Source organism: uncultured Lactobacillus sp. (genome assembly GCF_944327175.1).
Lineage (GTDB): Bacteria > Bacillota > Bacilli > Lactobacillales > Lactobacillaceae > Lactobacillus.
The window spans coordinates 112,256-168,606 of the sequence record NZ_CALVGT010000017.1; the positions used below are offsets into that span (position 1 = coordinate 112,256).

At 51.2% G+C, this 56,351-nt stretch carries 56 protein-coding genes, 1 tRNA gene and 1 riboswitch (2 of these 58 running past the window's edge); of the genes, 16 read left to right on the forward strand and 41 right to left on the reverse strand.

The genetic code is table 11. The annotated features are described in order from the left end of the window. Both Q0J41_RS02915 and Q0J41_RS02920 read left to right on the forward strand, forming a co-directional pair. Positions 1-132: the 3' end of a multicopper oxidase family protein gene (locus Q0J41_RS02915; RefSeq protein ID WP_296225886.1), read on the forward strand. The gene continues 1,506 nt to the left of window position 1, outside the view; only the last 132 of its 1,638 coding nucleotides appear in the window; the start codon falls outside the window, past its left edge; its stop codon occupies positions 130-132. 21 nt (positions 133-153) lie between these two features. Further along, positions 154-342: a hypothetical protein gene (locus tag Q0J41_RS02920; protein WP_296225889.1), complete on the forward strand. Its 189-nt coding sequence runs from the start codon at positions 154-156 to the stop codon at positions 340-342. A 74-nt stretch (positions 343-416) separates the two neighbouring features. Here Q0J41_RS02920 and Q0J41_RS02925 read toward each other — a convergent pair whose 3' ends face one another. Together Q0J41_RS02925 and Q0J41_RS02930 are read right to left on the reverse strand one after the other, a co-directional pair. Continuing rightward, a complete protein-coding gene (locus tag Q0J41_RS02925; protein ID WP_296225891.1) occupies positions 417-1,988 on the reverse strand; it encodes a peptide chain release factor 3 in 1,572 nt (523 codons plus the stop codon). Then, positions 1,988-2,851: a hemolysin family protein gene (locus Q0J41_RS02930; RefSeq protein WP_296225894.1), complete on the reverse strand. Its 864-nt coding sequence runs from the start codon at positions 2,849-2,851 to the stop codon at positions 1,988-1,990. The genes Q0J41_RS02925 and Q0J41_RS02930 overlap by 1 nt, the downstream gene beginning before the upstream one ends. A 101-nt stretch (positions 2,852-2,952) precedes the next feature. Here Q0J41_RS02930 and Q0J41_RS02935 point away from each other — a divergent pair, with 101 nt between their 5' ends. Further along, the gene (locus Q0J41_RS02935; protein ID WP_296225896.1) at positions 2,953-3,420 is read left to right on the forward strand and encodes a hypothetical protein; all 468 of its coding nucleotides are present in this window, start codon (positions 2,953-2,955) and stop codon (positions 3,418-3,420) included. Here the strand turns inward: Q0J41_RS02935 and Q0J41_RS02940 are convergent. Together Q0J41_RS02940 and recX are read right to left on the reverse strand one after the other, a co-directional pair. Next, on the reverse strand, positions 3,417-3,893 hold the full coding sequence (locus Q0J41_RS02940) for a hypothetical protein (protein WP_296225899.1): 477 nt from the start codon (positions 3,891-3,893) through the stop codon (positions 3,417-3,419). The genes Q0J41_RS02935 and Q0J41_RS02940 overlap by 4 nt on opposite strands. Positions 3,894-3,914: 21 nt before the next feature. Then, positions 3,915-4,730, reverse strand: coding sequence for a recombination regulator RecX (gene recX, locus Q0J41_RS02945; RefSeq protein ID WP_296225901.1), 816 nt, complete (start codon positions 4,728-4,730; stop codon positions 3,915-3,917). Positions 4,731-4,891: 161 nt separating this feature from the next. Here recX and rlmD point away from each other — a divergent pair, with 161 nt between their 5' ends. Then, a complete protein-coding gene (rlmD, locus tag Q0J41_RS02950) occupies positions 4,892-6,274 on the forward strand; it encodes a 23S rRNA (uracil(1939)-C(5))-methyltransferase RlmD (RefSeq protein ID WP_296225904.1) in 1,383 nt (460 codons plus the stop codon). Between the two features lie 375 nt (positions 6,275-6,649). On the opposite strand, the gene Q0J41_RS02955 is transcribed toward rlmD, so the two are convergent. Beyond that, on the reverse strand, positions 6,650-7,621 hold the full coding sequence (locus Q0J41_RS02955; protein WP_296225906.1) for an alpha/beta hydrolase: 972 nt from the start codon (positions 7,619-7,621) through the stop codon (positions 6,650-6,652). Between the two features lie 115 nt (positions 7,622-7,736). On the opposite strand from Q0J41_RS02955, the gene Q0J41_RS02960 reads away from it, so the two are divergent. Further along, the gene (locus tag Q0J41_RS02960) at positions 7,737-8,018 is read left to right on the forward strand and encodes a hypothetical protein (protein ID WP_296225908.1); all 282 of its coding nucleotides are present in this window, start codon (positions 7,737-7,739) and stop codon (positions 8,016-8,018) included. 60 nt (positions 8,019-8,078) lie between these two features. On the opposite strand, the gene galU is transcribed toward Q0J41_RS02960, so the two are convergent. From galU to map, 3 genes are all read right to left on the reverse strand, one after another. After that, positions 8,079-8,993 carry a UTP--glucose-1-phosphate uridylyltransferase GalU gene (gene galU / locus Q0J41_RS02965; RefSeq protein ID WP_296225909.1) on the reverse strand — a complete coding sequence of 305 codons (915 nt, stop codon included), beginning with the start codon at positions 8,991-8,993 and terminating at the stop codon, positions 8,079-8,081. A 123-nt stretch (positions 8,994-9,116) separates the two neighbouring features. Then, positions 9,117-10,031, reverse strand: coding sequence for a YihY/virulence factor BrkB family protein (locus Q0J41_RS02970; RefSeq protein ID WP_296225910.1), 915 nt, complete (start codon positions 10,029-10,031; stop codon positions 9,117-9,119). Positions 10,032-10,033: 2 nt separating this feature from the next. Next, positions 10,034-10,861: a type I methionyl aminopeptidase gene (map, locus tag Q0J41_RS02975; RefSeq protein ID WP_003612256.1), complete on the reverse strand. Its 828-nt coding sequence runs from the start codon at positions 10,859-10,861 to the stop codon at positions 10,034-10,036. 146 nt (positions 10,862-11,007) lie between these two features. Here map and Q0J41_RS02980 point away from each other — a divergent pair, with 146 nt between their 5' ends. Beyond that, complete coding sequence (locus tag Q0J41_RS02980) at positions 11,008-11,454, forward strand: flavodoxin (RefSeq protein ID WP_296225914.1); 447 nt, start codon at positions 11,008-11,010, stop codon at positions 11,452-11,454. Then, entirely contained in the window at positions 11,447-11,926 is a 480-nt protein-coding gene (locus Q0J41_RS02985; protein ID WP_296225916.1) for a GtrA family protein, read from the forward strand. Before Q0J41_RS02980 ends, Q0J41_RS02985 begins: the two co-directional genes overlap by 8 nt. Positions 11,927-11,972: 46 nt before the next feature. On the opposite strand, the gene wecB is transcribed toward Q0J41_RS02985, so the two are convergent. Next, positions 11,973-13,115, reverse strand: a complete 1,143-nt coding sequence (wecB, locus tag Q0J41_RS02990) for a non-hydrolyzing UDP-N-acetylglucosamine 2-epimerase (RefSeq protein ID WP_296225918.1) — start codon at positions 13,113-13,115, stop codon at positions 11,973-11,975. A gap of 102 nt (positions 13,116-13,217) precedes the next feature. Between wecB and Q0J41_RS02995 the strand changes: the two genes are divergently transcribed. After that, positions 13,218-13,412 carry a hypothetical protein gene (locus Q0J41_RS02995; RefSeq protein ID WP_296225919.1) on the forward strand — a complete coding sequence of 65 codons (195 nt, stop codon included), beginning with the start codon at positions 13,218-13,220 and terminating at the stop codon, positions 13,410-13,412. A gap of 83 nt (positions 13,413-13,495) precedes the next feature. On the opposite strand, the gene Q0J41_RS03000 is transcribed toward Q0J41_RS02995, so the two are convergent. After that, entirely contained in the window at positions 13,496-14,950 is a 1,455-nt protein-coding gene (locus tag Q0J41_RS03000) for an amino acid permease (RefSeq protein WP_296225921.1), read from the reverse strand. A gap of 458 nt (positions 14,951-15,408) precedes the next feature. Between Q0J41_RS03000 and Q0J41_RS03005 the strand changes: the two genes are divergently transcribed. Beyond that, positions 15,409-15,651, forward strand: a complete 243-nt coding sequence (locus tag Q0J41_RS03005) for a hypothetical protein (RefSeq protein WP_296225924.1) — start codon at positions 15,409-15,411, stop codon at positions 15,649-15,651. A 39-nt stretch (positions 15,652-15,690) separates the two neighbouring features. Continuing rightward, entirely contained in the window at positions 15,691-17,778 is a 2,088-nt protein-coding gene (locus tag Q0J41_RS03010) for a putative ornithine decarboxylase (protein ID WP_296225927.1), read from the forward strand. Positions 17,779-17,862: 84 nt separating this feature from the next. Here the strand turns inward: Q0J41_RS03010 and Q0J41_RS03015 are convergent, their stop codons facing one another. The 7 genes from Q0J41_RS03015 to Q0J41_RS03045 all read right to left on the reverse strand — a co-directional run bounded on the left by Q0J41_RS03015 (position 17,863) and on the right by Q0J41_RS03045 (position 25,527). Beyond that, a complete protein-coding gene (locus tag Q0J41_RS03015; RefSeq protein ID WP_296225929.1) occupies positions 17,863-19,113 on the reverse strand; it encodes a methionine gamma-lyase family protein in 1,251 nt (416 codons plus the stop codon). Positions 19,114-19,225: 112 nt separating this feature from the next. Continuing rightward, positions 19,226-20,509 (reverse strand): solute carrier family 23 protein, encoded by a 1,284-nt coding sequence (locus tag Q0J41_RS03020; protein WP_296225931.1) that lies wholly within the window; start codon positions 20,507-20,509, stop codon positions 19,226-19,228. Positions 20,510-20,745: 236 nt separating this feature from the next. After that, a complete protein-coding gene (locus tag Q0J41_RS03025; RefSeq protein WP_296225933.1) occupies positions 20,746-21,819 on the reverse strand; it encodes a PTS sugar transporter subunit IIC in 1,074 nt (357 codons plus the stop codon). Between the two features lie 320 nt (positions 21,820-22,139). Further along, positions 22,140-22,214, reverse strand: a tRNA-Arg gene (locus Q0J41_RS03030). A 61-nt stretch (positions 22,215-22,275) separates the two neighbouring features. Then, the gene (locus Q0J41_RS03035; protein ID WP_296225935.1) at positions 22,276-23,595 is read right to left on the reverse strand and encodes a PTS transporter subunit EIIC; all 1,320 of its coding nucleotides are present in this window, start codon (positions 23,593-23,595) and stop codon (positions 22,276-22,278) included. Beyond that, complete coding sequence (locus Q0J41_RS03040; protein WP_296225937.1) at positions 23,588-24,844, reverse strand: DEAD/DEAH box helicase; 1,257 nt, start codon at positions 24,842-24,844, stop codon at positions 23,588-23,590. Before Q0J41_RS03040 ends, Q0J41_RS03035 begins: the two co-directional genes overlap by 8 nt. Next, on the reverse strand, positions 24,841-25,527 hold the full coding sequence (locus tag Q0J41_RS03045) for a 1,4-beta-N-acetylmuramidase (RefSeq protein ID WP_296225939.1): 687 nt from the start codon (positions 25,525-25,527) through the stop codon (positions 24,841-24,843). The genes Q0J41_RS03040 and Q0J41_RS03045 overlap by 4 nt, the downstream gene beginning before the upstream one ends. 106 nt (positions 25,528-25,633) lie before the next feature. On the opposite strand from Q0J41_RS03045, the gene Q0J41_RS03050 reads away from it, so the two are divergent. Further along, entirely contained in the window at positions 25,634-26,926 is a 1,293-nt protein-coding gene (locus tag Q0J41_RS03050; protein ID WP_296225942.1) for an amino acid permease, read from the forward strand. A gap of 86 nt (positions 26,927-27,012) precedes the next feature. On the opposite strand, the gene hpt is transcribed toward Q0J41_RS03050, so the two are convergent. The 18 genes from hpt to Q0J41_RS03140 form a co-directional block, all read right to left on the reverse strand. Continuing rightward, positions 27,013-27,585 (reverse strand): hypoxanthine phosphoribosyltransferase, encoded by a 573-nt coding sequence (hpt, locus tag Q0J41_RS03055; RefSeq protein ID WP_002877987.1) that lies wholly within the window; start codon positions 27,583-27,585, stop codon positions 27,013-27,015. Between the two features lie 108 nt (positions 27,586-27,693). Next, positions 27,694-29,040, reverse strand: coding sequence for a hemolysin family protein (locus Q0J41_RS03060; protein WP_296225960.1), 1,347 nt, complete (start codon positions 29,038-29,040; stop codon positions 27,694-27,696). A 77-nt stretch (positions 29,041-29,117) separates the two neighbouring features. Beyond that, positions 29,118-29,264 carry a hypothetical protein gene (locus Q0J41_RS03065; RefSeq protein WP_296225961.1) on the reverse strand — a complete coding sequence of 49 codons (147 nt, stop codon included), beginning with the start codon at positions 29,262-29,264 and terminating at the stop codon, positions 29,118-29,120. A gap of 237 nt (positions 29,265-29,501) precedes the next feature. Beyond that, on the reverse strand, positions 29,502-31,904 hold the full coding sequence (locus tag Q0J41_RS03070; RefSeq protein ID WP_296225963.1) for a phosphoketolase family protein: 2,403 nt from the start codon (positions 31,902-31,904) through the stop codon (positions 29,502-29,504). 588 nt (positions 31,905-32,492) lie between these two features. Beyond that, the gene (locus Q0J41_RS03075) at positions 32,493-33,215 is read right to left on the reverse strand and encodes a GntR family transcriptional regulator (RefSeq protein ID WP_270447409.1); all 723 of its coding nucleotides are present in this window, start codon (positions 33,213-33,215) and stop codon (positions 32,493-32,495) included. Between the two features lie 8 nt (positions 33,216-33,223). Beyond that, positions 33,224-34,159 (reverse strand): nucleoside hydrolase, encoded by a 936-nt coding sequence (locus Q0J41_RS03080; protein WP_296225967.1) that lies wholly within the window; start codon positions 34,157-34,159, stop codon positions 33,224-33,226. A 96-nt stretch (positions 34,160-34,255) separates the two neighbouring features. After that, a complete protein-coding gene (gene rpiA, locus Q0J41_RS03085; RefSeq protein WP_296225968.1) occupies positions 34,256-34,948 on the reverse strand; it encodes a ribose-5-phosphate isomerase RpiA in 693 nt (230 codons plus the stop codon). Between the two features lie 12 nt (positions 34,949-34,960). Next, positions 34,961-35,611 (reverse strand): ribulose-phosphate 3-epimerase, encoded by a 651-nt coding sequence (gene rpe, locus Q0J41_RS03090; protein ID WP_296225970.1) that lies wholly within the window; start codon positions 35,609-35,611, stop codon positions 34,961-34,963. A gap of 13 nt (positions 35,612-35,624) precedes the next feature. Further along, a complete protein-coding gene (gene rbsK / locus Q0J41_RS03095) occupies positions 35,625-36,545 on the reverse strand; it encodes a ribokinase (protein ID WP_296225972.1) in 921 nt (306 codons plus the stop codon). Positions 36,546-36,612: 67 nt separating this feature from the next. Further along, on the reverse strand, positions 36,613-37,110 hold the full coding sequence (locus tag Q0J41_RS03100) for a hypothetical protein (protein WP_296225974.1): 498 nt from the start codon (positions 37,108-37,110) through the stop codon (positions 36,613-36,615). A gap of 144 nt (positions 37,111-37,254) precedes the next feature. Next, positions 37,255-38,172, reverse strand: coding sequence for an Mbeg1-like protein (locus tag Q0J41_RS03105; RefSeq protein WP_296225976.1), 918 nt, complete (start codon positions 38,170-38,172; stop codon positions 37,255-37,257). Beyond that, positions 38,169-40,337, reverse strand: coding sequence for an RNA degradosome polyphosphate kinase (locus Q0J41_RS03110; protein ID WP_296225977.1), 2,169 nt, complete (start codon positions 40,335-40,337; stop codon positions 38,169-38,171). The genes Q0J41_RS03105 and Q0J41_RS03110 overlap by 4 nt, the downstream gene beginning before the upstream one ends. Before the next feature lie 3 nt (positions 40,338-40,340). Continuing rightward, complete coding sequence (locus Q0J41_RS03115) at positions 40,341-41,852, reverse strand: HD domain-containing protein (RefSeq protein ID WP_296225980.1); 1,512 nt, start codon at positions 41,850-41,852, stop codon at positions 40,341-40,343. Between the two features lie 205 nt (positions 41,853-42,057). Continuing rightward, complete coding sequence (locus Q0J41_RS03120) at positions 42,058-42,903, reverse strand: transporter substrate-binding domain-containing protein (RefSeq protein ID WP_296225982.1); 846 nt, start codon at positions 42,901-42,903, stop codon at positions 42,058-42,060. A 41-nt stretch (positions 42,904-42,944) separates the two neighbouring features. After that, the gene (locus Q0J41_RS03125; RefSeq protein WP_296225983.1) at positions 42,945-43,613 is read right to left on the reverse strand and encodes an amino acid ABC transporter permease; all 669 of its coding nucleotides are present in this window, start codon (positions 43,611-43,613) and stop codon (positions 42,945-42,947) included. 11 nt (positions 43,614-43,624) lie between these two features. After that, positions 43,625-44,266: an amino acid ABC transporter permease gene (locus Q0J41_RS03130; protein WP_296225986.1), complete on the reverse strand. Its 642-nt coding sequence runs from the start codon at positions 44,264-44,266 to the stop codon at positions 43,625-43,627. Next, positions 44,266-45,105: a transporter substrate-binding domain-containing protein gene (locus tag Q0J41_RS03135; RefSeq protein WP_296225989.1), complete on the reverse strand. Its 840-nt coding sequence runs from the start codon at positions 45,103-45,105 to the stop codon at positions 44,266-44,268. Before Q0J41_RS03135 ends, Q0J41_RS03130 begins: the two co-directional genes overlap by 1 nt. A gap of 22 nt (positions 45,106-45,127) precedes the next feature. Further along, positions 45,128-45,868 (reverse strand): amino acid ABC transporter ATP-binding protein, encoded by a 741-nt coding sequence (locus Q0J41_RS03140; protein WP_296225993.1) that lies wholly within the window; start codon positions 45,866-45,868, stop codon positions 45,128-45,130. A 562-nt stretch (positions 45,869-46,430) separates the two neighbouring features. Between Q0J41_RS03140 and udk (Q0J41_RS03145) the strand changes: the two genes are divergently transcribed. Both udk (Q0J41_RS03145) and udk (Q0J41_RS03150) read left to right on the forward strand, forming a co-directional pair. Beyond that, a complete protein-coding gene (udk, locus tag Q0J41_RS03145) occupies positions 46,431-47,087 on the forward strand; it encodes a uridine kinase (protein WP_296225996.1) in 657 nt (218 codons plus the stop codon). After that, the gene (gene udk, locus Q0J41_RS03150) at positions 47,087-47,713 is read left to right on the forward strand and encodes a uridine kinase (RefSeq protein WP_296225998.1); all 627 of its coding nucleotides are present in this window, start codon (positions 47,087-47,089) and stop codon (positions 47,711-47,713) included. The genes udk (Q0J41_RS03145) and udk (Q0J41_RS03150) overlap by 1 nt, the downstream gene beginning before the upstream one ends. Positions 47,714-47,798: 85 nt before the next feature. Here udk (Q0J41_RS03150) and Q0J41_RS03155 read toward each other — a convergent pair whose 3' ends face one another. The 5 genes from Q0J41_RS03155 to murI form a co-directional block, all read right to left on the reverse strand. Continuing rightward, positions 47,799-47,930: a hypothetical protein gene (locus tag Q0J41_RS03155; protein ID WP_296226001.1), complete on the reverse strand. Its 132-nt coding sequence runs from the start codon at positions 47,928-47,930 to the stop codon at positions 47,799-47,801. A gap of 109 nt (positions 47,931-48,039) precedes the next feature. Next, on the reverse strand, positions 48,040-48,609 hold the full coding sequence (locus tag Q0J41_RS03160) for an ECF transporter S component (RefSeq protein WP_296226003.1): 570 nt from the start codon (positions 48,607-48,609) through the stop codon (positions 48,040-48,042). 43 nt (positions 48,610-48,652) lie between these two features. Next, positions 48,653-48,749, reverse strand: a riboswitch (TPP riboswitch). 66 nt (positions 48,750-48,815) lie between these two features. Continuing rightward, positions 48,816-49,901, reverse strand: coding sequence for a M42 family peptidase (locus Q0J41_RS03165; RefSeq protein ID WP_296226005.1), 1,086 nt, complete (start codon positions 49,899-49,901; stop codon positions 48,816-48,818). Between the two features lie 13 nt (positions 49,902-49,914). Beyond that, complete coding sequence (locus Q0J41_RS03170) at positions 49,915-51,336, reverse strand: C69 family dipeptidase (protein ID WP_296226007.1); 1,422 nt, start codon at positions 51,334-51,336, stop codon at positions 49,915-49,917. A gap of 83 nt (positions 51,337-51,419) precedes the next feature. Further along, positions 51,420-52,196, reverse strand: a complete 777-nt coding sequence (gene murI / locus Q0J41_RS03175; RefSeq protein WP_296226009.1) for a glutamate racemase — start codon at positions 52,194-52,196, stop codon at positions 51,420-51,422. A 264-nt stretch (positions 52,197-52,460) separates the two neighbouring features. On the opposite strand from murI, the gene Q0J41_RS03180 reads away from it, so the two are divergent. The 3 genes from Q0J41_RS03180 to Q0J41_RS03190 all read left to right on the forward strand — a co-directional run bounded on the left by Q0J41_RS03180 (position 52,461) and on the right by Q0J41_RS03190 (position 55,113). Further along, positions 52,461-53,174: a Bax inhibitor-1/YccA family protein gene (locus tag Q0J41_RS03180; protein WP_296226011.1), complete on the forward strand. Its 714-nt coding sequence runs from the start codon at positions 52,461-52,463 to the stop codon at positions 53,172-53,174. Between the two features lie 129 nt (positions 53,175-53,303). Further along, positions 53,304-54,503 (forward strand): MFS transporter, encoded by a 1,200-nt coding sequence (locus Q0J41_RS03185; protein ID WP_296226013.1) that lies wholly within the window; start codon positions 53,304-53,306, stop codon positions 54,501-54,503. A 244-nt stretch (positions 54,504-54,747) separates the two neighbouring features. Then, entirely contained in the window at positions 54,748-55,113 is a 366-nt protein-coding gene (locus tag Q0J41_RS03190; protein ID WP_296226016.1) for a hypothetical protein, read from the forward strand. A 179-nt stretch (positions 55,114-55,292) separates the two neighbouring features. On the opposite strand, the gene Q0J41_RS03195 is transcribed toward Q0J41_RS03190, so the two are convergent. Next, positions 55,293-56,351 carry the 3' portion of an ATP-binding cassette domain-containing protein gene (locus Q0J41_RS03195; protein WP_296226018.1) on the reverse strand. The gene runs 564 nt beyond the window's last position, so 1,059 of the gene's 1,623 nt are visible here — the last part of the coding sequence; its start codon lies beyond the right edge, outside the window — the gene reads right to left on this strand; it ends in the stop codon at positions 55,293-55,295.

A 56,351-nucleotide genomic window follows, 5' to 3' on the forward strand; every position in this document is an offset into this window, starting at 1 on the left:
ATGGACATGGGTGCCTGCTTCCATGCGGCTGAAGCCGAAACCAGCCGCCGCTTGGTCGAAGCCGTTACTGCCGCTTCAAGAGCAGGACATGAAGGCCACCACGATGCGACCAGCGGGGCCAGCCATCACTAAAAAATTTGGAGTAAAAGAATCATGATGAACAACAACCTTTACTTGAAGATTTTATGGGTCTTGCTGTACGGTATCGTCGCCTTCTACACTTTTACTAACAAGATGATGATGGCCATGTACTGGATGGCCGGGGTAATGTTTGCCCAGTCCGTCATTGACCTCATTTACTACTTTTTGCCAAAAAGCAAAACAGAAATGACTGAATGTTAAGCAGTCAAAACAATCATGCGCAAAAAAACGATGCCTCGCGGCATCGTTTTTCTTGTTTGCTATTTTCTTTTGCATTACAGCTTTTCCGTCAGTTCCACATCCGGGTACTTGTCGTGGAACCAGCGCTCAGCAAAGGCATTCTCAAAGAGGAAGAGAGGATTGCCGAAGCGGTCCTTGACCAAAAGGTTCCGGCTAGAAGACATCTTCGGGTCCAGCTGGTCAGGGTTGATCCAGCGGGCTACCCGGTGGCCGATGGAAGTCATTTCAACTTCAGAGTTGTATTCGTTCTTCATCCGGTACTGGAAGACTTCAAACTGCAACTGGCCGACTGCCCCCAAAATGTAATCATCGGTCTGGTAGTTGCGGTAGAGCTGGACAGCCCCTTCTTGAACCAGCTGGTTCATCCCCTTGTGGAAGGACTTCTGCTTCATGACGTTCTTTGGTGAAACCCGCATGAAGAGTTCTGGGGTAAATTCCGGCAGCGGCGGGAATTCCAGCTTGCGCTTGCCAGCGTAGATGGAGTCCCCGATCTGGAAGTTGCCAGTATCGTACAAACCGACAATGTCCCCGGCCACGGCTTCAGAAACCTGGACCCGGGCACTGGATTCAAATTCAACGGCATTGTTCAAGCGGACCGGCTTGCCGGTTCTGGCCAGGGTTACATCCAGGCCCTTGCTGAATTCCCCGCTGCAGACCCGGACAAAGGCGATCCGGTCTCTGTGCTGGGGGTTCATGTTGGCCTGGATCTTGAAGATAAAGCCGGAGAATTCGTCATCATCTGGCTTTAGTTCTTCATCCCCGTTGACTTCGTGCTCACCTGGCGCTGGTGCCAGGTCTACGAATTGTTCCAGGAAGGTCTCCACCCCGAAGTTGGTCAAGGCTGACCCGAAGAAGACTGGAGTCTGCTGGCCGGCTAAAATCTTTTCCCGGTCAAAGCTGGCTCCGGCCCCTTCCAAAAGCTCGATTTCACCCAAGGTTTCTTCAAACTGGGGATCATCGGCCAAAGAGCTGCCGGCTGGCGCCTTCCCGGCCTCTAAAGCGATAAAGCGGTCCTGCCCTTCTTCCGGGTGGTAGAGTTCAACCCGCTGGTTAACCAGGTCGTAGAGGCCCAGCAGGCTCTGCCCCATCCCGATCGGCCAGTTCATGGCCACGCCTTCAATGCCCAGGACTTCTTCCAGTTCAGCAACCAGGTCCAAAGGCTCCCGGCCGTCTCGGTCCAGCTTGTTCATAAAGGTAAAGACCGGGATCCCTCTTTGCCGCACGACCTTGAAGAGCTTCTTGGTCTGCGGCTCAATCCCGCGGGCGGAGTCGATGACCATGACCGCGGCATCAACTGCCATCAAGGTCCGGTAGGTGTCTTCGGAGAAGTCCTGGTGGCCAGGGGTGTCCAGGATGTTGATCCGCTTGCCCTGGTATTCAAACTGCATAACGGATGAGGTAACGGAAATCCCACGCTTCTTTTCGATTTCCATCCAGTCACTGGTGGCGTAGTTCCCGGTCTTCCGGGCCTTAACCGTCCCGGCGCTCCGGATCACCCCACCCAAGAGCAGCATTTGTTCCGTAATCGTCGTCTTACCGGCGTCGGGGTGGGAGATGATCGCGAAAGTCCGCCGCTTGTTTACTTTGTCTAAAAGTTCTTTGTTCATTATTCTTCAGTTTCTTCCTCGTAATTTTCTTCTGGTAGGGTCAATAAGACCGTCAAGAGCCGCGACCCCCGCATTCTTCTGGTTGTCAAAACCATGCCGTTGTCCAGGGGCACTTCCAGCTGCTCGCCTCTGCCCGGGATCACGCCTAATTTAGTGATCATATAGCCGGCCAAGGTGTCAACGTCTTCCATTTCCAGGTCGGTGCCAAAGCGATCGTTGAAGTCGGTCAAAGACATCTTGCCATAAATGACAAATTGCCGGTCATTCAGCTGCCGGACCAAAACTTCCGCCTTGTCGACCTCGTCGTCAATGTCGCCGACAATTTCTTCCAGCAAGTCTTCGATGCTGGCCAGGCCGGTCACCCCGCCGTATTCATCGGTCAAGATAGCCAATTGCTGCTGGCTGGTCTGCATCTGCACCAGCAAATCGTCCAGCTCGATCGTTTCCGGGGCAAAAAGGGGCGGAGAGATCAAGCGGTCGTAAGTCAGCTGGTCAAAGCCGTGCTGGCGGGCCTCTCTAAGAATGGTGCGGATGTGGATGACGCCCACGATCTGGTCTTTGTCCTGGCGGTAGACGGGAATTCTTGAATAAGGCTGGCGGAGGATGTCATCCAGTTTTTCCTCCAGGTCGTCCTCAATATCGATCATGAAGGCGTCAGTCCGCGGCACCATGACTTCCCGGGCTACTTTATCGTGGAAAGCCATGCTGCCCTCAATCATCGAATATTCGGTATCAGTCAAAACATTGCCGGCATGCAGCTGGTCAATTTCTGCCTGCAGCTGGTCCTTGCCGCCTTCTTCATTGCTGGAAAAACGGCTTCTCAGTTTGTCAAACAGGCTGCCGGTCGCAGGGTCGCTTGTCATTTTCTTAACTCTCTTTCGTAAAATCCTTAAATATTTACATTATAGCATATGACCTTACTGTAATATGTTAAAATACCCCAGTAGAAAGAGGTGTTTTACCAATGAAAATGCGCCGCATTATGTTAGTTTTCGTCTTCCTGCTCTTGATCCCCTACATCTGCAGCCTGGCCATCATCGGGATTGGCTACAACGCCCTGGTCCTGCACTCGACTGACCCCTTCCGCACGGCTGTAGGTGCCTTTGTCGGGGCCATCATCATGTTGGCCGTCAAGGCCACCATCCAGCGGCCCTTGAATTTGCTGGCCGGAGACATCTATGACAGCTTCCTGCAGCAGATTCTCCGCTTCTTCAGCATCCGCCGCCGGCCGCTCTTGCAGGTAGCCAACTTTATCCTGGACTTTGTCCTCTGCACCCTGGCCACGATCGTGATCCGTCTGTTTTTGCCCCTGGAATGGATCGTCGGCACCTCCATGGGCTTCGTCATCTTGGTCATGTTCATTTCAACTTGCCTGGGGGCCTATATCGAATACGACAACTTGTCCATTGACGCTGAAATCAAGCAATCCTAATTCTGACTGACCGGGAGGTAAAGGCTCTTGGTCAGTTTTTTACTGCCTAAATCCAGCTGGCGGAGGATGTAAGGGTTAGGATTCTCCTCCAGATGAGCCTGGAAGTCGCTGCCTAAGTCGCCGGCTTCATCCAAAAAGCGGGGCAGTTCGAAGTTCAGCGGCAGGTCAAAGTATGCCGCGTTGGCTGTCTCTTCTTTTTGGAAAACCCGGGCGCTTGGCAGGGAAAACTTGAGCAGGCCGCTAACTTCGCTATCCTTAGGCGCGATCACTCCGTACCAGTACATGAAGTTTTCCGGGCCAAAAACGATCAAGGAAGCCCGCTGCCCGGCAAGGCCGGCTGCTTTAACAAAGTCTTGAAAGGCCGGGTGGGCTTCCAGTTCCTGGTTGGCAGCCGCAAAGGTCCCATTTGCGTCCATCATCCGGTCGGGAAAGGCCTTGCCGATAAAAGTAAGTTCGTTGATTTCTGTCTGCATCTCTTTGCTTCTTTCTATTTTCTAGTATTCTTCCAGTTCTTCTAAGGGAATGATTTCCCCAGCCAAAAAGGCGCTGATTTCATCCCCGGAAAAGCCATGGCTGTACAGGTACTGCCGCATCTTCTGCTCCCTTACGCCCGGCTCATAGCGCTTAAAGCGCTTGTAAGCCTTGAGGCCCTGCTTGGCCAGAGCCTCTCTTTCCTGGTCTTCGTCAGCTTCCGGGACTAATTCTTGGATCACGGCTTGGGCCAGGGAACCGGAGAAACCGTGGCTGAGCAGTTTAGTCTGCATCTTGCGGTCAACTTCCCGCTTGGCAATCTTCCCCTGCTGGCCCAAAAGTGACTTGACCAGGCGCTTGCCAACCCTGGCCCATTCCTCATCAGTCACGTCTGCCAGGGCGGCTTCGATTAAGTCATCGTCAACGCCCTTTTTCTTTAAGTCCCGGCGGACAGCCCCTGATCCGTTCTTGCCGACCTGGAGGTTATTTTTGACAAAAAGGCGGGCATAAGCCGCGTCGTCCAGGTAGCCCAGCTGGGTCAGCTCGGCAACGGCGCGCTTAGCCGCTGACTGGGAAATTTCATGCTGGCTGAGATAGTCAGTCACTTCCTTGACCGTCCGGGGCTGGTAGGACAGGTATCTGGCCGCCAGGTCGCTGGCCTTGGCGCTGGCTTCATAGTCCAAGATTTCATTGATCTTCTGGGGGTTAAGCTCCTGGCCCTTGAGCAGGACAAATTCCGCCAGGGTCTTCTCACTGACGGAAAAAGCATATTCCTGGTCCAAAAAAATATTGTAGCGCCCCTGCCGCTTTTGTGCACTAACTTTCGTGATAATAGCCATTTTTTCCTCCTTATTTGGCAAATCTGGCAACTCTATCTTAGCAAATTGCCGCAAAAGCTGCGAAAAACTTGCGTCCCTTTTAAAAAGCCCTGTATAATAGTATGTCGCGAAGTTTCCAGTTATTTTTATTGTAGAAAGAATAGACAAAGAAGAAGGCTCAAATGCAGAAAAAACATTTTTCAAAAAACGCTCCGAAAGAGCGGCACGTCATCATCACCATCAAGCGGCTGGGGATCAACGGTGAAGGGATCGGCTACTACAAGCGCAAGATCATCTTCATCCCCGGCGCCCTGCCAGACGAAGTCGTGGTGGCCAAGATCATCAAGGACCACCCCCAATACCTGGAAGGTGAGTTAGTACGGATCAAGGAAGCCAGCCCTGACCGGGTTCCCTTCCCATCCGGCGTTGACCCGAGAATCGGGGGCCTGGAACTGGCCCACCTCTCTTACGAAGGCCAGCTCAAGTTCAAGAAGGACAACCTGCTTTCCGCCCTTGAAAAGTACCACCCGCGCGGCTACAAGAACTACAAGATCAAGAACACCATCCCGGCCCCAGACCAGTGGCACTACCGGGCCAAGGCTCAGTACCAGATCGAACGGGAAAACCACCATATTTCCCTGGGTCTGTACGCGCCCAACTCCCACCAATTGATCGACCTGCCGGAAATGCCGACCCAGAGCAAGGATACCCAGGCAACTGAACGGGCCATCCGGGATCTGATCATCAAATTCCGCGTGCCAATCGCCAACCGCCGGCGGAACTTGCCAGGCGTTAAAACCATCGTCGTCCGGCAGGCAGAAGCCAGCCAGGAGATGCAGGTTACCTTGATCACTGTTGGCCACAAGCTGGACAATCTGCTGCAGCTGGCTGACGAAATCATGTGCTTGCCAAAGGTCGTTTCCGTCTACCAAAACGAAACCGACTGGCAGAACCCGCAAGTCTGGGGGAACAAGACCAGCAAACTCCGGGGCAAGAACCAGATCACGGAAGAAATCATGGGCAAGAAGTTTGCCTTGAGCCCCCGGGCCTTCTTCCAGCTGAACCCGGTCCAGACGGCTACCCTGTATTCTGAAGCCTTGAAGCTGCTCAGCTTAACGCCAGACATGACCTTGATCGATGCTTACTCCGGGGTCGGCACCCTGGGTATTTTGGCCGCTGACCAGGTCAAGCAGGTGGTCGGGATTGAAAGCATCCCTGAAGCTGTTTTGGACGCCCAGCACAATGTCGAGCTCAACCATGTCAGAAACGCAGAATACCTGCAGGGCAGCGTGGAAAAGCTCCTCCCCCGCTTAAAGGAAGACGGCCTGCCGATCGACGCCTTGATTGTCGACCCGCCGCGGACCGGCCTGGCCAAGTCCTTGATTAAGACCCTGCTCAGAGTCAAGCCAGCCAGCTTCGTTTACATTTCCTGCAACCCGTCCACCCTGGCCCAGGACCTGGTCCTTTTGGGCGAGGCTTACGACGTCCGGGTCATCGAAAACGTCGACATGCTGCCGCAGACCCCGCGCTGCGAGTGCATCGCCAAGCTGACCCTGCGCAAGTAGGAACACAAAAAAATAAGCATTAGAAAAGGCGAGAAGATCAAATCTTCTCGCCTTTAAACTGCTCTCGGCAGTCTTTCCAAGTGGATGAGGTAGCTCATCAAATTAATAGTCACGATATTCAATTTTAAGAATTCACCAATGGCTAATACCGGCTAAGATAAAACAGTCACTTGTTCGAGTTTTACGTGCTAGCGTATGAAATGAATTAGACTATTGTGTATCGCCACTTGGTTAAAAGCTTCAAGCCTTTATTATGGTCTCAATAAGAGAGACAACGAATAATAATTACAATCTGGAGATAAAAACTTCTGTTTAGTTGTTTTCTACCTCTTCCACGCCTTCAGTATAGCATGATATGCAAACGCTTGCAAGAGATTATTTAACGTATTTTGCTAAAAATTGCTTGACCGTGCGTGCATATAAAGCCGGATTGTGCTCATAGGACTTGGCGTGCTGGGCTCCCCTGACGATCAAGAGCTGCTTTGGCCCCCGGCTGGCCCGGTAATTTTTATAAACCATTTCGGTTGGGACAAAAGTATCCTTGCTGCCGTGGATAAAGAGCATGGGCCGGGTATTCTTCTTCAGCTGCGCAAGGCTTGAGACCTGGGCCAAAAAGTAGCTGGCTTTTAACTTGGTAATCCCGCTCAAGATTTCCACCAGGGGAAAACGGGGAAAGGCCGGCATATTATAGAGGACCTTGGCTTCGTGCTCGATTTCGTTTTTGGCATTGGTGTAGCCGCAGTCTTCAATAAAGCATTTGACCTGCTTAGGCAGTTTTAAGCCGGAAGTCATCATGGTCGTGGCTCCGCCCATAGAAACCCCGAAAATCACGATCTTGCTCTTTTGGCCATTTTTCTTAATCACCTGCTCGGCCCACTTTTTGACGTCGTTTTTCTCCAGCCAGCCGTAGCCGACATACTTGCCCTGGCTTTGCCCATGAGCTTCCGCGTCTGGCAAAAGGGTATTATAGCCCAGGGAGTGGAAAAGCTGGGCATAGGCCCCCATATTTTCCTTGTTGGACATGTAGCCATGCAGGATGATCACAGTTTTGGCTGAATTTTTAGCTGGAATATAATTAGCCTGGAGGAGATAATTGTTCTTAGCCGACCGCAGTTGCCAGTGCTGCTTTGTCACCTGCTTGTACCAGAGCTTCTGCTTATACTGGGGGGTGGACTTGGTCAACTTCACCGTTCCGTTGGTCACGAAGCTTTTCTTGCCCGGCACCACAGCAATGTTGAAAAAGTAGTAGCCGGCTCCGGCCAGGGCCATGGCTAAGACAGCCAAGAGGCCTCCTAAAATTTTGACCAGCCGGCTGGACTTGCTTCTCTTTTGATTCTTCTTTTCCACCTATTCTCTCTCCTCTTTCTCTCTTTATCTATAGTTTCTGTCATTTCTATCGCTTTGTTGCTTTATTTTTAGCAATATGAACAGTATACCACAATAAAAAAAGAAAGGATTACCCATGTTGCTCGAAGATTTTTTACAGCTCTTGACTGATCTGGGCGGGCAAAATGTCCTCTACCTGCAGGTAAAAGACCAGACCCTTCCCCTCAGCAAGTTTGTCTTAGCCCGGGAAGACTGCCAGCTCTTGTGCGGCAAGACGCCCATGACCCTGGCCAAATTCCGCCAGCTGACCGGCAAGGGGAGCAAGTCCATCCCCCTCAGCTTCTGCTGGCAGGTAGAAGAAATTCCCGTCTACGGGGTCCAGATCCTGCCAGCTGAGGGCAAGATCGTCTGCAAGTAACAAGAAAGCGTAGAAAAAAGAAGCTGTCTGATCTTCAGACAGCTTCTTTCTTTACGTATTTTACTTGCCGGCTGGCTTCTTCTTGCCTTCGCTTTCCAGCTTCTTGCCCAAGTCAATGATGTACTTGCGCAAAGCATCCTTGGTTTCTGGGTGACGGAGGCCGTATTGGATGGAAGTTTCCATGTAGCCTTCCTTGTTGCCGACGTCAAAGCGCTGGCCCTTGAATTCGTGGGCGAAGACCCGTTGGGTCTTGTTCAAGGCGTCGATGGCGTCAGTCAATTGGATTTCACCGCCGGCACCGGCCTTTTGCTTGTCCAGCATGTCAAAAATTTCCGGAGTCAGCAGATAGCGGCCGATGATGGCCAGGTCACTTGGAGCCTTGTCGACGTCTGGCTTTTCCACAAAGGCCTTAACGTTGTACAGGTCAGGAGCAGTTTCGCCGATTGGGTCGATGACACCATACTTGTTGACTTCTTCATGCGGCACCTTCATAACCGCGATGGTGGAAGCGTGTGTTTCATCATAGCGGTTGATCAGCTGCTTAGTCAAAGGAACTTTGTCTCTCATCAAGTCGTCGCCCAGCATAACCACAAAAGGTTCACCGGCGATGAAGCTGCGGGCCCGGTTTACGGCATCCCCCAAGCCGTTTGGATGCGGCTGACGGGTGAAGTACAGGTTGACCTTCATGTTGGACATGGTGGTTTCCCGCACTAACTTCAGCAAAGCATCCTTGTGCTTTTCAGTCAAGTTGTCTTCCAGTTCTGGGTTTGAGTCGAAGTGGTCTTCGATTGACCGCTTGCTTCTGCCAGTAACGATCAGAATGTCTTCAATCCCTGAAGCGATGGCTTCTTCAACGATAAATTGAATAGTTGGCTTGTCAACGATTGGCAGCATTTCCTTAGGCATAGCCTTGGTTGCTGGCAAAAATCTGGTTCCCAAACCGGCAGCTGGGATGATCGCTTTTCTGACTTTCATGTATTTACATCCTCTTTTCTTAACTTCGCACATTAATGAAAGCATTTTAAATGCAAGCGTATAATAACATATTTCTAGAGAAGAATCTAGTAAACTTAGACCAATCTTCCAGAAATAGGGAAATTACTTTTTCCGCCGCTTGGCGATAAACTCAGCCAAAGGGCCGTTGGAATAGGTCGCTGGCCCATAGCGCAGCTGGTCCAAGCTGACATTGACCGCCGTGCCAAAAAGCAAAAGGATGGCTAGGAGGTTGAGCCAAAGCATAAAAATGATAAAAGTTCCAACTATACCATAATTTTCCCACTTGACCGGGAATTTTTTCAAATAGAAGGAAAAAAGATAAGCCAGGGCTTCCCAGCCGGCCACCGTCACGATGGTCCCGGGCAAAAGCGACTTCTTGAAGTGGACATTGGGCGCTACAGCGTTTAAATAATAAACACCGATCAGCATCAAGACCAGCAAAACCAGCCAGCGGTAGCTGAAGAGCTTGTCAATCCGGACCAGAGACAGGTTGAGGTAAGGAGCCAGAAAGTGCAGGACCTCCTGGCCAAAGACCACGACCAGGGCCAAAAGGATAAACATAGTGACCATCAAAGCGCTGAAGATCACCGTCAAGGTCCGGTTCCAGATAAAGTGCCAGAAGCCCAGCTTCAGTTCCTTATTGTGGACGCCATAGAGGCGGTTCATCCCGATTCTGACCGCGTTCACCATACAGGACATGGACCACAAGGCCATGATCGCACCGAAGGAGATGTAGCTGGTCGAATTCGACTTAAGCAGGGTATCGACGATCGGGATGATATAGCGGGCCACGTCACTTGGGAAGATCATCTCCAAATAGTCGGCAATCGGTCCGGTGTCCAGGTGAAACCAGGGCAGGGCGTTACCGACAATGATGACGATGGGAAAAATTGAAAACAGGATGTAGTAGGCAATCACGATGGAACTTTGAAAAATCTCCCCCTGGGAAACAACCGAGGAAAGAGTTGCAAAAAAGCGCCGGACTCCCTTTTGTCCTGGCTCAACTTTTTCCGTCATGCTTAGTCTTCCATTTCGTCAAAGTGCGGGATGTACTTTTCCAGGCCGTCGTATGGCTTTTGCAAAGTCAAGATCTTCGGGCCGTCCTTGGTGATGGCAAAAGTGTGCTCGAACTGGGCTGACTTTGACCCGTCCGGAGTAGCGTAGAAAACCCAGTCGTCATTCGGGTCATCAACCGTCTTTTGCAAAATCCGCCAGTCCCCACCGGCTTCAACCATCGGCTCAACGGTAATCGTCATCCCTTCCCGCAGACGCAGGCCGTGGCCGGCCTTGCCCCAGTGAGGAACTTCCGGATCTTCGTGGATGGATGGCTGGATGCCGTGGCCGATCAGTTCCCGGACGTCGCCATAGCCTTCTTCATCTTCAACATAGTGCTGGATAACAGCGCCGATGTCCCCGATCCGGTTGCCGACAACCGCCTGGTCGATCCCCATGTACATGGCCTTCTTGGTCACGTCCATCAAGTGCTGGTCTTCTTCTGAGATCTGGCCAACCCCGTAAGTGGTGCAGGAGTCTGATTCATAGCCATTCAAGTTGCAGGTTACGTCAACCTTGACCAAGTCCCCTTCCTTTAAAAAGACATTCTTACGCGGGATGTTGTGGGCAATTTCGTCGTTGACGGAGATGCAGGTACCGTACTTGTAGCCTTCAAAACCTTGTTCTGACAAGCGGCCGCCCCGGCTGGAAACGAATTCCTGGCAGAATTCTTCAATGTCCCAGGTGGAGATGCCTGGCTTGATCACGTCACGCAGGGCCTCGAACATGGTTGCCAGCAAGTGGCCTGAAGCCTGCATGCCCTTCAATTCACGAACAGATTTAATAGTAATCAATTTGTTTTTCCTTTCATAATGAAGTAGTTTGTCTTCACTATTATAACCTTTTTTAAAAGTTTGCTAAAGTAGCAAAGCGCTGGATTCGCCAAGCCGGGGCAAATCGTGTATAATACTCTAGAAATTATTTTTTGGGAGCTTAACTTATGAGAGCAAAGATTGTTTTTGCCAGCATGACCGGCAACGACGAGGATATGGCCGAAATCCTGGAGGAAGACCTGCTGGACCAAGGCCTGGAAGTAGATTCTTCTGACGTCAGCTTTACCGACGCCAGCGATTATTTAGACAGCGACCTGTGCGTCTTTATCACCTACACTTACGGCGAAGGCGCCATGACTGACGAAATTGCTGACTTTTACGACCAACTCAAGGAGCTGGACTTGACCGGCAAGTCTTTTGCCGTCATGGGTTCTGGCGACAAGACCTATAAGGAACACTACTGCGAGAACGTTTTTGACTTTGAGAAGGCCTTCCTGGCTTGCGGGGCCAAGGAACTGATTCCACCGCTCACGGTTGAAAACGCTCCTGACGATGACGATATCGCGCGCATCGATCAAGCTGCTGAGGAGTTGGCGGACAAATTAAATGGATAAAAATTTAAACCGGCGGCGGGCTTTAGGTGAACGGATCTTCAAGCGCCACCGCAATTTATGGGTCTACATGTTCTTTGGCTTCGTCGCGGCCCTAATCAACACGGTTGTCTTCATGTTCATGCATGACGTTTTACACACCGTTCTGGTCATCGACAACACGGTTGCCTTTATCGTATCCAACCTGGCCTCCTTCTGGTTCAACCACAAGGCGGTCTTCACCAAGAACGTGGACCATGAGCACAGTTTGTGGCAGAAGCTGCTGTCCTTTTTCGCCTACCGGATCATTAGTCTGCTGCCGGACACCTTGATCATGTGGCTGGGGATGAGTATCTTCGGCTGGCCGGCCTTGATCGTCAAGATCATCGACCAGGTCCTGGTCGGCATCTTCAACTACCTGACCACCAAATCCGTCTTTGAACAGCAGGAAAGAAGCCTCAGACGGAAGCTGGAGAAGAAAATTAAAAAGCGGTGAAGCTGAGCTTCACTGCTTTTTTCATTCATGCAAGTTATTTAATTAATTAAGAAAAGTCGGCTGGCTTGGGATCCTTTTTGCCGGCAAAGTACCAGGCAATGTCATTTAAGATCCGGTCGCTGGCCTGGCCGTCGCCGTATGGGTTCTTGGCTTCAGCCATCTGCTTGTAGGCAGCTTTGTCAGTCAAAAGCTCCAGCATGGCTGTCTTAACTGCGTCTTCTTCAGTACCGACCAGTTTCAAGGTTCCGGCCTTAACCCCTTCCGGCCGCTCGGTCGTGTCCCGCAAGACCAAGACCGGCTTGCCCAAAGACGGGGCTTCTTCCTGGACGCCGCCAGAGTCGGTCATGATAAAGTAGCTGCGCTTGGCCAGGTTGTGAAAATCGACCACGTCCAAAGGCCTGATCAAGTGAATCCGGGGGTCGCCGCCTAAAACTTCCTTGGCCGCTTCCTGGACTCTTGGCGAGAGGTGAACCGGGTAGACGATTTCAACGTTGTCAGTTTGATCGACCACGTCCTTCATCACCTTGAAGACCCGTCGCATTGGTTCGCCCTGGTTTTCCCGCCGGTGCATGGTGACTAGGATGATCCGCTTACCCTGGCCGATCTTGTCTAAGACTTCATGCTGGTAGTCAGCCTGGACGGTCTGGGCCAGGGCATCGATGGCCGTGTTGCCCGTGACAAAAATATTTTCTTCCGGGTGCCCTTCTTTTAAGATGTTAGCCCGGCTGACAGAGGTCGGGGCAAAGTAGAGGTCGGACAAGACGTCGGTCAGCTGCCGGTTCATCTCTTCCGGGAAAGGAGAATATTTATTCCAGGTTCTGAGGCCCGCTTCAACGTGGCCTAAGGGAGTCTGCTGGTAAAAGGCAGCCAGGCTGGCAGCAAAGGAAGTCGTCGTATCCCCATGGACCAGGACGATGTCCGGCTTTTCTTCCTGGATGATCTGACTTAAAGCGGTCAAAACCCGGGTGGTGATGTCAGCCAAGGTCTGCTGGGGCCGCATGATGTTTAAGTCGTAGTCTGGCTTGATTTTAAAAATCTCCAGGACCTGGTCCAGCATTTCCCGGTGCTGGGCGGTAACCACAGTAACTGCCTGGAAGCGGTCGTCACTGATTAGCTTGAGCACCAGGGGGGCCATCTTGATAGCTTCTGGTCTGGTGCCGAAAACGGTCATTACTTTAATTTTTTGCATACTTGGTCTCCTTAGCAAATTGCTAACTTAATCATAGCAAAAAGGCGGCAATACCGGCGATTTTTTTATAAAATAATTAGAAAAACTAGTTTGAGGTACTCTATGACAGTCAACATTTTCCCCCTCCTGGGTGACAGCCTCTTGATCATCCTGGCGGGCTTCAGCCTGGTCTACTCCTTTGACGGGTCCTTGGGGCAAAAGATGCGGCGGATTTTAAGAATTACCAGCCTCCTTTTGCTCCTGGCCATCATCCTCTTGACCATTTGGATCCTGCAGCATCCCCTGCTTATCAATTGATGAGGCGGAAAAACTGAATAGCACAAAAAAATAAGGAATCAGTCCAGCTGATCCCTTATTTCTTTACTCTTTTTACTGCATTATTAGCTGTTCGCCTTGGCTTGGTGCTTTAATTCCAGCTTTCTGAGCCATGGCAAGAGGAAGCCAGTCCCGAAGAGGACGATAACGGTGATGATGTTCATCCAGAGCTGCTTGGTCCATTGCGGACTTTCAAAAGTAACGTCTTGCGGCAGGAAGCCCATCGTCGCGCAGATGAAGGTGAAGATGAAGCACCACCAGCCGACCGCCAGGGCCCCTTTGTTGTTTCTGATGAAGACGAAGTCGTCCTTGGCAAAAGTCTTGTGCCGGTAGCGGAAGGCTAAGAAGGCCAGGAAGACTACGGAAGTCTTGTACGGGGATACGATCCCGTTCAAGTTCAAGAGCCAGTTAAAGATATCGTTGATTTCCGGCAAGGTCCCTGACAAAAGCAAAAGGAAGAGAGTGATGCTGCAAGTCAGCACGTAACTGTTAACGGGCAGCCCATCCTTGTTCTTCTTTCTGAGCCAGCTTGGCATGTACTTTTCAGAAGTGTCAGAGGCAAAGACCCGGCTGGCGGCGTCGATTAAGGCGGCCAGGTCGGCCATGAAGTTCAAGAGGCAGACGATGGCGTACATATACAAGAGGCTCTTGCCCATGCCGGCTTCTTCACCCAGAAGCTGGAAGGCATAGAAGGCCCCGTTCATCTTAAAGTCGTGCGGGATGTGTTTAGCGTCAAAGAGGACGGCCAGACCAAGAGTTTCGGTCAAGGTCATGAAGACCGTCATGGCAAAAAGCATCCACATTGACTTCGGGAATTCCTTGCGGGGGTTCTTCAGCCGGGTAACGTAAGGCGCGGCCAGTTCCGCCCCGGACATGGCAAAGATCAAAAGGCCAGTCGTGGAGAAATAGTGGACGCTGAAGTTCGGCTTAAAGCTGGACCATTCCATCTTGGTGGCGATGTGGCCGCCGTGCATGAGAGCCCAGATGATCAGGATCACGAAGATCACGGACATGGCGAACATGGCAATCCCCCCGATCAAGGACAGAAGGTCCAGGGAGTTTTTATATGCACTTTCGCACAAGATAAAGATCAAGATGATGACAAAGGTCAAAAGGCCGAACATGAAAGGTGACATGTGCTTGCCTAAAGTGTTGTTGCCCAGGATCATCCAGGAAATGGAAACGATGATGGAGTTGGACACGTCCACCAGGTAGGGCACGGTTTGGGCCCAGTACATCCAGCTGGTAGCGTAGCCTAATACGTCGCTGCCCGTCCCCCGCCGGATCCAGGAGGCCAGGCCCCCTTCTTCAGTATCCTTGTAGGCCAGGCCCAATTGGGTGGCGATCAAGGTATATGGCAATTGGTAGCAAATCAAAAGGAAAATCCATGAAAAGATTACGGACAGACCTTGGTTTTGGTATGGGTAGAAAACATCTTCAAAGCGGATGATGGTGACGAAGTCGAGCATCGCCAAGGTCATCCAGGCCATGTAGTGCTTTTTTGGGGTTTCTTCAATCATTCTGTAAATCGAGCTCCTTATTGGTCAAATTGTCTTAAGCGGCAATTTGCCTGGACGGGGGCTTATTTTGGCGCTTTAAAAAGCTGGTCACTGCACCGTCTCCAATCAAAAAAGTGTCGTTTTCATTTTATTCCTATTGTTTTGAAAATTCTATAGTTTTTTCAATTTGATAAAAATTCTTTCAATCGTTAAGTGAAAGTTATCCGCATACCGGTCATTAGCCAGCTTTTAGTAAAAAATATTTGGTTAATTTGCTCTTGGCAAGAACAGCAGACCTTTTTCGTGTAAGTAAATGCGCAAAAAGTAAACATCACTCAATGCGGCAATTAAGAATGCTTTTAGGCAAAAAAAGCTTGAAAGTGTATAATTTACCTATGCCTACTACAGATTTTTAAAAAGGTACCTAATTCGGTGGTAAGCGATTTTATAAAAATACTAAGTAACAGAAAGGAATAGATATGAAAAAGTTTTTGCGAGTAACCGCGACACTTTTGTCCGCTGCAGCTATTCTCGACGCTTTGTATTGGCTCTTTGTTGGCCATTCCTACTTGAGAGTTGCTTTTCTTAAGCTGACCAGCGATTACGATATCCCGGTCTGGCTTCAAGTCGCGGCTATCGTCGGCATCCTCTTGTTTCTCTCTCAATACGACTGGTTCTTTGATCACTTTTTCCGCGATGAACGTAACCGCAAGTATAAGTAGCAACTTCCGTCAACCCATGAAACAGAAAGGAATTTTTCAATGCATTATCTAGCAATCGCTGCTAAAAAGGAGCTTCTGCCCTATCTGCCAATCGACTGGCCCAAAACTGAACTGACCGAGCTGGTCAACCCAGCCAGCCTGGCTGCCGTGGTCATCGATGAAAAAGACAGCCGGTCCCGGGGCATCTACCAGACCATGAAGGAAAAACTGAGCTTGGACTTGCCCTTGATCGAATTTACTCCTGAGACCTCTCCAGCTGAAATCAGCCGCTTGGCCCAGGCCTACGAAGAAGCAAATGTTCCCCGCTTCATCCGGGAGCTGACGGCTTTTTCTGACCAAGACGACCTGGTCTTCGATACTCCTGGCCACCACAACGGCCGCTTCTATGACCGCCACCCAGCCGGAGCAGTCTTGCGCAACTTCTTCGGTGACAACTACTTCAGAGCCGATACTTCTGACTGCGTTTCAGAACTCGGCGATATGATGAACCACACTGGCGGACCCTTAGAAGCCCAGCAAGAAGCTGCTAAGGCTTTCAACGCCGACAAGGTCTACTTCTGCACCAACGGGACAACCAGCGCCAACACTATCTGCACGACCGCCCTTTTAGATGAAGGCGACCTGGTCCTTTTTGACCGCAATAACCACAAGTCCATCTACAACAGCGCCCTGGTCATGACCGGAGCCAAGCCGGTCTACCTGCCGACTGACCGGAACGCTGACGGCTTGATCGGGCCTTTGACTGCTGCTAGTCTTGATGAAGACCTAATCCGCCAGGAAATCGCCAAAGTTGACCCTGACCGCGCCAAGGCTGACCGCCCCTTCCGCCTGGCGGTTCTGCAGCTGGAAACCTACGACGGCATTTTCTATGACGCCAAGCTTATCTTGAAAAAGCTCGGCCACCTCTGTGACTACATCCTCTTTGACTGCGCCTGGGGCGGCTATGAACAATTTGTCGACGTCCTCAGAGACTATTCTCCTTTCCAGCAGACCTACGGCCCCGATGACCCAGGCATCCTGGTCACCCAGTCTGTACACAAGCAGCAAGCCGGCGTAGGCCAGGCCTCCCAGATTTTGAAAAAAGACAGCCACATCAAGGGGCAAAAGCGCTACGTCGACCACAAGCACTTCAACCACGCCTACATGAAGTACGTTACGACCAGCTACTCCTACCCGGTCTACGCTTCCCTTGTCGCTAACAGCGCCATGGCTTCTTCACCGGCCGTTAACAACTGGTGGAATGACACCGTTAAATTAGGCATCGACTTCCGCAAGCGCCTTTTAAAGGAAAGCAAGCTCTTTAAGCCCCTCGTTCCCCCAACTGTCCGCGGGCAAAAGTGGGAGGACCTGCCAACTGATGTCTTGGCCCAGGAACCGGAAGCCTGGAAACTGTCCCCAGATGAGCCTTGGCACGGCTTCAAACTGATCGCTCAAGGTGAAGTTGCCCTAAGCCCGGTAAAAGTCACCCTGATGACACCTGGCATTGACTTGGCAAAAGCCACCTTCACCGAAGAAGGCATCCCCGGCGCCATCGTTTCCCTCTACCTGCACGAAAAGCACATCATCCCTGAAAAGTCCGACAGCTACTCCACCCTCTACCTGCTCACGCCAGGCGAAGGGCAAGTCGACATGAACGGCCTTTTCTCTGCCTTGCTGGCCTTTGAAGAAGCCTACTTGACTAAGGCTCCCCTGTCTTCCATCATGCCGGAATTAGTGGCCCAGTACCCTGACCGCTACAAAGATTACACCCTCTACCAGCTCTGCCAGGAGCTCCACCACTACTACCAAGACCATGACATCTTTAAGCTCCAGCAGGCTCTCTTCCTAAAGGACAGCTTCCAAAATTACGAGCTGACGCCAAAAGAAGCTGACCGCGAATTCGTCCACGGCAACAGCGAACTGGTCAAACTGGCCGACGCCAAGGGCCGGGTAGCCTTAGAAGGCGCCCTCCCTTACCCGCCTGGCGTCTTCATCGTGGCACCGGGTGAACGCTGGCAGGATCTGGATATTTCCTACTTCCAAGTCTTGATCGGCGCTGCCCAAAAGTTCCCGGGCCTGGATCCAGAAATCCAAGGGGTCTACCAAGAAGGCGGCGAAGTCTGGGCTGAAGTCCTCAAAGAATCATAAAATGACAAAAAACGTTGACACAAGCTCGTGTCAACGTTTTTTCGTTATCTGGTTTTATATCTTTCTTTATTTTGCCTTTTTCCCTTAGTCGCCAAAGAGAACTGCCTTGACTGCGTTGGTCACAGCGATCTTGTCATGGGCGTAGGTCAAACCGCCCTGCATGTAGACAGCGTAAGGCGGACGGATCGGGCCGTCAGCTGAGAATTCAACCGTTGACCCGGAGACAAAGGTCCCCCCGGCCATAATGACTTCATCTTCATAGCCCCGCATGTGGCTTGGAATTGGGGTAACGAAGGAGTCAACCGGTGAGTTCTTCTGCACTTCCTGGCAGAACTTGATCATCTTTTCCTTGTCGTTGAAGGTGATCAGTTCGATCAGGTCAGTCCGCGGGGCATCCCACTTAGGAGACACGTCGAAGCCCAGCTTTTCCATCAAGGCTGCTGAGTAGATCATCCCCTTGATGGCTTCCCCGGTCACGTTTGGCGCCAGGAAGAAGCCTTCGTAGAACTCATGCAGGCTGTTTAAGGTTGGTCCTTCTGAGTCGCTGATCCCCGGTGCAAAAAGCCGGCTAGCTGCCCGGTGGATCAAGTCTTTTCTGCCGACGATGTAGCCACCAGTTTGGGCAATCCCGCCCCCGGCATTCTTGATCAAAGAACCGGCCATGAAGTCGGCCCCGTATTCAGTCGGCTCATGCTTTTCCGAAAACTCACCATAGCAGTTGTCAACGAAGATCAAGGACTGGGGACTGACTTCCTTGATAAAGTCGATCATTTCCTTGACCTTGGCAACCGGGAAGCTTTCCCGGGTGTCGTAGCCCCGGGACCGCTGGATAGCCACGATCTTCGGCTGGTCCCGCTTTAAGATCTTTTCTCCCTCTTCAAAGTCGACGCTGCCGTCTTCTTTTAGCGGCACGTAGGAGAACTTGACCCCCTTTTCAATCAAGGTGCCGGCCTTGTCTGGGGTAAGGCCGATAGCGTGCTGCAGGGTGTCGTAAGGCATCCCCGTCAGGTAAGTCAAAGTGTCGCCTGGCACCAGGTTGCCGTCAAGAGCGGTTGCCAGGGTGTGGGTCCCGGAAACGAATTGCGGCCGCACCAGGGCGTCTTCAGTATGGAAGACCTGGGCGTAGACCCGCTCCAGCTTATCCCGGCCTTCATCATCGTCCCCGTAGCCGTTGGTCCCCTTCAAGTCAGATTCAGCGACCGCGTTGTCCACGAAGGCTTCCAGGACCTTGGCCTGGTTGTAAATAACCTGTTCGTCGATTTCATGCAGGCGGCCGGCGATCTGCTCATCGACTTCCTTAACAATTTTTGCTAATTCTTCTGGTAAATTGTTCATCAAAAAATCCCTCTGTTTGTTTTGGTTTACTTACTTATCTTAAACCAAAAAGGCAGCTATTTAAATAAAAAATAGCCTTCCATGCAATTATAGAAAGCTATTTGCAAAAATTCTACTGTTCACTGGCCGCCTTTTCCGGCAAGATCAAGTTCAAGAGAATCCCGAAGACCGTAGCCAAAGCGATGCTGGTCAGCTGGAAAGAACCGATCTTGAGGTAGGTGCCCCCGATCCCGATAACCAGGATGACGGAAGCAATGACCAGGTTCCGCTTCTTTTCAAAGTCGACCTTGTTGTCAACCAGGATCCGCAGGCCGTTAGCCGCGATCATCCCGAAGAGCAGGAAGGAAATCCCCCCGATGACCGGAGTTGGAATAGATTCAATCACCGCTGATACCTTGCCGACGAAGGAGAAGACGATGGCGAAGAAGGCCGCCCCGCCCAAGACGAAGACGCTGTGGACCTTGGTCATGGCCAAAACGCCGATGTTTTCCCCGTAGGAGGTAGTTGGCGGACCACCCAAGAAGCCGGCGATGATACTGGAGAGACCGTCGCCCAGCAGGGTCCGGTGCAGGCCCGGGTCTTCAAAGAAGTTCCGTTTGGTCAATTTGTTTAAGACCATGATGTGGCCCATGTGCTCAGTCATGGTGACAAAAGCGATCGGGGCCATGGTGATGATGGCGGCCGGATACCACTTGAACTTGTAGCTCCCGCCTAAAACGTCAAAGGCGGGCAAAGATAACCACTTGGTGCTTTCAACGCCGGACAGGTCAACGATCCCGCAGAAGAGGGCCATCAAGTAGCCGCAGACGATCCCCAGCAAAACTGGGATCATGCTTGGGAAGCCTTTTAAGAACATGTTGAAGATGATGGTGATGATCAGGGTAAAAATGGCAACCCCGAAGTAAGTCAAGCTGTATTTGCCGCTGGCGTTGAACATGGCGTCGTTGGCCGCGGTCGTCGCCAGGGACAGGCCGATAACGATGATGATCGGACCAACCACGATTGGCGGCAAGATCTTGTCCAGCCAACGGGAGCCGAAGCGGGCAATCAAAAGGGCCACGATAACGTAGACCAGACCAGCCGCGATGGCCCCCTGCCCTACGGCCGGGTAGCCATAATTTTTCATCAAGGCCTGCATCGTGGCGATAAAGGCAAAAGATGAGCCCAGGTAGGCCGGGATCTTCGCCTGGGTGCAGAGGATGTAGACCAGGGTCCCCACCCCTGAACAGAAAAGGGCAATGCTTGGCTTTAAGCCGATTAAGAGCGGAACCAGGACGGTCGAGCCGAACATGGTAAAGAGGTGCTGGATTGAGAGCAGCAGCCAGGGACCGAACTTCGGCTTGTCCTGAACGTCCAAAACCGCTTCAGGGTTCCGGAATGTTTTGTCTTCCTTCAAAAGAAATCTTCCTTTCCAAATACTGGAACCCGGAACGAAATGTCCTTGTCAGCCTCACGGGACTGAATTTAAAGGCTCCTTAACAATTGACTTACTTTAGCCTACTAATAATATTATTTTTTGTCAAGGAAGACAAAAAACCGCGGCTGACAAAGCTTCAGTCGCGGACTTATTTGTATAAGGAAAAATATGGTTTATTGGAATAGATTAAGGAGTATTTTAATGACAATTAACAATTAACGGGTCGGAGTGATGAAGTATTCCGGCTTGCAGACCTTGGTCCAGTCAACGAAGATCTTCTTCATCAGGTAGCCAACCGCGAATGGTACGACTACCCAGACGATTACCAGCACCAGCACATTGTGGAAACCAGCATTGTAGGCTGCTAAAGGAGAAACCGCCCCGATTAGGCCAAAACCACCGGAAGCCGGGGTCCCCTTAAGGCCAAGGATTGGCACGGACAAAGTTGAGATAGCCGCCGTTAAAGCGATCGGGATCCCGACTACCGGGTATCTCAGGAAGTTTGGCATCATCATCTTGATAGCGCCTAAGAAGATGGCAACTTGCACACCAGGCTTGTCAACCTTGAGGGTTGCCCAGATAAGGAAGGCAGCGGTACTTGCCAGACCAAAACCAGCAGCGGCAGAACCCATGCCGGCCAGGCCGATAGCCACGGAGATGGCTACAGTTGACAGCGGGGTAACGATGATGATCGCGAAGGACATGGCGATCAGGATACACATTGGGTATGGAGCCAGCTTGGTGAAGGTGTTGATGACGTCACCGATAGCCGTCGTTACCAGGGATACGTAAGGCTTGGTCAGGCTACCCAGGAAACCTACGCCGGTCCCGGCCAGGACTGGGAAGAAGACGATCCCCAGTGAGCCGAAGCGGTTGCCGACCCACTTGATGAAGAGAACAGCGACGGCTGCCGTCAGCATGGTGTTGATAACGTCACCCATCCCGGCTAATTGGAAACTGGTAGTAGTCACACCTTTAACAGTGGTGGTTACGGCAGTAACACAGCCGGAGCCCAGAAAGGCTGCCCCACCCACGCAGGCAGCTTCAGTGTAGCCCAGGTCAAACTGCTTGGCGGTTGAGAACCCACACATTACAGCGAAGAAGTATTGGAAGACGGTCACAATGTGCAAAAGATTGGCCACAATCGCGTTGCTCCCGGCAAAGGGGGTCAAGAATGTTGACAAAATGGCACTTGGAAGAAGTGACACGATAATGGCAGTCGCTGAACCATTAAGGACTTTCATCGTAAATGATCCAACTGTTTCTTTTGTTTGAGTTGTTTCAGACATATAGTCTCCGCCTCCTAACGGTAGAAAATTATAATTACATTGACGCAGATCATGAGATATTCAATAGCGTTTAATTTGTCTCTCATAAACTGGTGTCTTGAATTATAGAGAAAGATTCAGCCCTTTGCAACACTTTTCGCCAACACTTCCATAATTTTCTTGTCGAAAAGGAAAAATCCGCTTTCTTTTTCAGTACACTTTATTTTCTTTAATTTTTTATTAAAAAGATGTTTGCTTTTGCCAAAGTTAAAAGCAAAGAGCAATAAAAGTAGCAGAAAAAAGGCAAAAAGAAAACCCCTCACTTCCGTGAGGGGCAGATATGACCCGGGCGAGATTTGAACTCGCGACAACCTGGTTTAGGAAACCAGTGCTCTATCCAACTGAGCTACCAGGCCATGCAACACATTTTATTCTACAAAAAATGTGTTAAAAAAGCTAGTGCTTTCGCTTAAGTCATTAGTATTGCGGCATGAAAAAGCGGCGGGGTTCATCCGTATAACCAATCCGGTCAGCCGCCTTGACAAAAGGCAGCCAGATCAAGACCGCGATGACCAGGTTGACCAGGGACAAAACCAGGGCCCGCCAGTCATAGTTAGTGGCCAGATAGGGGCCGATGACCGGGGGCATGATATTGGGCACCGAGGCCTGGACCTGGTTGATCCAGCCCAGCCTGGTCGCCAGATAAGCCAAGGAAATATTGGCTAAAGGGGCCAGGGTAAAGGGCAAAAAGCAGACCGGGTTCAAGATGATCGGCAGCCCGTACAGCATGGGCTCATTGATGTTGAAGACAGCCGGAGCCAGGGCCACCTTGGCCAAAGTCCGGTGGTCGCCGCGCTTGGAGGTCAGCAAAATCGCGATGACTAAAGGCAGGCAGGCCCCGCTGACCCCAAAGACCACAAAAGAAGTGTTGGTCCACAAATACGGGATCTTGTGGCCGTTAGCCGCCGCCAAAAGGTTGGCATTTTGGGCCGTGGCCCAGATTGAACCGACAACCGGAGCCAAGACACTGGCCCCGTTAATGCCGAAGAACCAGAAGAGCTGGGTTAAAGCCGTAATGGCAATCACCATGATAAAACCTTGGCCCAGCTTCAAGAGGGGCAGCTGGATGATCTCTAAGAGCCAGTCGCCGAAATACTGGCCGGTGATGGCCTGGAAGAGATAGTTCAGCCCACCCACGATAAAGAGGGACAACATGACCGGAATCGCCGCTTCAAAGGCCAAGGTCTGGGCCGGGTGCATGGCCGTCTGGATATGCAGGCCCAGCCGGCCCTTGACCCCTAGGATGTACAGGGCCACGCCCAGGCCGCCAAAGAGAATGGCCGTAAACATCCCTGTCGTTGACAGCTGCTTGATGTTAAAAGCCTGGTCCAGCTTAATCCGATTATTCCCCTGCATGAGATAGGAATAGTTGGCGATGCTCATCATGAAAGAACAAAGGGCCGTCATCGCTCCGGCCAAGGGGTCCACCTCACAGGCCTTGGCCAACTGGTAGCCCCAGCTGAGGACGAAGAAGAGGGCAAACATGGCCACGCTCCCCCGCCAGACGAAGTTGCAGATGGAGATCAAGGGCTGCATGAGCTGGTAAAAAACATGCCAGCCCCAGTTGCGGTTGGCGGCAATGATGAGGCTCTTGATTAAAACCGCCACCGATCCAGTCAAACTGATCGGCAGGGTGGAAATAAAAGCATCCCTGAGGGCCACCAGCCAGCGGACCGAGGCCAGATTATTGGCCAAGGGCAGCAGGTGCCGCTCCAGCCAGTCAATCACGCTATTCACTTTGCTTCTTCCCCTTCAGATAATGCGGGTGATAACCCTTATTCTTGTTTTTCTTCTTGGACTTCTTTTTCTTCTTAACTGGCTGCTCAATTACAGCAGACTTTTTATCCGTCTTGTCTTTGCCTGCAGCCTTTTCCTTCTTGACCGGCTTTTCTTTACTCAAGTGGTAGCCGGCAAAGTAGACCCGGTCGACGGTCACTTCCCCTTCCAAAAGCTTCTTCAGCTTGCGCAGGTCGTGGTCGTTACCCAGAGACACCACCTTGCCTTCCTGCTGCATCCGGCCGGTCCGGCCTGCCCGGTGCATATAGGTGTTGGCATCAGTCGGGATTTCATAGTTGACTACGTAGGTTAGTTTTGGAATGTCCAAACCGCGCGCGGCCAGGTCAGTGGCTAAGAGCAGCTTGACCTTGCCTTTGGCCAGGTCCCGGATGGCCTGCTGGCGCTTGTCTTTTGAGAAATTGTTGGCCAGGACTTCAAAGCGGGTCTTGCTGTGGGCAAAAATCCTGGCAAAGCGCAGCATCCCCTCATTTGAGTCAAAGAAGAGCAGGCCCCGGAAGCCGTCCAGCTTGCACAAGCGCTGCAGGTATTCCAGCTTGTGCTCATTGTCTACCTGCAAAAAGACGTGTTCAGTCCGGCTGCCCTGGTCGGGGCGGACGTCGACTAACAGGAAGTGGCAGGCAAAAATTTCTTCTGCCTCCTGGGTAATCTGGGATTCAGTGGCCCCAAAGAGGAGGATCTGGCTGAAAGAAGGCAGGTTCTGCCCTAAAGAACTCAAAAGCTCCAGCTTGGCGAATTCCAAAATGTCGTCAGCTTCATCGATCACCAGGGTCTTGATCTGGACTAGTTTGATCCGGCCCGAGGAGAAGAAGTCAAAGAAGCGACCCGGAGTGCAAACCAGGACCTCACAATTGTCCTTCTTCAGCCGCTCGTCCTGTCTTTGCCGGTTGCCGGCCCCAACCAAGGCTAAAGTCTTCAGACCCAGAGCCTTGGCAAAAGGCAGGATGGCATTTCTGATCTGGACGGCCAGTTCAGTCGTTGGGGCCAAAATCACCAGGGAATTTTTCTCCCCTGGGATGACCCGCTCTAAAGCCGGCAGAGCATAGGCCAGGGTCTTGCCTGTCCCCGTCTTGGCCAAAGCGACCAGGCTGGCCCCGTTCTTAATGGCCTCATAAGTCTCTTTCTGGATCAAGGTCGGCTGGCTCTTGCCTTCCTTTTGCAAAACTGCTTGAATTTGTTCTGTATAAATCATTGTGCTAATTGTCCATACTTTTCTTTATATTGCTGGCTGGTCCCGATATAGGCATACATGACATTCTTGCAGCCACTCCCGCTGACCCCGGCCACGTGGCCCTTTTCCGTATAGCGCCAGAAGCAGTAGTCCAGCTTGCTTGGCGCTGACGACGAGGTGGCCAAGAACTTGCATCCCGCTGGAAAAAGCTGCTTGTACTTGACCGGGGCGTTGACCATGACCTCATGACTCTTGACTAGGGAATAGGCCAGCTTGCTCATGGCGGTTAAATTGGCGGCGCTGGGGTCATCTTGCCCGCTGTCCAGCAGGATGGGCAAGGCCCCCCAATGTCCAGCCGACAAGCGCTTGGCCCGGGATAATTGCTTTGCTGCATTTTTCTCCCCGGCCACCGCAATGATGCTGCCATAGGCCAATTTGGTCCTGGCCACTTGCTTTCGCTTGGCGGCAAAATTCTGGTCAACTGGCAGATAAACGAAAGACAAACCGCCCTTTTCCAGGCGGCTGAGGTCAATATCTGCCTGGCTGACCTTTAGGCCGACCGCGCTCTGGCTGGCTCCTTTTGGCAGGGTCGTCTGATTAGCGTAATTGTACAAACCATAAGCCATGAAACCGATAATCGCGGCCAGCAGAATCAAAAGGGCCGGCAGAGTTGCCGGATGCTGGAAATGCTTCTTTTGCCCCATCGCCCAAAACCTCCTTCTACCATTTTAGCCGAGAAATCCGCCTAGACCAAGCACAAAGATTTTTTGTATAATTTAAGGGTTAGACTTGTTTTACTGGAGGGATTTCGTGAAAAAACAGATTTCTTTTGGCCAGGCACTGGCAACCGTTATTGGCTCAGTTATCGGGGCCGGGGTCTTTTTTAAGATCGGCAGCATTTCCCAAAGCACCGGGTCAGCCTCAGCCACCATCTTGGTCTGGCTTTTAGCTGGCGCCATCTCGATCTGCTCGGGCTTGACCGTGTCAGAAATCGCGGCCGCCTTGAATGTCAACGGAGCCATTGAATACCTGGACTACAGCTATGGCAATATCTGGGGCTTTCTCTTCGGCTGGGCGGAAATGACCGTCTACTTCCCCGCCCAGATCGCGGCTTTAGCTTCAATTTTTGGCCAGCAGTTCGTGGTTTTAGCGGGCCTGCCTGCCGCCAGCAGCAAGTGGATCGCGGCCGGCGTGGTTCTTTTGCTCTTTTTGATCAATATGCTGGGGACCAAGGCTTCAGCCTGGATGCAGTCGGTGATCACGGTCATCAAGCTCATCCCTCTCTTTTTGATCATCGTCTTTGCAATCATCCGCCCGCAAGTTTCCGTCAGCCTCTGGCCAGTTACGGTGGATAACAGCGGCGACTGGCTGGCCGGGATCAGCCAAGGGCTCTTGTCTGCCCTCTTTGCCTTTGAAGGCTGGATCGTGGTAACCAACCTGGCTAAAGAGATGAAGAATCCGAAAAAGGACCTGGCCCGGGCCATCATCCTTGGCCTCTCCTTGGTCACGGTCGTTTACGTCCTGGTCAATTACGCCTTTATGGCGGTTTTGCCTTTTGACAAGATCATCGGCAACGACAATACCGCCTACTACGCTTCCCTTAAGCTCTTTGGCCAGGCCGGGGGCAAAATCGTCACGGTCGGCATTCTCCTGTCGGTTTACGGAGCCTGCAACGGCTTTATGCTGACGGGGATGCGGACGCCATATATCCTGGCCCAGGCCAACCGCCTGCCCGGCTCTGAGAAATTGGCCAAGACTTCTGTCAGGAGCGGGGTCCCGGTCTTCTCCGCCCTTTTGGTCAATGCCATCGCTTTGATCATGATCTCCCTGGGCAACTTTGAAATCTTGACCGACATGCTGGTTTTCGTCATGTGGACCTTCACCACCCTCCTGTCAGTGGCCGTCATTTTACTGAGAAAAAGAGAGCCCGACCTGGCCCGGCCTTTCATCACGCCGGCTTACCCGGTCATTCCTTTGATTTCCATCATCGGTGGTCTCTTCATCATCGTGATGACCGTCATCAACCAGTTCGCCCTCTCCGTAATCGGCCTGGGCATCACCCTCCTGGGCCTGCCGGTCTACTACTGGAAAAAGCTTCATTAGAGCAAAAGAAAATAACAGACAAAATAAAAGAAAATTAAACAAAAATGGACCATCCGTTTGGATGATCCATTTTCTTTTAGGAAAAATTAGTCGTGTTCATGCTTGCTGCTGAATTCTTCAACGACTTCTGGCTTGATCACGCCGATGTAAGGCAGGTTCCGGTAAAGACCCGCAAAGTCCATCCCGTAGCCGATGACGAATTCGTTGCCCACGTGGGTGCCGTAGTATTCAACATCTACTTCAGTCGTCCGGCGAGCCGTCTTGTTCAGCAAGACGCAGCACTTGACTGAGTTGGCGCCGCGGCTGAGCAGTTCGTCCTTCATGAACTTCAAAGTCAAACCAGTGTCCACGATGTCTTCAACGATCAAAACGTCCCGGCCGGTCACGTCAGCTTCCAGGTCATGGGTTACCGTGATCTTACCGCTGGATTCAGTCCCGTTGCCATAGCTGGAAACGTCGATGAAGTCAATGTCGCAAGCCAGGTCCATTTCCCGCAGGAGGTCAGTCAAGAAGAAGATAGCTCCCTTTAAGGCACCGACAACCAGGACCCGCTTGCCAGCGTAGTCCTTGGTCAATTGCTGGCCAAGCCGCTTGGTCATTTCCGCGATGTCTTCTTCGCTGTACAACTTGTGATCAACTGCGTCATGAATACTTTTCATTAGGTTTCCTCGATTACTAATTGCTTTTAAAATGATATATCAAGATTATACCATTATTTTAACAAAAAAGAACGGCTTTTGCCTAAAAGCCGTTCCTTTTTCTGAATCTTATTCTTCTTTTTTGGCTTGATCGTTTGTCTTTGGGACTTCAACAATAAACCAGCGCATGAAACCTTGCTGGATATCGTCTAGGGTAAAGCGGAAGCCTTCCAGTTCTATTGACTCTTCCTTCTTCAAGTCCGGGTACCGCTCCATCATGTAGCCACCGATGGTGATGATGTCGCTGTTTTGGAAGCTCTTGAGGTTCTGGTGGAAGTAGCGCTCAAAGTCATACAAGGTCGTCTTGCCGGAAACATGGATGTTGCCCTCGGCGTCCTTGATAATGTAGTCGTCAGAAACGTCATCGATTTCGTCCTTGACTGACCCGAAGAGTTCTTCGTAAATGTCCTTGTCAGTCACGATCCCGCTGGTGCCGCCGTATTCATCAACAACCAGCACGATTGGGGTGTGCTTACTGATCATCAAGCGGAGGATGTCTTGGATCGGCATGGATTCCGGCACGGTGATGATGGTCCGGTTGACCCGGGTCACCGGCACCTTGTCATCCAGCCGGCTCTGCTGGACGATATCATAAGCGTAGACATAGCCAACCACGTCATCCTTGTCGTTTTCCCGGACAACCGGGAAGCGGCTGTAGCCGTCTTCCAGGTACTTGTCCAGGGCAGTCTTGATGTTTTCACTGGCATCTAACACCGTCAGCCGGGTCCGGTCAGTCATGATGTCCTTGGCCGTCTTGTCATTTAACTGGAAGGCTCTTTCCATGTAGGTCAGGTCTTCTTTGTCCAAGGCCCCGCCATGCACCGCGTTCTTGCTCAAACGGATGATTTCTGACTGGGAGTAGACCTGGTTTTCTTCATCGGCCGGGTTAAAGCCCAGCATCTTTAAGATGCCAGAAGAGCTGACGTTCAAAAGCCAGACGAAAGGATAAACCAGAGTGTGGAAGAGCTGAAGGGGGTTGACGATCCACATCAGCATCTTGACTGGGGCGTCGATGGCAATGTTTTTCGGTACGACTTCCGTCAAAACCACTTCCAGGTAGGTTAAGGCAATAACCCCGATCAAGGCTCCGACCGAGTTGACCAGATTCTTCGACATGGGGGTCAGGACCAGCAGCCTTTCAAAAATGCTGGCGATGGTGTCCGCCCCGAACCAGCCCAGGATAACTCCGACCAAGGTGGTCCCGACCTGGGTGGTTGACAGGTACTCATTTAAATTATGCGACATGTGCAGGGCCCGCTTAAGTTTCTTTACGTTCCCCTGCCCGTTGGCGATCATGTCCTCCAACTGGCTGGGCCGGACTTGCACCAGGGCAAACTCCGCCGCGACAAAGAAGGAGGCAAAAACAAAGATCACAACGATTGCTAGTAAATTAATCCAAATTTGTGTTGTCGTCACTTTAATTCACCTATTACTCCAATTGAACTATTTACCTTTATTCTATCATCATTTGCAGAGTTTTTTCACAAACTACATTAATCCCGAAAAAACATTAAACGGGCTGTCCGGGAAAATCCGGACGGCCCGTTTTGCCTGCTTATTCTTGTTGGAAGCAAAATAAGCTGCAGAATCAACACTGCAGCCAGCAAAAAAGCTCTGGATTTTTTCATAATCTGCATCATGTTAGGTTCTCCCGTTGCAATTTAATATTTTCCGCACCGATAGGTACTATTAATTGCATCCTTCCATCGAGATGCCAGATCCGTTTGCTATTCCTTATTCAAAAAGTTCAAATAATAATATAGCTATCTTGTTCGGATCTTATTCTATCATGTTTTCGCTTTTTTAGCTAGTCAAAAGAAAAAATGCCGTCCCTCGCGGAACGACATTTAATCTTTTACTTGATTATCTTGTTCTTCTTACTTGTCCAGGCCAGTCCACTTCCAGGAAGTTACTTCTGGAATGTCTTCACCGTGGTCCCGGATGTAAGCGTGGTGCTTGGACAGCAGGCTGTCCATCTTGTCGATGAAGGCAGCACTCTTGTCCTTCAAGGCAGGAATTTGTTCAACCGCGTCCTTGGCCAGGTCGAAACGGTCAAGGTGGTTCAAGACCCGCATGTCAAATGGCGTGGTAATGTCACCATTTTCTTCATAGCAGTGGATTGAAACGTTGTAACGCTTGCGGGCAAACCAAATAGATTCCATCATGGTCTTGTAGCCGTGCCATGCAAAAATAGTTGGCACGTCAGTTGGGAAGAGGCGGTCGAATTCTTCCTGGGAAATAGCTGCTGGGTTATCCTTTGGCGCCATCAGCTTCATCACGTCAACCACGTTGATGTAACGGATCTTCAAGTCTGGGAAGTTCTGGTGCAGGATGTCGATAGCTGCCAGGGTTTCCATGGTCGGTTCAGTTTCAGTTGAAGCAAAGACCACGTCTGGCTTGGCATCCTTGTCAGTTGAAGCCCAGTCGATGTAGCCCAGGCCATTGTCAACCAACTTGGCTGCTTCTTCAGGAGTGAACCATTGCGGCCGTTCCTGCTTGGAAGTTACCAGCAAGTTGATCCCCTCCCGGTCCCGGAAGGCCTTGTCAGCAACAGCCAGCAAAGTGTTGGTGTCACTTGGCAGGTATTCGTGGATCATGTCCGGCCGGTTCTTTTCAAACAAGTGAGTCAAAAGACCTGGATCCTGGTGGGTGTAGCCGTTGTGGTCCTGCTGGAAGACAGTTGACGTAGCTACAAAGTTCAATGATGGGTAATCGCGGCGCCAGTATTGTTCCTTAGCCTTCCGCAGCCACTTCATGTGCTGGGTCAGCATGGAGTCAACCACCCGGCCAAAAGCTTCGTAAGTAGCGAAGAAGCCGTGCCGGCCAGTCAAAACATAGCCTTCCAGCATCCCTTCATCTTGGTGCTCTGACAATTGTGAGTCAATCAAGCGGCCTTGCGCAGCCAGATTTTCATCGTTTGGTTCGTGGATTTCACTTTCCCATTGCCGCTTTTCGCTGTCCAGGAAGTCAAAGAGCCGGTTGGACTTGGATTCGTCCGGGCCAAAGCCCCGGAAAGTAGTCGGGTTCAGTTCTGCCACCTTGGTTAGGTACTTGGCCCATTCCACCATATCCTGGGCGTTCTTGGAGCCCGGCTTGCCAACTTCAAAGGCAAAGTCGCGCCAGTCCGGCAGGTTCAAGCGCTTAGGATTGATCCCCCCGTTAGTAACTGGGTTCATGGCCATTCTTTGGTCACCGTGAACCGCGTTTTCCAGGACCAAGTCAGTCGGGTAGCCGTTTTCGTCAAACAGTTCTTCCGGCTTGTAGCTCTTCAGCCAATCCAGCAACAGTTCCTTGTGGTCCATGTGCTTCTGGTCAACCGGAAGCGGAATCTGGTGGGCCCGGAAGGAGTTTTCAATTGGGTTGCCGTCCAAATCAACCTTAGGACCAGTCCAGCCCTTCGGGCATTGGAAGATCAAAAGCGGCCAGTGGGCAAATGATTCATCGCCGTTTTCCCGGGCATTCTTTTGAATAGCCTTGATGTCTTCGATAATGGCGTCCAGGGTCTTGGCCATTTCTTCGTGGATCTGGTCAATGTCCTTCATCCCGTCAAAGCGGCCGCCCTTGAAAGTTGAAACGAAGTAAGGCTTCCAGCCCATGCCTTCAAAGTACTTAGTCAGTTCTTCATCGCTCATGCGGGCAGTAATGGTTGGGTTGGAGATCTTAAAACCGTTGATCTGCAGGATTGGCAAGACAGCCCCGTCCTTGACCGGGTTGATAAAGCGGTTGGAGAACCAGCCAGCAGCCAGCGGGCCGGTTTCAGCTTCCCCGTCACCGATTTCAGCCGCGGCAATCACGTCCGGGTTGTCCAAAATCGCGCCAGTCGCGTGCGACAAAGTGTAGCCCAGTTCCCCGCCTTCATGGATTGAGCCAGGGGTTTCCGGAGCCGCGTGGGAAGCTACCCCGCCCGGGAAGCTGAAGCGCTTGAAGAGCTTGGCCATCCCAGCTTCGTCTTGGCTAATTTCCGGGTAGATTTCAGAGTAAGACCCGTCCAGGTATGAGTTGGAAACCATCACCTGGCCGCCGTGACCGGAACCTTCAATGTAGAACATGTTCAAGTCATACTTCTTGATAACCCGGTTTAAGTGGGCGTAGATAAAGTTCTGCGGCGCGATCGTGCCCCAGTGGCCAACCGGCTTGATCTTGACGTCGTCTGCCGTCAGTTCTTCCTTAAGCAAGGGGTTCTTGAGCAGGAACAACTGGCCGACTGACAAGTAGTTGGCGGCCCGCCACCAGGCGTCAACGCTCTTTAAGTAGTCTTGTGAATCATAATTTACAACCATTTTAGTTTTCTCCTTTAAGCACTTGCTCTATTCCACTATTATCATATCCAGTTTCTAGTGTGATGTCAACCATTTAGATAATTGGTAGGATCCAATTTAGCGGAACTTTTACTTAGTTTAGTGGAACGCGGGAATTTTTAGGGAGCTGGTGCACAAGAGTTGACTCAACTGGAAGCCTTTTAAAAAAATCATACTCACGATCTTACTCAACTAGCGAAAATCGTGCTCACAAACTTACTCAAGTAAAAAAATGGTTGCACACGAATTTACTCAACTAGAAGCTTTTTTAAGAAATAATGCTCACGATCTTACTCAACTAGCGAAAATCGTGCTCACAAACTTACTCAAGTAAAAATAGATGAGTAAGTTTCTGAGTTACATTTCTGCAATTTTGTAAACAGTTGAGTAAGTTTCGGGTTGGGACAGTCGTTACTTGAGTAATTTTCTGTGCATCCCATCCCCCGACTCGACTCAACCAAGCCTAGTTTACATACTTCGGGGGCAAATTTCGCCAAAAATTAGACCGGTTGACATACTCCGACTTCACCAAAACAAAAAGACCAAGATCTTCCGATCTTGGTCTAATACTTAATTCAAATTGACGAAGCTGTTGAAGCGCATGTACTTGTAGTGAACCCGCATGCTAGAGACTTCAAATGGCGTGCCATCATCCAAAAAGAAGATCCCGTCCATCACGCCGACCGGCTCTGTAGCCTTGAGCTGCAGCTCTTCTTGGTCTTCCGCGCTTGAAGGGGAAACCGTAATGGTCAAATAAGACCGGGTAACCGCCTTGTTTTGCGCGTCTTCCAGGTAATTGAACAAGGACCCCTGCAGAATTTCCTCTTTAAGCTCCGGCAGGATCTTGATCGGCACGAAGCCCTCTTCAATCAAGAAGGGCTGTCCGTCCAAAAGGCGGAGGCGCTTGAACTGGTAGACAAAGTCATTTTCACTCAAGAAGAGGTCCTGGGCCGTTTCCGGGCTGGCCTTAACCACCTTGAAGTCCAGCAGCTTGATCCCCTGCTTCTTGCCTGGCGCTAAAAAGCTGTCCGTCAGACCCAGGTTTGACCCTTCATAACGGAACATGGCCTGGTTCTTCAAGTACAAGGGATTGATAAAAGTCCCGCTGCCCCGCTTCTTAAACACAATGCCTTGCTGGGCGAGGAGTTCCAGGGCCCGCTTCATCGACGACCGGCTGACCTGATACTGTTCGGCCAGGCTGCGCTCGTCGGGCAGCCGCATCCCCTCATATTCGCCCGCTAAAATCCGGCGTTTGATGTCATGCATGACCGTCCGGTAAACATAATCAGCCATTCAGCCACCTACTTTGCTTGCGCGATTGCAGCCAGGAACCAGTCCTTGAAGGCCTGGCGGTCAACCTTGACCGCGATCTTGGCGTTGGCCTTTTGGCCAAAGAAGCCGTCAAAGTCCATGACTGAAGCCCCGTAAGTATAAGGGCCCTTGGTGTCAACCGCCACATAAGCTTCCTTGACTTCAAACAGATCCGGAGCCAGCAGCATGGCTGCCGTCAAGGCGTCATAGATCCGCTTGCCGGCGTCGGCGTCAGCGTCGTTTAATTCATACTGGGAGTTGAGCCCGTAGATCATTTCCCCGACCCGGCCCAAAGCCTTGATTTCTTCCAGGCTGGCCGCGTCAACGAAGGCCTGGTTGCCGACTTCCAGAGGAGCCACGTAGATATCCAGGCCCTTGGCGCCCAAGTCAAAGACGATCTTGGCTGCTTCCGGGTCCCCGGAAACATTGTATTCGTCGTAAGGACCGTAGTTACCCCGGCCCAGGGCCCCGCCCATGATGTAAAGGCGGTCAATCTTGTCCAGGTCTTCCGGGTATTGGCGGAAGTAAAGGGCAAAGTCCGTGGCTGGCCCGATCTGCATCAAGGTCACCTTTTCCGGGCTTTGGCTGACTACTTCGTGGATCTTGGTAGCAGCCAAGCCTTCGACCAAAAGGCTCTGGTCAGCTTCCGGGAAGTCAAAGCCATCCATCCCGCTGGCCCCGTGCACTTCAGAAGCATCGATGGCTTCCTTAACCAAAGGCAGCTTGGCCCCGGCCACAACTGGCACCTTGGTGCCCAGGAAGGCCTGTAGGCGCAGGGTGTTGTTCAAGGTCTTCTCCAAAGAAACGTTGCCCCAAGTTGGCACGATCAGCTTCACGTCCAGTTCCTTGGCGAACAGGGCGATCGTTAAGCAGACCGCGTCGTCGATCCCGGGATCAGTTGAAATAATTAAGGGTTTCTTGTTCATTAATCGTTCTCCATTTTTCAGAATAGCTTTATTCTATCATTTCACCCGGCAAATAAAAAGAAAAGAAGCGGTTTGCTTCTTTTCCAAAGAATTTCTTTAGCGGCTGCGGACTTCGATCTCCCCGTTGTCGCGGGCAATGATAACCTGGTCGCAGATGTTCAAAAAGAGGCCGTGTTCAACCACCCCGACCGTGTGGTCCAGATAGTCAGCCAGACCGCTTGGCACCGGAATCCGGTCTAGCTTGAGGTCCAGAATGTAGTTGCCGTAGTGGGTCTTAAGACGATGACCGTCTTCCGTTAAACGGAATTCCGGCTTAAGCCCTTCGTCTGCCAAGCGCTTTTCCACCTGCATGCAGGAGATTGGCAAAACTTCCACTGGTAGGGCGAAACCGCTGAGGTGGTCAACTACCTTGCTTTCGTCAACGATCCAGACATTCTTCTTGGAGTTGACAGCCACGTTCTTTTCCAAGGTCAAGGCGGCCCCGCCCCCCTTGATCCCGTTTAATTGACTGTCCACTCTGTCGGCCCCGTCAACCGTCAGGTCAACCTGGTCAACTGCGCTGAGGGGGCTGACGGTAAAGCCGTAGCCTTCCAGCTGCTTTTGGCTGCGGCTGGAGGTGGTCACGACTGCCTTAAGAGTCAAGCCTGCTGCTTTCTTCTTGCCCAGTTCATCGATAAAAAACTTCACCGTTGACCCGGTACCGACGCCCAAAACCATTCCGTCTTCCACCAAGGCAGCTGCTTTCTTGGCAGCAGCCTTTTTCAATTCATCTTGCTTTGCTTGGTCCATTTTTTGCCTCCGCTATTTTTCCAAAATGCTTGTCAGCTCAGCTACCTGCTTAGCTACTGAGTCACGGCCAAAGATATAAGAGCCGGCCACAAAAACATTAGCTCCGGCATCTTTGGCAATTTTTGCCGTCTGATCATTGATCCCGCCATCAACTTCAATTGGAAGGTCCGGCAGAATTGCCCGGGCGGCCTTGACCCGGTCTGGTGCACTTTCCATGAACTTCTGCCCGCCAAAGCCCGGGTAGACCGTCATCAAGAGAACCTGGTCGATCTTGTCCTTGTAGCGCTCCAGCACCTTAATGTCTGTGTCTGGACTAAGGACTAAGCCGCGGGAGACACCATTTTCCTTTAAATAGTCCAGCCAGTGGTCGATTCTTGCCGGGTAGTCGGCTTCATAGTGAATTTCAATCAAGTCGCTGCCTGCCTTGACAAAAGCCGGCAAAAGGTCTGGCAGCTTGTTGCTCATGAGGTGGACTTCCGCGGTCAAGTTCGGGAACTGCTTTTTAAAATCACTCACCAGCTGGGGGCCATATGAGAGGTTAGGCACGAAATGCCCGTCCATCACGTCGATGTGGAAGCGGCGAATTCCGCTGTCGGCTGCTTCCTGGATCTGCTGGCCTAGGTGCAGGTTGTCAGCGTTGAGGATTGATGGTGCAATAATCATCTAGTCACATCCTTTACTCAGCTAAAGCTGCCGCAACGCTTGCCCAGTCAGGGATGGACGGCTGGGCCCCCATCTTCTGCACAGCTAAAGACGATGCCCGGTTGGCAAAGCGGGCAGCTTCATGCAGGTTGCTGAAATCGCTGGCTAAAGATCCAGCCAAAAAGCCTAAGAAGGTGTCGCCAGCCGCCGTCGTGTCCACGGCCTTGACCTTGAAGGCTGGTACAAGACCGGTAAAAACTGGAGAAGACAGGTAGGCCCCCTTGCTGCCATAGGTGATGATCACGTGCTTAACGCCTAGCTCATGCAGCTTAGTGGCGTTCTTTTCCAAGTCAGCCTCTTCTGCAACTGGCAGTGAAGTCAACAGGGCACTTTCCGTTTCGTTTGGCGTGACCAAGTCAGTTACGGCCAAAAGGTCTGCCGGCAAGTCCTTAATAGCGGGAGCCGGGTTCAAAATAGTCACCTTGCCAGCGGCTTTAGCCAATTTGAAGGCTGCTGTGGTCGCCTCCAGGGGAGTTTCCAGCTGGGCAATAACGCAGTCAGCCGCTTCAATGACGTCTTTAGCCGCCAAAATATCGGCTTCCGTTAAGTAGTAGTTAGCCCCATGGTCGATGATGATGTCGTTTTGCCCTTCCGCGTTCAAGGTAATGTAGGCATGGCCAGTCTTAACGCCAGCGGTTGGCAAGACATAGTCAGTCTTGACCCCGTAGCCGGCCAGTTGCTCTTTCATCCAGCTCCCGTAGGAGTCTTCGCCGACTCTAGAGATGAAGATGGTCTCCGCCCCGCTCTTAGCAGCCGCGACTGCCTGGTTGGCCCCCTTACCGCCGCCAGCCTCGCTGACTTTGTGGGCGTTGATGGTTTCGCCAGGCTTGGGGAAGTTTTCTACATGCAGGGTCGTGTCCACGTTGCTGGACCCGATTACTACGATTTTTTTCATAGCATTTTCTCCTTAACTTTAATTCCTATGTCAATTATAACTATTCCCGTCCTTTTAAAAAAGCGCTTTAGCCAAGCAGCTGGTAGGCCGTCTTGAAGCGGCTGAGATTATAGCGGTCGTAAAGGTCGGCCAGGACGACGTTAAAGTTCTGGATCCTGGTATTTGGGTCTAGATTCTTGGAATCAAAACGTTCTGCCAAAGAAGCTAAGGCCTGGCTTCTGACGGCTTCATAGTCGCTCAGCTGGTCCACCCGCCCCCGCAAGTCCCGGCAAAGGGCGCTGAGGGTGAAGTCTGACTCCGCCGCTAAAAAGTTGAGCTGGCTGTCAAAGACTAACTTGTAACGGTAAGCCTTCCGGCCCGGGAAGTCCTGGGAATTGAACAAGTCTAGGTACAGGACCAGTTTCTGCTTTTCTAAGCTGGCCAGGGCCTTACCTTGACTGAGGCACTTAAACTTCAGAAAGTTGACAAAATAGTCGTAAAAGTCCCCATAAAAATCTTCTTGAAAATGTTCAATGCTTGGATCTTCAGCCAGCAACTGCTTTTCCAGCACTTCTTCAATCGTCATTTTCTCTGCACCTCTTCTATTTTTTACCTTCTACGGCCTTTATAGCCTTCCAAGAAAAATTATACCCGGGCTGCTGCTTGAAATATAGTTGCAATTTTTCAACAAAAAAGACGCGTCACTTGACGCGCCTTTTGAGCAACTGCTTTATTGTTCTTGATCATCTTTTGAATTTTTGTCCTGTTCATTGAAATCTTGCAAAAAGCTGCTGTTAAACAGTAGCTCTTTAACCTGGCTGGTCCATGAGCTGGATTGCTTCTGCCAGTCGGCCGGCAGGTTCTTGCGATATTTCAGATAGCCAGCCATTTGCCCGGTCCGGCTTAAGAAAGCCTGCTGCATTTTACTGGAGTCCAGAAAACGCTGGTCCACTTCTTTTTCCAGCAAATTCCCATTTTCATCAAAGCGGTAGCCGCCCCACATGTGCTGCTTAATCGGGTTCATGGGCAGACTGTCCACATAATGCAGCTTGCCGACCATCCGCTGGCTGGCCGTATAGCCTAAAGTCACCGGATCATAGATGTCAACATATGTGTTGATCCGGCCCCGCATTTCCACCACTCGCTGCCGCTCTTTATGAGTCAAGAGGCGCCAGATATTAGTCCCCTCATAAAGGTAAGCCGCCGCGATCCGATCTGGATGGCGGCAGTTGGCCAGGGCATACTCAGCATTAATCGCACCCAAGGAATGCCCATAGATGTAGAAGCGGCCATCTGGGAATTCCTCCAGCCAACGGTTTAAGTACTTGCTGGCTGAAATCAAGGCACTTGGTACCTGCCTTTGGTCGGTCAGCATGGCCAGAAAAATCGGCCAGTTGGTCTTCAGCCACTCGTCCCGCCAGGTTGTCGCGTTGCCTTTCTTAAAACCATAAGAGCCCTTGAACAAAACCGTGATCTCGTTGTTATTTTCGAGCAAAAAAGCCTGCATCCCGTCCTTGGCATAAACGTCCCGGGTTAATTGCCCGATCCTTTTGCCGGCGACCACAACTGTCTCGCCCACATTCAGCGCCTCATAAGACAGCTTGGTCAGTTCAACCCGGTCCCGGTCGGTCAATTCTTCATTGATCATTCGTCGTCTTCCAATTCGCTTTCCTGCGGCTTCATCGCCTCAAAAGCGTCCTTCTTCTTCGCCTCTTCTTCTTCTTCCTCTTCTTTAACGATCCGCACCTTTTCAGCGGCTTCAGCGATGAAGTATTCCTGGCTGTTGAATGGGGTCTGTCCCCGCCGGTCGGCGTGCACCCATTCTGTCTTGTGCAGGATCCGGGCTTGAACATTGTCCTGCCACATCTTGGCAAAAATGTCCAAAACTCTTTCCCGCAAGTCTTCCTGCAGAACCGGGAAGAGGGTTTCCACCCGCCGGTTCAAGTTCCGCCGCATCATGTCTGCACTGGCCAGGTAGACTTCTTCCTTGCCGTCATTGTAGAAGTAGTAGATCCGGCTGTGTTCCAGGAAACGGCCGACAATCGAGTGTACTTCAATATTGTCGCTGACGCCAGGAATTTCTGTCTTCAAGCAGCAGATCCCCCGGACGATCAAGTGAATCTTGACCCCGGCCGCGGAAGCTTCATAGAGCTTGGCAATCACATCTTGATCTGACAAGGAATTCATCTTCATGTGGATTTCAGCATGCCGGCCAGCCTTGGCAATAGCAATTTCATTGTTGATCTTTTCATAGATAAACTGCCGAATCAGTTTTGGCGAAATTCGCAATTTACTAAAGTAAGGGGGCTTAGAATAACCTGACAGCATGTTGAAAAGGTTGGTGGCGTCAACGCCCAGGTCCCGGTCACAGGTGAAGAGGCCCAAGTCAGTGTAGAAGTGGGCAGTCACATCGTTGTAGTTACCAGTCCCAAGGTGCAGGTAGCGGCGGATCCCGTCTTCATCGCGGCGGATAACCAAAGTCACCTTGGTGTGCGTCTTCAGGCCTACCAGCCCGTAGATAACGTGGCAGCCCATCTGTTCCAGGGTTCTGGCCCAGTGCACGTTGTTTGATTCATCAAAGCGGGCCTTGACTTCTACCAAGACAGTAACCTGCTTGCCAGCTTTAGCCGCCTGGCCCAGGTACTTGATGATCGGGGAGTTGCCGGAAACCCGGTACAGGGTCATCTTGATGGCCAGAACATCAGGGTCCTTGGCGGCCTGCTTGACAAAGTTCAAAACAGCATCAAAGCTATCGTAAGGGTGCTGAACCAGGTAGTCCTTTTCCCGGATTGAATCAAAAATGTTGTGGTCACTTCTCAAAGCCGGGTCAATAAAGGCCTGCATTGGCTTGTAGCGGAGGTCTTCATGGCCTTCCACCACCCCTGGCAGCTTCTTGAGGAAGGTCAAGTCAATTGGGCCGTTGATGCTGAAGACGCTGCCTTCTTCAACGTTCAGCCGCTTCATCAAGTGCTTGAGCAGTTTGGTGTTCATGCTGCTTTCCACTTCCAAGCGGGTCACGTGCCCGTGTTCCCGGTCTTCCAGCTGCTTTTTAACCGCCAAAAGGAAGTCGGAAGTGTCGCTTTCTGAAACGTCCAAGTCCATGTCCCGGGTTACCCGGTAGCAGGCTGCCTGGCGGATTTCGTAGCCGTCAAAGAGGCGGTCGGCAAAGACCTTGATAATGTCTTCCAGCATGATGAAGTCATTGTCGCCATCTGGCAATTTAACCAGGCGCGGGAAGATGTTCGGCACTCTGACCGTGGCAAACTTGTGCTCGCCGCTTTCCCGGTCCTTAAGGCGCAGGGCGATGTTCAAGGAGTCGTTGTTGATGAATGGGAATGGCCGGGACTGGTCGTCAGCCATCGGGGTCAAAACCGGGTAGAGTTCGTTTGAGAAGTAGCGGCGGATGTATTCTTCCTGGTCTTCAGACAGTTCGTCGCTTTCCAAAATGTTGATCCCGTTCTTCCGTAAAAGCGGCAGCAATGACCGGGAGTAAGTTGAGTAGCGCTTTTCAACGACTTCGTGTTCCTTATGGTTGATGGCCGTCAACTGTTCAAGTGGCGTAAGCCCGCTGGCATCGTGGCTCTTAACCCCGGCAGCTACCAGCTTGCTCAAAGAAGCCACCCGGACCATGTAGAATTCGTCAACGTTGGACTGGGTGATCCCCAGGAAGTTGGCTCTTTCCAAAAGCGGCTCATCCGGGTTTCTGGCTTCGTCCAGGCAGCGGTCGTTGAAGTCCAGCCAGCTCAGTTCCCGGTTGACGTAATAACTAGGATCGGTGAATTTATTCTTGTTCTTGTTCTTGGCAATTGTCATTTTTTACTTTCCCCTCTTCTGCTTCATGGCAATCTTCATGCCGAAGACGGCTTCAGCCAAATTGACATTCTTTTCAAAAACCCAGCGTTCCAAGGTCAGGTCCCGTTTGCTGGTCACCGTGATCAGCATCTGGTCATCCTTGATGGAAACCACAATCTTGCTGATCTTCTGCTTGCGGGAGGCGTCCAGGCTGTTAGCCAGGCGCAGGATGGCAGCTAGCTTAGCTACCCGGACCTGCAGGGCCGGGTCAAGGTGGCGGTATTCGCGTTCATCAGCGTTCAAGCTGGTGATGTCCTGGTGCTTCAAAATGCTCAAGAGCATTTCGTTTTCCCGGTCAGACAGGCCGATGATCTGGTTGGCCCCCACGATGTAGGCAGCGTGTTCGTAGTGGTTGTGGAAGTTGACGAAGTTGCCGATGTCGTGCAGGCGGGCAGCGATTTCCAGCAATTGCCGGTCTTCGCGGTCAACCATGCCGGCGTGGGCCAGACGGTCAAAAATGTGCAGGGCAAACTTGTTGGACAAGTTGCTGTGCTTGCCGCCTGATTCGTAGCGGCGGGCAATGTTCTTGGTCGCCGTCAAGACGATGGTTGAGTATTCATCAGGCCGGTACTTCAACTTGGCGGCTTCTTGGATCATCAAGCCGGTGATGGCTGAAGACTGGGTCAAAGTCATCATGTGCGGCTTGATAATCTTGACCAGCTGGTTGATCAAAACGATGGTTGGCTTCATCCGGGCCAAAGAGTCGGTATCCAGCTGGTATTTCTCCATCAGGTACTGGTCCGGGGCTTCTCTGAATTCAGAGTAAATGCCGGCAAATTGCTTGAGGTCGATGACCCGGGCCTTTTCCTGGGGCCGCAGACTCTGCTCACCCCGGCCGGAGACGTGCTGGATGATGATCCGGGCCTTGCCAGTCGGCTTCTCAATGGTCTTAAAGCTGACCAGCTTGCGGGAGATGTAGTCGCCGATGATGTCGATCGGGTCGCTTGGCGTGTCCCGGGTCATGGCTGACATTTCTTCGATTTCTTCAGGGCCTAGGGCAAAGTTCCAGGTTGACAGGTAGTGCTGGCCCTTGAACAAGGTGAGGTTGAGCATGGCACTACCCATGCTGAGCAGGTAAGTAAATTCATCATCTTTCAGTTCTGAGAACTGCTGCAAGGCCATCCCGGCAATGATCTTGTAGTAAGCGATCTGGGCCCCATTCAGCCATTCAATTTCCAGGCCGGTTCTGACCTTGATCTGGTCGGCCAGGTAGCGGGCGGAAATCTTATCCAAAAGCTGCCGGTTGCCGTAAACCTTGTAATTGTCAATCCCATATTCCGCGATCTTCCGCTTGAAGCCGATCAAGGCATCAGTCAAGCGGGGCAGTTCGTTTTCATAAACTTCAAACTTCTTGCCGCCCTGTACAAATTGGGCCGAGCTCAGCTGTTCAATGATGGCCAGTTTCTTCAAGTCAACGATAAACAGACGGGCCTGGTATGATGATATGTAAATTAGACCAAATTGTCTTTTGCTCATATGTCTCTCCTCTGGTTGTTCTCACATAGTTAAAAATGAGCCTTAAAGCTCAGCTGTAAGCGCTGAGCCACCTATTTCAATTGTACAAAAAATCTGCCCCTTCGGCTTATTTTTACAGGCAAAAATCCATTTTTTAACACAATTTTACCTAAAACTAAAAAAGCAGCCGGTTCAAAAACGAACTTGCTGCTTAAATCGATAAAAATTATTCGCTTGCCTTTAAGCGAGAAGAGGCCTTGATGTTGAAACCAGGCACACCATTGAACCACTTCTTCATCAAGCGGGCGTAAGTCCCGTTTTTCCGGAGCACTTTCAAGGCCTGGTTGACCTCAGCCGTAAACTTGTCTTCCCCCTTCTTGATGCCGATCCCGTATGGTTCAACCGTAAAGGTGTTAGACAGCATCTTGAACTTGTCCTTGTCATTAGAAATCAAGCCGGCCAAAACGGCGTTGTCGCTGACCATGGCGTTAGCCTTGCCGGCCTTTAAGGCATTGTAGCAAGAGCCATAGTCGTCATAGAAGATAACCCGGGCCTTCGGGGCGTACTTGTGGACGTCGCTGTCAGCAGTTGATCCTTTAACGGCGGCAATGGAGTACTTGGAGTTGTTAAAGTCCTTGATGGAGTTCAGCTTGCTCTTTTTGGGCACGATCAAGGTTTCCCCGGCCATGAAGTAAGTATCAGAAAAATTGATGATCTTGCGCCGGTCGGGTGTGTTGGTCATGGTAGCCATGACGGCATCAACGTTGCCGATCTTTAAGTCCATGATCCGGGACTTTTCACTGATGTATTCAATTTTCATCTTGCCTTTAGGGCCAAGGATCTGCTTGGTAATGGCCCGGGCCAGGTCGACTTCAAAGCCGGTGGCCTTGCCGCTGTCCACGTCCATCATGCTGAACAGACGGGTGTCAGCCCGCATCCCCCAGGTAATGGTCTTTGTTTGCTTGACCCGGTCATAGCTGCTGCTAGATTGACTGTGTGAACAAGCTGTAAAAACTAATGATAACAGCAAGACCGCCATAAAGGCGGTCAGCTCCCTCAGTTTACGTGCCATTTTTCCTCCTTGGCAATAAACGCGGTTTAATTCCTTCTTGCTTAGTACTTGATGCGCTTGCTCAAGTAGTTGGCAAAACTGGACAAGGCAAAGCAGATGATAAAGTACATCACTGCCACGGCCAGATACATCGGAATCATGTAATTGGTGTTTTGGTTGTAAATAATTTCAGCGTGGTAAAGCAGTTCCGGCAAAACGATGATCGTGGCCAGAGAAGTATCCTTGATCAAGGACACGAACTGGGACAAAAGTGCCGGAATCATTTTGGTCAGGGCCTGGGGCAAAACCACGTGGGTCATGGCCTGCATATAGGTCATCCCGTTTGACCGGGCCCCTTCCATCTGGCCAGGATCGACGGCCATGATCCCTGAGCGGACAACTTCCGCGATCATGGCTGATTCAAAGACCACCATGGCAATTACTGAAGCCTGGAAGGCATCAACTCTGATCCCTATGACCGGCAGGCCAAAGTAGGAGAAGAAGATGATCAGCAAAAGCGGCAGGTTTCTGATAATGTCGATGATCACCCCGACCACTTTGGAAATCCGGGTGGTCTTGACGTCGATTCTGGTAAAGCGGATCAGACCCAGGGCCAGGCCGATCACAAAGCTCAGGATGATTGAAATCACTGAAACTTCGATCGTAACCCAGAAACCCTGCAGCAAAAAGCGGAGGTTGATCCAGGATAATGCTTCTGTAAGATTTTCCATTTATGTGCCTCCTAAACGCCCTTCTTTTCCAGATACTGCATATAGTAGCTGAGCGGCAGGGTCAAAACCAGGTAGAACAGGCCGACCAAGACATAACTTGGGATGGTCTGGAAAGTGTTGGATGCCACGATGTCCCCTTGATACATCAGGTCAAAGCCGGCCACGAAGGCCAGGATGCTGGAGTTCTTAATCAAGTTGACAAACTGGTTACCCAATGGCGGAATCACGATTCTGAAGGCCTGGGGCAGGATAACGTAGCGCATGGCCTGCCAGTAGGTCATCCCGTTTGACCGGGCCCCTTCCATCTGGCCGGTCCCGACGGACTGGATCCCGGAACGGACAGTTTCAGCGATGAAGGCTGATGAGTAGATGGACAAGCCGATTGTCCCTGCCTGGAAGCCAGTCAGCTTCAGCGGCGTGTAGGTTGGCAAAACCAGGTAAAAGACCATGGTGACAACCAGGAGGGGGATGTTCCGGAAGATTTCGACATAGACATTGGCAACCCCGCGCCAGAACTTGTTAGGCACGGTTTCCAAGATAGCAAAGCCGGACCCGATGATCAAACTGAAAAATAAGGAAATCAGACTGCAGAGAATCGTATTCCAAAAACCGAGCAAAAAGGTGGACCAGTTTGCTCCAAGTAAACTCAACATTAATATTCAGCCTCCTTAACACTGAATCCTGGGATGTTGCCAAACCATTTCTTGACAAGCTTGTGGTAGCTGCCGTCTGCCTTAGCTTCTTTCAAAGCCTTGTTGATAGCTTCCAGCATCTTGGTTTGCCCCTTTTCAACGGCGATCCCGTAAGGTTCAACGGCAACTGTGCCGCCAACCAGGTGCAGGCTCTTGTGCTGCTTGGCAATCCCAGCCAAAATCCCGTTGTCAGTGGCGACCGCGTCCCCTTGCCCGGCTAAGAGGGCATTACTGCAGGCACCGTAGTCATTGTACTGGCGGATCTTGGCCTTGGGGGCCAGGCGGGCAATATCGTCCGCGGCCGTTGTCCCCTTAACCACGATGACCACCCGGCCCTTGCGGTTTAAGTCCTTGATCGATTTGATTGGACTGCTGGTTTTGGTCATGAGGGATGTCCCCGCCTTGAAGTAAGGAGTGGAGAAGTCAACCGACTTCTTTCTCTCATTCGTAATGGTCATGGTGGCCAGAACCGCGTCCAGGTTGTTGTTCTTAAGCTGCGGGATCTTGGTTTGGGCCGTAACTTCAATGAATTTTGCCTTGCCGTCCTTGCCCAGGATCTCCTTGGTCAAAAGACGGGCCAGGTCGATTTCAAAACCTTCCAGCTTGTTGGTCTTGACGCTCTTGATCCCAAACAAAGTCGTATCAAATTTGACGCCCCAGGTAATCGTCTTGCTGCTCTTGACTTGGTTGTAGACACGCACTGAGTTGTCACTTTCAACAGCACAGGCAGAAAGTGAAACAGCGGTCAGCAGCAGAAAAAGCAGGGCGGCAACTTTGCGGAATAGTTTCGTGCGTTTCATGTAACCGCTCCCTTCCTTGTTGTTAGTGGTCAATTACCTTGCTGAGGAATTCCTGGGCCCGCAGGTTGCGCGGGTGTTCGAAGAAGTCCTTCGGGTTGTGGGAGTCTTCAAGGACCTGGCCCTGGTCAAAGAAGATGACCCGGTCGCTCACTTCTCTGGCAAAGCCCATTTCGTGGGTCACGACCACCATGGTCATCCCTTCAGCGGCGATGGATTGCATAACGTCCAAAACGTCCTGGATCATTTCCGGGTCAAGGGCACTGGTTGGTTCGTCAAACAAGAGCACCTTGGGCTTCATGGCCAAAGATCTGGCGATGGCTACCCGCTGCTTTTGCCCGCCGGACAGCTGTCTTGGGTAAGAGTCTTCCTTGTCCAAAAGGCCAACCTGCTTGAGCAGCTTTTCAGCGATTTCCCGGTTTTCCTTTTCGTCCCGGTGCAAAACGATTCTTGGGGCCAGCATGACATTTTCCAAAACGGTGTGGTTTTCGTAGAGGTTAAAGTGCTGGAAAACCATGCCGACGTCCCGGCGGATCTTGTTCAAGTCAGTCTTCTTGTCTCCCAGGTCATAGCCGTCCACGTCCAAGACGCCGGAAGAAATGCCTTCCAAGCCGTTCATGGTTCTGATCAAGGTACTCTTGCCCGCGCCAGAAGGGCCGATGATGGAAACGACTTCGCCTTCGTCAATGCTCAAGTTGACGTCTTTTAAGGCATGGTAGTTACCGTAGAACTTGTTGACTTTCTTGAATTCGATAATTGCTGCCATAGTGGTCCTCCTTATTTTTATTAATGCTTAATTAAATCACCGCCAGTTTGACTCAGTTTCCGCACTTTAAGGCTTGTTAATCAAGCAGAACTTCTTGCTGAAAAAAGTTCGATTATCGGTCGGCGGTCTGGCAAATATACCAGGACTTTTTCTTCTTTCAAGCTAGGAGCCGAATCATCTAAAAAAGAGTATTATTTTTCCTTTTCCAGAGCGGTTGTTTTTTATTTAAGTATGATTAATTTTTTATTAAATTTACCAGAAAACAGGCTTGCACGCAAGCATTTTGACAGTTCCGGTTCAGTTTTTTACTTTTTTTTAATAAAAAAGTAAAGGGCTGCCTTGTTTATCTTAACTAGCTGCCAGTTTTCGCTTCATTTTCTTTTGTTTCATTTGGGATATTCTTAATTATATTAGATCTTACCCAATTTAGCAACAACTGTTTCTGAATCAGGAACGCGAAACCGCTTTTCACGCGTAACTGCTTTTAAAGACTGATTTTTCACGCTTTGACTAGACCAGGCCCCGGCTGGCCTCTATAATTAATAACTAAAGGAGTTTTACAATGTCAAAAAAGCAACATCCCATCATTATTGGTATCGCCGGCGGCAGTGGGTCGGGGAAGACGACCATTGCCCACGAATTATATGACCAGTTCAAAAACGACCGGATCCGGATCATTACGGAAGACTCTTATTATAAGAACCACCCGGAAATGACCATGGCCGAAAGAAACAAAATTAATTTCGACCACCCGGATGCTTTTGATACTGAGCTCTTGATCAGCCAGCTGCAGGACCTGCTGAGCGGAAAGGCTATCGAGATGCCGATCTATGACTTCACCACCCACCTGCGCAGCCCGGAAACAGTCCACGTTGAGCCAGCTGATATCATCATCCTGGAAGGAATCCTGGTTCTGGCTTCAGAAGAACTGCGGAACTTGATGGACATCAAGATCTTCGTCGACACTGACGACGATATCCGCTTGATCCGCCGCCAGCGCCGGGACATGGCTGAACGGGGCCGGTCCTTTGACTCAATCATCGACCAGTACCTGGCCACGGTTAAGCCAAGCTACCACCAGTTTGTTGAGCCAAGCAAGCGCTACGCCAACATCATCGTGCCGGAAGGCGGGGCCAACGACGTCGCTTTGGACATGCTGACCACGAAAGTCCGCGACATCCTCCGCCGTAATGATTTAGCAGAAAAAGGGGAAGAATAATGGCTAAGCAGAAACCACTCGTCATTGGGATTGCCGGCGGGTCAGGCTCAGGCAAGACGACAGTCTCCAAGGAAATCAGCAAGCGCCTGCCAGCTGACCGGGTGCTCATTCTGACTGAAGATGCCTACTACAACGACAATTCAGCCCTCAGCATGGATGAACGCAAGAAGATCAACTACGACCACCCCAATGCCTACGACACTGATCTTTTGATTGAGCAGCTGCAGGACCTGCTGGACGGCACGGCAGTCGAAATGCCGACCTACAATTTCAACATTCTCTCCCGGGCCAAGGACACCATCCACGTTGAGCCCGCCGACATCATCATCCTAGAAGGGATCCTGGTTTTGGCTTCAGAAGAATTGCGGAAGTTCATGGACATCAAGCTTTTTGTCGATGCTGACGACGACATCCGCTTCATCCGCCGCTTGCAACGGGACACCCAGGAACGGGGCCGGTCAATTGACTGGATCATCTCCCAGTACCTGGCTACGGTTAAGCCAAGCTACAATCAGTTTGTCGAGCCAAGCAAGAAGTATGCTGACATCATCATCCCCCAGGGCGGGGAAAATCAGGTCGCCATCGACATGGTCTCTTCCAAGCTCTTGTCTATTATCAACGGCTAAGAGAGCGAAATAATATCAATATTTTGAAGTATACAAAAACGCGTGAACTTGCAGGTTCACGCGTTTTTTCTGGCAAATTTTAATTTTAGAGATTCAGGTAAGCAAAGGTATGCAGGCCAATCCAGGCAGTCAGCAGAATCAAGGCCAGCAAGAGGCCGACCGTGCTCCAGTAAGCCCGGTTCATCTTCTTTGGTCTGCTTAAAATTAAGTGCGTCATTTTGCTCCCCCCTTGAAAGATAATTAATAATGTTTTCCATCATACAACTTCAAGGAGGGCTTGTCACGCTTTTTGATTATTTTTATCAAAAAATGATAACTTTACGAAACTACTTGGCCATAACCCGGTCGAAAAGCTTGGTGATCAGCTTGACCAAAACCGCGTCAAAGACAACGGATGAGATCAAACCGGCAATGAACATTTCAATCAAGAGGGCCGGCTTGTAGGCGCTCCAGCCATAAGTAAAGTAGCACATTACAAAAGCAGCCACATGGCAGCAGATGGCCCCGATGATCAGGCTGCCCCAGCCGAAGCGGTCATAGTTTTCCTTCTTCGGGAAGAAACCGATTTCGTTGAAGGCCCCTTGCACCAGCCCTTGCAGGATGGTCATTGCCCCCCACTGACCGCCAAAGGCCATTTCAACCGTGGCGGCCAGGGTTTCACCGACAATCCCGGAGCCGAAGGTCGGCACGAAGTACATGGCCAAAGGAGCAGCCATGTACCAAAGGCCAGAATAGATTTCATCAGCCAGGGGTCCCAGGCCGACGAAGTTCAAGGCAAACTTGGTCGAGTTGTAAAGGGGGTTGAAGACGTAGGTGTAGATAACCCCCATGATAATCCCAATCAAAGCCATCAAGATAATGGCTTTCACATTCCACTTGCTCTCTCTTTTAAGCATAAAAAAACTCCTATCCAACAATTGCCGGCTAGGAGTTTGAAATCACGTTTAAGAAACACTTCCCTTGCGCAAGAATTACCTTGTTCAGGTTCAAAGGGTCGACTTTCGTCATCTCAGCTTTCGCTCCCCTAGTGGCATTTATTCAATTTTACTTAATCCAGTCTAGCATATCCTTAAAGCGTTAACAAGGCAAAAAGCTCCCTTAATTAATTAAAGCTTTTAAATGATTCCAGTTTTTCCTTATCGATATCTCTAATAATCGCCAAGGCCAGGTCAACAGCTGCCTTGTAATCCTTGTAGCTGCTGAAGCAGTACGGGGAGTGCTCATAGCGGACCGGAATCCCGATCACAATGGTCGGGGCCCCGTTTTCGTAGTAGATGGCCGCCCCGTCTTGCCCGCCACCAGTTCTGACTGACCGGGTGTAAGGAATCCCGTTTTGGTCAGCCAAGTCGCAGGCGTATTGCTGGAACTTGGGGTTTGGCAGGAAGGTGACGTCCATGTCCCGCAGCATCGGTCCCCGCTTAAGGCCGGTCTGAGACAGCCAGTCCGGTTCAAAAGTATCATCAGCCGGGCAGCTTTCCAGAACCAGGCAGAGGTCGGGCTTGATCTTGCGGGCCATGACATAGGCCCCCCGCAGGCCGACTTCTTCCTGGCTGGACAAGGCGGCAACCAAGTCAAAGTTGACTTCTTCATCCTTCAAGTTTTCGAGGATATCGGCCATGGCAGCGGCACCGAAGCGGTCGTCAAAGTCCTTGCCGAAGAAGAGTCCGGTCTTTTCATTGTATTCGCAGTCCACGTCGACGAAAATCGGGCAGCCGGTGTCGATCTTGTAGTCGTTGATCGTTTCTTCCCGGCTGGAAGAACCAACATCGATGGACAGATCAGCGACCTGCGGGACAGACTTTCTTTCCGCTTCCGACATGAAGTGAGGTGGCTTTAAGGCCACAACGCCGGGGATGTATTCCCCGTCCCGGTTTCTGACCTTGACCTTGAGGGCCGGCAGAACTACATTGTTCCAGCCGCCCAGGGTCACGAACTTGATCAAGCCATTTGGCCGGATAGCCTGGGTCAAGAAACCAACGGCGTCTGAGTGGGCGTCCAGCTGGATCACCGGCCGCTTGCCGGTGTTCTGCTTCTTGGAAGCGTAGACGTTCAGCATCCCGTCGACTTCAAGGTCGGCATAGTCCTTGACCGTCTTAGTAAAAAGGTTAACGAATTCATTTTCAAAGCCAGAAGTGGCGTTGGCATTTGAAAAATCCTTCAGCATTTGAATTTCAGCAGCTTTTTCCATTAATAATCTCCAATTAATCCAGCAGGTCGTACTTCAGCTTCATCAAGGTGTGACCGTCCTTGACCATTTCCCCGGTCAAGGCCACCGTCTGCTTGTAAGTCAAGTCAGCCATCTTCTGGTTGGCTTCTTCCAGCTTCTCTTGCAAGTCGCGGCCGGTCAAGCCCTTAACGGCGCGGTCAGTTTCGTTTTCGATCTGGCGCAGTTTAGCCATGGTCTTTTCTTCAAAAGCCTGCTCCAGAGCGCTGTAGACCTTGTAGTTGGTGTCACCGAGCTGGGCATTCAGCTTGTTGAGCCAGTAGATCTTGGTCAAGTCAAAGTCCGGACCGGTTTGGAAGCTGGCTGGAGTAGTCGTGACATTGGTGTAGAAAGGCACGAAGCAGTTAAAAGTGTTCGGGCCAAAGGCCAGCCATTGCACGCCGGCGATACCTTCTTCAACATCATTTCTGATCTGCAGGATGTGGGTTTCAAAGTTCCGGTTGATCCCGATCGGACGGAAGAGCTTCTTTTCAGCTTCTGTGTTAGTGGTGCTGTAGACATCGTACTTGGTGTCCTGGTAGTGGGAGCTTTCCAGGAACTTGATGTCTTCCGGGCTGATCTTCTTCTTGGCGTAAGTGATGAAAGGCTGCTCCTGGTCCCCTGGCTCGCCTTCCCATTCAGGGTCGAAGTAGCGGTGGATGTACCAGGCCCGCGGGTTGTTGTAGTGGGCGTCCTTGATCGTGGATGAGCCAAAGATGTGACGCAAGTTGTAGCCTTGGTAGTCCGGGTTCAAGTGGTATTCATTGATGATGTCCAGCAAGTCACTTGAGCACATGAAGTTTTCTTCGTCGTTAAAGTCGAAGAAGTCGATGTTCAAGCGGTTTGGCGCTGCCACGTAGGCATCGTCCGGAATCCGGCGGGCAGCCCAGTGGTGGCCGCCGATGGTTTCGATGTACCAGACTTCGTCATGGTCGGCAAAGGCTGACCCGTTCATTTCGTAGGTCCCGTACTTTTCCACCAGGTAGCCCAGGCGCTTAACCCCTTCTCTGGCTGAGTGGATGTATGGCAAAGTCAAAGTGACAAAGTCTTCTTCACCCAGCCCGCCCTTTTCAACTAGGGGGTCAATCCCTTGGATCCGGCTGTTGGTAGTGATGGTTTCCGTGGCCGTCATGGCTACCGTTGCGTCGTTAATGCCGGCAGCGGCCCAGATGCCGCGCTTGCCGGAAGCATCTGGAGCGCTGGTGTAGCGCATAGGATTTGGCAGCAGGTCTTCATCATCAATTTCCTGGCCGCTGATCACAGCCTTGTAGTGCTTTGGCTGCTCTTCCGGGTTAACCGCGATAAAGGCTTCAGGGACAATGGTGCTGCCGCCGTCTTCACTGCGGGCAATCATCGTGGAGCCATCAATGGTGGCGTCCTTGCCGACTAAAATGGTCGTGCATTCTGCTGGCTTTTGCATAAGTCCTCCTCTAATAATCTAAAACTAATTGTCTGCTTTCTTACTATTATTCTAGCTGAAAAAACGCCTTTTGCTAGCTATTGCTACCGGTAAAGGGCATAGAGGCGCTGGCTCAAATCGGCGCCAGCCGGGGCACTGTTTTCAAACAGGATCTTGCCAGGCTGGCTGCTTTCATTCAGTTCGTCCCGGCTGGCCAGTTGCCGCTTGACTTCAGCAGCGGCCCCGAAGGCTCCGTCATAGACCTTGGCCTGGGGGCCTAAGATCTTCTGGATGGCCTGCTTGGCAAAAGGAAAGTGGGTGCAGCCCAGGACTACCCCGGCAGCCTTGCCGGCATATGGGGCCAGTAAGTCTTCCAGGTACTGGTAAATGGCCGGGCTGTCAGTTTGCCCTTCTTCGATCAATTCGACCAGTTTTGGGGCTGGCACCTTGACCACTTGGCCAGGTTCAGCACATTCGGCGACCAGCTGGTTGAACTTTTCCTGCTCCAGGGTCAAAGGGGTAGCCATGGCAACTATCTGCTGGCCGGGATTTTCTTCAGCTGCCGGCTTGACGGCCGGTTCGATCCCGATGATCGGCAGGGAGTATTCCTGGCGCAGGCGGTCAGCCGCCGCGCTGGTTGCCGTGTTGCAGGCAATCATGACGGCCTTGACCTGGTGCTTGTCAATCAGTTCATCAACTACCCGCTTGGCCAGCTGGTAGACTTCTTCCTTGCTCTTTACCCCGTAAGGAGCATTGGCGGAGTCGCCATAGAAGACATAGTCTTCGTTTGGCATCAGATCAACCAGACGGCTGAGGACCGTTAAGCCCCCTTGGCCGGAATCAAAAACGCCGATTGGCCGATCAGCATATTCTTTTGACATATTTTTGCCTCCTCTAGCTATTAATTTTGAACTTTTTACCCGCTTTCTTCAATCGATACGCCACTTTATTTTTCCTGCAAGCCGGACTTTCTTGATTTTTTCTTTAGTTTTTTGCCGGAAAAACCGTCCGGCTTGCTTTTTTTAGGGGCTATGTTATTGTTATATCTAAACCCTGGATATCACGTTGATTACTGGAATAAAACCGCAATCTAGGAATAATTATGTACACAGTTTTTTTAGTTTTTAGAAAGAGCAAAAGAAATTATGTTTAACGTTTCGCCTGAACAAGAGCGCCGCCACATCGTTGACGACTCAGCGCTCAATGGCTTTTTAACGAAAATGTATTCCATCATGGGCCTGGCGGTTCTGGTCTCAGCCTTGACCGCCTACCTGACCTTGACGGTCTTCTCTGGCAGCTTGCTGCCGCTACTCACCAACCGGGTCTTCCTCTGGATCCTGCTGTTACTGCCTTTGATCTTGAGCGTGGGCATCAGCTTTAAGGCTACCCGCAAGCCAACGACGGCCTTCTTCATGTTGATGGCTATCGCGGTTATCTACGGGCTGGAATTCTCTCTTTTGGCCTTTGCCTACACGGGCGCCCAAATCGGCGGGGCCTTCATCTCGGCTTCAGCCGTCTTCATCGGTATGGCAGCTTACGGCAGCGTGACTAAGAAGAACCTGGACACCATCGGAGCTTACGCTTCAGCTGCCATCTGGGGCTTGATCGTGGCCAGCCTGGTCAACATCTTCTTAAAGAGCACGCCAGCCAGCTTCATCTTCTCCATCATCGGGGTCATCATCTTCACGATCTTGACTGCCTGGGATGCCCAGAAGATGAAGACCATCTACGCTAACTACGGCGACCAGCTGCCAGAACTTGGCCTGGCTGTTAACGGGGCTTTGATGCTGTACCTGGACTTCATCAACCTCTTCCTGCAATTCCTGCAGATCTTCGGGATCGCTGACAACGACAACTAAAATTTAAGATTTATTTTTTGAAAAGGCTCTCTTCCTATTAGAGAGCTTTTTTTCTTGACTATTTTTCCTGCAAGAGTAAGGTAAAAGATATGTAAAGTATTTATTAGTAATTGTAAAGAAGGTCTTAGAGTGCAAAAGAAACCGGTATGGAAAAGAAATCTGCAAGTTTCAACGGTCAGCGTCTTTTTGGCGGGGATTGCCTTTTCAGAAGTTACCCCCTTTTTATCCCTGTACATTGACAGTTTGGGCAAGTTCAGTCACCAACAGCTCAGCTTTTGGTCCGGGATCGTCTTTTCAGCGGTTTTCGTGGTTGCCGCGCTAGTATCGCCGATCTGGGGCAAGCTGGCTGACAAAAAGGGCCGTAAACCGATGATTCTGCGGGCTTCTTTGGGGATGGCGGTTGTCTTTACCTGCATGGGCCTGGCCCAGAATGTCTGGCAGCTGCTGTTCTTGAGAGGGATGCAGGGGGTTTTTGCCGGCTTTATCTCCAATTCCAACGCTCTAATCGCGGCAGAAACGCCAAAAAACAAGGCGGGCAAGGCCTTAGGGATCATGAGCTCAGCCACGACCGGGGGACAATTGCTAGGGCCATTTGCCGGCGGAGCACTCTCCCAAGCTTTTAGCTACCGAGTAACCTTCTTTATCACCGGTGCCCTACTCTTTGCCTGCTTTGTTTTATCGATTCTTTTTATCCATGAAGACGACTTCGTACCGCTCAAAAGCGAGGAGCGGGGCAATTTCAAGGACACTATCAAGCAGTTTAAGAGCGGCCAGCTGATTGTGGGCCTGCTGCTGACGACCTTGATCATTCAAGCAGCCAACAACTCCATCAACCCGATTGTTTCTTTGTATGTCAGAAGCTTGATGCACGATTCAGGGCAGGTTGTCTTTGCCAGCGGGATAATCGCGGCTTTGCCGGGGATTGCTACGGTGGCCGCGGCTTCTTACTTTGGCGGTTTAGGTGACCGGATCGGGACCCACAAGATCATCTTAGGCGGCTTAATTGGTTCGATCATCCTCTTCTTCTTGACGGCTTTTGTCCGCAACACGATTGAACTTGGTGTCTGCCGCTTCTTGATTGGTTTTACCGACGCCTGCCTCTTCCCGCAGGTGCAGACCATGTTGACCAAGCACAGCCCGAAACAATTGACCAGCCGGGTCTTCAGCTGGAACCAAAGCGCCATGTACGTCGGCAACATTTTCGGGCCGCTTTTGGGTTCAACAGTTTCCGCCCACCTCGGCTACAGCGCCGTCTTCCTGGTAACCAGCGGGATCGTCGTGATCAACCTGCTTCTTTACCGAACCAACATTTTGAAAAATATTGCCTAGTGCAGGCGCAAAAAAAGCTCCAAGATTCATTCTTGGGGCTTTTTGCTTGGGGATTATTCTTGACTATCTTAAAGAGCAAGCGCTTCTTTGTCTGTGTTTTTGCCCTAATTAATTCATTTTTTTACCAAAATAAGGATGTCCTTAAGTGAAAATAACAAATTTTAACAAAATCTATGCGTTTGCTCAAAAAAATTCTTCGCATTATACTGAAGGAAAAATATTCTTTGAGAATCGAGGTGTTCTTTTGAAAGTCATTACCAAAATTTTGCAAGCTGTCAGCTTTCTGCTCAGCCTCTTTCTTCTTTGGGCCGGCCTAGCCAGTTTAATTGACGTCTGCAACTCTGCCAGATTAATGGGCTGGTCCTCTTTTATCCCTTCAATTGTCGCCGGCCTGGTCTTCATCGTCATGCTCATCTGCGAAGCCTGGCTCAGCCTGCGAATAAACAAGCTGGACGACCGGGGAATCTTCTTCTTCCTGGCCGCCCTCCTGCTTTTAACAGCTGGCGAAATGGTCGCCCCTGTTGCTTTAGGCTCTGGCTTTCTCTGGCTGAACCTCTTGCAGCTTTTGCTGATCCTTCTGGCCCGTTTTGCCATCGATTTTCATGAATAGTGGCCAAAAATTACACATACCAAAAATGGTGAAACTCATTCGCGGTCTTTATTTCCCTTATAGTCTACGTCTTTGCCTTAAAAGGTCACCGGTCAGCACTTGACGATGAAGTATAAGGCGAATGCAAAAAAGCTTATCCTCCACGGATAAGCTTTTTTGTCTGCATATAAATATTGCTTCTAGTAAATCTTCGCCACTTGTTCCTGAACAGTCGGGTGGGCCAGGAAATCGTCGTAGCTGATGTCGGCCCGGGCCACCACACCCTTTGGACCAACTTCAATAATGTGGTTGGCAATGGTCTGGATAAACTCGTGGTCGTGGGAAGTAAAGAGAATTGAGCCAGGGTAATTTTCCATGGCTTCGTTCAAGGCGGTGATGGATTCCAGGTCCAAGTGGTTGGTTGGATCGTCCATGACCAGCACGTTGGCTGCTTCCAGCATCATTCTGGACAGCTGGCAGCGGACCTTTTCACCCCCGGACAGGACCTTGATCTGCTTGTTGATCTCGTCGCCACTAAAGAGCATTCTGCCCAAGAAGCCCCGCAAGAAGGTGTTGTCGTCATGTTCCTTGTCAGCGTATTGGCGCAGCCAGTCAAGGATGGTCAATTCATCATTGTCGAAGTTGGCGTTAAGGTCTCTGGACATGTAGTTAAAGGAAGTCGTCTGCCCCCAAGTAACAGTCCCGGAGTCTGGTTCCAGGCGGCCGGCGATGATTTCCATCAAGGCTGTGGTTGCCCGGGTGTTTCTGGACAAGAAGGCCACCTTGTCACCTGGCCGGATGATAAAGGACACATTGTCCAAAAGCTGCTCATCACCGGACTTGTAGGACACATTGTCCACTCTCAACAAGTCATTTCCCAAGTCCCGGTTCATCTCAAACTTGATGTAGGGGTACTTGCGGCTAGATGGCTTGATGTCGTCCAAGCTGATCTTGTCCAGCTGCTTCTTTCTGGAAGTAGCCTGCTTGGACTTGGAAGCGTTGGCTGAGAAACGGGCGATGAATTCCTGCAGCTGCTTGATCTGTTCTTCCTTCTTGGCATTTTGCTGGCGGGCCAGTTCCGTAGCCAGCTTACTTGATTCGTACCAGAAGTCGTAGTTGCCGACGTAGAGCTTGATTTGCCCGCGGTCAACGTCACACATCTGGGTGCAGACCTGGTTCAAGAAGTGACGGTCGTGGGAAACGACCAGGACGATGTTTTCGTAGTCAGCCAGGAAGTTTTCCAGCCAGGCCGTGGTATG

Coding starts and splice junctions, on each gene's coding strand:
- Q0J41_RS03155 (WP_296226001.1), bottom strand. CDS start 47,930: ATGACGCACTTAATTTTAAGCAGACCAAAGAAGATGAACCGGGCTTAC.
- recX (WP_296225901.1), bottom strand. CDS start 4,730: ATGGCTATTATCACGAAAGTTAGTGCACAAAAGCGGCAGGGGCGCTAC.
- udk (WP_296225996.1), top strand. CDS start 46,431: ATGTCAAAAAAGCAACATCCCATCATTATTGGTATCGCCGGCGGCAGT.
- Q0J41_RS03045 (WP_296225939.1), bottom strand. CDS start 25,527: ATGGGGCAAAAGAAGCATTTCCAGCATCCGGCAACTCTGCCGGCCCTT.
- Q0J41_RS03110 (WP_296225977.1), bottom strand. CDS start 40,337: ATGACAATTGCCAAGAACAAGAACAAGAATAAATTCACCGATCCTAGT.
- Q0J41_RS03065 (WP_296225961.1), bottom strand. CDS start 29,264: ATGATGCAGATTATGAAAAAATCCAGAGCTTTTTTGCTGGCTGCAGTG.
- hpt (WP_002877987.1), bottom strand. CDS start 27,585: ATGAAAAGTATTCATGACGCAGTTGATCACAAGTTGTACAGCGAAGAA.
- Q0J41_RS03105 (WP_296225976.1), bottom strand. CDS start 38,172: ATGATCAATGAAGAATTGACCGACCGGGACCGGGTTGAACTGACCAAG.
- Q0J41_RS02970 (WP_296225910.1), bottom strand. CDS start 10,031: ATGACGGAAAAAGTTGAGCCAGGACAAAAGGGAGTCCGGCGCTTTTTT.
- Q0J41_RS02980 (WP_296225914.1), top strand. CDS start 11,008: ATGAGAGCAAAGATTGTTTTTGCCAGCATGACCGGCAACGACGAGGAT.
- Q0J41_RS03135 (WP_296225989.1), bottom strand. CDS start 45,105: ATGAAACGCACGAAACTATTCCGCAAAGTTGCCGCCCTGCTTTTTCTG.
- Q0J41_RS03040 (WP_296225937.1), bottom strand. CDS start 24,844: ATGATTTATACAGAACAAATTCAAGCAGTTTTGCAAAAGGAAGGCAAG.
- Q0J41_RS02935 (WP_296225896.1), top strand. CDS start 2,953: ATGAAAATGCGCCGCATTATGTTAGTTTTCGTCTTCCTGCTCTTGATC.
- Q0J41_RS03080 (WP_296225967.1), bottom strand. CDS start 34,159: ATGAACAAGAAACCCTTAATTATTTCAACTGATCCCGGGATCGACGAC.
- Q0J41_RS03180 (WP_296226011.1), top strand. CDS start 52,461: ATGTTTAACGTTTCGCCTGAACAAGAGCGCCGCCACATCGTTGACGAC.
- Q0J41_RS02925 (WP_296225891.1), bottom strand. CDS start 1,988: ATGAACAAAGAACTTTTAGACAAAGTAAACAAGCGGCGGACTTTCGCG.
- Q0J41_RS03170 (WP_296226007.1), bottom strand. CDS start 51,336: ATGCAAAAGCCAGCAGAATGCACGACCATTTTAGTCGGCAAGGACGCC.
- Q0J41_RS02995 (WP_296225919.1), top strand. CDS start 13,218: ATGACAGTCAACATTTTCCCCCTCCTGGGTGACAGCCTCTTGATCATC.
- Q0J41_RS03100 (WP_296225974.1), bottom strand. CDS start 37,110: ATGACGATTGAAGAAGTGCTGGAAAAGCAGTTGCTGGCTGAAGATCCA.
- murI (WP_296226009.1), bottom strand. CDS start 52,196: ATGTCAAAAGAATATGCTGATCGGCCAATCGGCGTTTTTGATTCCGGC.
- Q0J41_RS03025 (WP_296225933.1), bottom strand. CDS start 21,819: ATGTCTGAAACAACTCAAACAAAAGAAACAGTTGGATCATTTACGATG.
- Q0J41_RS03070 (WP_296225963.1), bottom strand. CDS start 31,904: ATGGTTGTAAATTATGATTCACAAGACTACTTAAAGAGCGTTGACGCC.
- Q0J41_RS03125 (WP_296225983.1), bottom strand. CDS start 43,613: ATGGAAAATCTTACAGAAGCATTATCCTGGATCAACCTCCGCTTTTTG.
- Q0J41_RS03130 (WP_296225986.1), bottom strand. CDS start 44,266: ATGTTGAGTTTACTTGGAGCAAACTGGTCCACCTTTTTGCTCGGTTTT.
- Q0J41_RS02930 (WP_296225894.1), bottom strand. CDS start 2,851: ATGACAAGCGACCCTGCGACCGGCAGCCTGTTTGACAAACTGAGAAGC.
- Q0J41_RS03000 (WP_296225921.1), bottom strand. CDS start 14,950: ATGATTGAAGAAACCCCAAAAAAGCACTACATGGCCTGGATGACCTTG.
- Q0J41_RS02985 (WP_296225916.1), top strand. CDS start 11,447: ATGGATAAAAATTTAAACCGGCGGCGGGCTTTAGGTGAACGGATCTTC.
- Q0J41_RS03115 (WP_296225980.1), bottom strand. CDS start 41,852: ATGAGCAAAAGACAATTTGGTCTAATTTACATATCATCATACCAGGCC.
- rpiA (WP_296225968.1), bottom strand. CDS start 34,948: ATGGACCAAGCAAAGCAAGATGAATTGAAAAAGGCTGCTGCCAAGAAA.
- Q0J41_RS03010 (WP_296225927.1), top strand. CDS start 15,691: ATGCATTATCTAGCAATCGCTGCTAAAAAGGAGCTTCTGCCCTATCTG.
- wecB (WP_296225918.1), bottom strand. CDS start 13,115: ATGCAAAAAATTAAAGTAATGACCGTTTTCGGCACCAGACCAGAAGCT.
- rbsK (WP_296225972.1), bottom strand. CDS start 36,545: ATGAAAAAAATCGTAGTAATCGGGTCCAGCAACGTGGACACGACCCTG.
- udk (WP_296225998.1), top strand. CDS start 47,087: ATGGCTAAGCAGAAACCACTCGTCATTGGGATTGCCGGCGGGTCAGGC.
- Q0J41_RS03005 (WP_296225924.1), top strand. CDS start 15,409: ATGAAAAAGTTTTTGCGAGTAACCGCGACACTTTTGTCCGCTGCAGCT.
- rlmD (WP_296225904.1), top strand. CDS start 4,892: ATGCAGAAAAAACATTTTTCAAAAAACGCTCCGAAAGAGCGGCACGTC.
- Q0J41_RS03120 (WP_296225982.1), bottom strand. CDS start 42,903: ATGGCACGTAAACTGAGGGAGCTGACCGCCTTTATGGCGGTCTTGCTG.
- galU (WP_296225909.1), bottom strand. CDS start 8,993: ATGAAAGTCAGAAAAGCGATCATCCCAGCTGCCGGTTTGGGAACCAGA.
- Q0J41_RS03075 (WP_270447409.1), bottom strand. CDS start 33,215: ATGGCTGATTATGTTTACCGGACGGTCATGCATGACATCAAACGCCGG.
- Q0J41_RS03160 (WP_296226003.1), bottom strand. CDS start 48,609: ATGCTTAAAAGAGAGAGCAAGTGGAATGTGAAAGCCATTATCTTGATG.
- Q0J41_RS03140 (WP_296225993.1), bottom strand. CDS start 45,868: ATGGCAGCAATTATCGAATTCAAGAAAGTCAACAAGTTCTACGGTAAC.
- Q0J41_RS03015 (WP_296225929.1), bottom strand. CDS start 19,113: ATGAACAATTTACCAGAAGAATTAGCAAAAATTGTTAAGGAAGTCGAT.
- Q0J41_RS02960 (WP_296225908.1), top strand. CDS start 7,737: ATGTTGCTCGAAGATTTTTTACAGCTCTTGACTGATCTGGGCGGGCAA.
- rpe (WP_296225970.1), bottom strand. CDS start 35,611: ATGATTATTGCACCATCAATCCTCAACGCTGACAACCTGCACCTAGGC.
- Q0J41_RS02920 (WP_296225889.1), top strand. CDS start 154: ATGATGAACAACAACCTTTACTTGAAGATTTTATGGGTCTTGCTGTAC.
- Q0J41_RS03165 (WP_296226005.1), bottom strand. CDS start 49,901: ATGGAAAAAGCTGCTGAAATTCAAATGCTGAAGGATTTTTCAAATGCC.
- Q0J41_RS02940 (WP_296225899.1), bottom strand. CDS start 3,893: ATGCAGACAGAAATCAACGAACTTACTTTTATCGGCAAGGCCTTTCCC.